The 48,150-nt window shown below is 59.1% G+C and carries 46 protein-coding genes and 1 pseudogene; 28 read left to right on the top strand and 19 right to left on the bottom strand.

The genetic code is table 11. The features are described 5' to 3' along the window. Nucleotides 1–192 (top strand): annotated as a pseudogene (locus tag ACTO5E_RS01380) (MobC domain-containing protein); the annotation flags it as partial. A gap of 435 nt (nt 193–627) precedes the next feature. Here ACTO5E_RS01380 and ACTO5E_RS01375 read toward each other — a convergent pair. Continuing rightward, nucleotides 628–1,179, bottom strand: a complete 552-nt coding sequence (locus tag ACTO5E_RS01375; RefSeq protein ID WP_482300898.1) for an ATPase — start codon at nt 1,177–1,179, stop codon at nt 628–630. 135 nt (nt 1,180–1,314) lie between these two features. Here ACTO5E_RS01375 and ACTO5E_RS01370 point away from each other — a divergent pair, with 135 nt between their 5' ends. Beyond that, entirely contained in the window at nt 1,315–1,578 is a 264-nt protein-coding gene (locus ACTO5E_RS01370) for a type II toxin-antitoxin system prevent-host-death family antitoxin (protein WP_482300897.1), read from the top strand. A gap of 41 nt (nt 1,579–1,619) precedes the next feature. Here ACTO5E_RS01370 and ACTO5E_RS01365 read toward each other — a convergent pair whose 3' ends face one another. The 12 genes from ACTO5E_RS01365 to ACTO5E_RS01310 form a co-directional block, all read right to left on the bottom strand. After that, nucleotides 1,620–2,111, bottom strand: coding sequence for a helix-turn-helix domain-containing protein (locus ACTO5E_RS01365; RefSeq protein WP_482300903.1), 492 nt, complete (start codon nt 2,109–2,111; stop codon nt 1,620–1,622). A gap of 26 nt (nt 2,112–2,137) precedes the next feature. Next, a complete protein-coding gene (locus ACTO5E_RS01360) occupies nt 2,138–2,494 on the bottom strand; it encodes a sigma-70 family RNA polymerase sigma factor (protein WP_482300896.1) in 357 nt (118 codons plus the stop codon). Nucleotides 2,495–2,561: 67 nt separating this feature from the next. Continuing rightward, the gene (locus tag ACTO5E_RS01355) at nt 2,562–3,539 is read right to left on the bottom strand and encodes an asparaginase (protein WP_482300894.1); all 978 of its coding nucleotides are present in this window, start codon (nt 3,537–3,539) and stop codon (nt 2,562–2,564) included. Nucleotides 3,540–3,927: 388 nt separating this feature from the next. Continuing rightward, complete coding sequence (gene asnA / locus ACTO5E_RS01350) at nt 3,928–4,929, bottom strand: aspartate--ammonia ligase (protein ID WP_482300893.1); 1,002 nt, start codon at nt 4,927–4,929, stop codon at nt 3,928–3,930. Nucleotides 4,930–5,058: 129 nt separating this feature from the next. Beyond that, a complete protein-coding gene (locus tag ACTO5E_RS01345) occupies nt 5,059–6,978 on the bottom strand; it encodes a hypothetical protein (protein WP_482300891.1) in 1,920 nt (639 codons plus the stop codon). Then, nucleotides 6,950–7,855: an ABC transporter ATP-binding protein gene (locus tag ACTO5E_RS01340; RefSeq protein ID WP_482300889.1), complete on the bottom strand. Its 906-nt coding sequence runs from the start codon at nt 7,853–7,855 to the stop codon at nt 6,950–6,952. The genes ACTO5E_RS01345 and ACTO5E_RS01340 overlap by 29 nt, the downstream gene beginning before the upstream one ends. Before the next feature lie 2 nt (nt 7,856–7,857). After that, the gene (locus ACTO5E_RS01335) at nt 7,858–8,238 is read right to left on the bottom strand and encodes a GntR family transcriptional regulator (RefSeq protein WP_482300888.1); all 381 of its coding nucleotides are present in this window, start codon (nt 8,236–8,238) and stop codon (nt 7,858–7,860) included. A gap of 244 nt (nt 8,239–8,482) precedes the next feature. Further along, a complete protein-coding gene (locus ACTO5E_RS01330; protein WP_482300887.1) occupies nt 8,483–8,626 on the bottom strand; it encodes a hypothetical protein in 144 nt (47 codons plus the stop codon). A gap of 133 nt (nt 8,627–8,759) precedes the next feature. After that, the gene (locus ACTO5E_RS01325; protein ID WP_482300885.1) at nt 8,760–9,227 is read right to left on the bottom strand and encodes a hypothetical protein; all 468 of its coding nucleotides are present in this window, start codon (nt 9,225–9,227) and stop codon (nt 8,760–8,762) included. A 272-nt stretch (nt 9,228–9,499) separates the two neighbouring features. Beyond that, the gene (gene thrS / locus ACTO5E_RS01320; protein WP_482300884.1) at nt 9,500–11,404 is read right to left on the bottom strand and encodes a threonine--tRNA ligase; all 1,905 of its coding nucleotides are present in this window, start codon (nt 11,402–11,404) and stop codon (nt 9,500–9,502) included. A gap of 454 nt (nt 11,405–11,858) precedes the next feature. Further along, nucleotides 11,859–12,371 carry a hypothetical protein gene (locus ACTO5E_RS01315; protein WP_482300883.1) on the bottom strand — a complete coding sequence of 171 codons (513 nt, stop codon included), beginning with the start codon at nt 12,369–12,371 and terminating at the stop codon, nt 11,859–11,861. Nucleotide 12,372: 1 nt separating this feature from the next. Next, nucleotides 12,373–12,657 carry an IS1-like element transposase gene (locus ACTO5E_RS01310; protein ID WP_482300882.1) on the bottom strand — a complete coding sequence of 95 codons (285 nt, stop codon included), beginning with the start codon at nt 12,655–12,657 and terminating at the stop codon, nt 12,373–12,375. A 282-nt stretch (nt 12,658–12,939) separates the two neighbouring features. On the opposite strand from ACTO5E_RS01310, the gene ACTO5E_RS01305 reads away from it, so the two are divergent. The 13 genes from ACTO5E_RS01305 (at nt 12,940) to leuA (ending at nt 25,574) form a co-directional block, all read left to right on the top strand. Further along, nucleotides 12,940–14,448 (top strand): UDP-glucose--hexose-1-phosphate uridylyltransferase, encoded by a 1,509-nt coding sequence (locus ACTO5E_RS01305; protein WP_482300881.1) that lies wholly within the window; start codon nt 12,940–12,942, stop codon nt 14,446–14,448. Next, complete coding sequence (locus ACTO5E_RS01300) at nt 14,445–15,128, top strand: ComF family protein (RefSeq protein WP_482300879.1); 684 nt, start codon at nt 14,445–14,447, stop codon at nt 15,126–15,128. Before ACTO5E_RS01305 ends, ACTO5E_RS01300 begins: the two co-directional genes overlap by 4 nt. A 126-nt stretch (nt 15,129–15,254) precedes the next feature. Next, nucleotides 15,255–15,818 (top strand): GTP cyclohydrolase I FolE, encoded by a 564-nt coding sequence (gene folE / locus ACTO5E_RS01295; RefSeq protein ID WP_482300877.1) that lies wholly within the window; start codon nt 15,255–15,257, stop codon nt 15,816–15,818. Next, nucleotides 15,818–16,192, top strand: coding sequence for a nuclear transport factor 2-like protein (locus ACTO5E_RS01290; RefSeq protein ID WP_482300875.1), 375 nt, complete (start codon nt 15,818–15,820; stop codon nt 16,190–16,192). Before folE ends, ACTO5E_RS01290 begins: the two co-directional genes overlap by 1 nt. Then, a complete protein-coding gene (gene folP, locus ACTO5E_RS01285; RefSeq protein ID WP_482300873.1) occupies nt 16,189–17,040 on the top strand; it encodes a dihydropteroate synthase in 852 nt (283 codons plus the stop codon). Before ACTO5E_RS01290 ends, folP begins: the two co-directional genes overlap by 4 nt. Continuing rightward, nucleotides 17,033–17,413, top strand: a complete 381-nt coding sequence (gene folB, locus ACTO5E_RS01280; RefSeq protein WP_482300872.1) for a dihydroneopterin aldolase — start codon at nt 17,033–17,035, stop codon at nt 17,411–17,413. The genes folP and folB overlap by 8 nt, the downstream gene beginning before the upstream one ends. Then, nucleotides 17,410–17,886 (top strand): 2-amino-4-hydroxy-6-hydroxymethyldihydropteridine diphosphokinase, encoded by a 477-nt coding sequence (gene folK, locus ACTO5E_RS01275; protein ID WP_482300870.1) that lies wholly within the window; start codon nt 17,410–17,412, stop codon nt 17,884–17,886. Before folB ends, folK begins: the two co-directional genes overlap by 4 nt. Before the next feature lie 15 nt (nt 17,887–17,901). Further along, nucleotides 17,902–18,435 (top strand): GNAT family N-acetyltransferase, encoded by a 534-nt coding sequence (locus tag ACTO5E_RS01270; protein ID WP_482300868.1) that lies wholly within the window; start codon nt 17,902–17,904, stop codon nt 18,433–18,435. 268 nt (nt 18,436–18,703) lie between these two features. Then, nucleotides 18,704–20,113 carry an MATE family efflux transporter gene (locus ACTO5E_RS01265; protein ID WP_482300867.1) on the top strand — a complete coding sequence of 470 codons (1,410 nt, stop codon included), beginning with the start codon at nt 18,704–18,706 and terminating at the stop codon, nt 20,111–20,113. Nucleotides 20,114–20,676: 563 nt separating this feature from the next. Then, nucleotides 20,677–21,291 carry a histidine phosphatase family protein gene (locus ACTO5E_RS01260; protein ID WP_482300866.1) on the top strand — a complete coding sequence of 205 codons (615 nt, stop codon included), beginning with the start codon at nt 20,677–20,679 and terminating at the stop codon, nt 21,289–21,291. Between the two features lie 281 nt (nt 21,292–21,572). After that, nucleotides 21,573–21,782 carry a cold-shock protein gene (locus tag ACTO5E_RS01255; RefSeq protein WP_120427046.1) on the top strand — a complete coding sequence of 70 codons (210 nt, stop codon included), beginning with the start codon at nt 21,573–21,575 and terminating at the stop codon, nt 21,780–21,782. A gap of 1,159 nt (nt 21,783–22,941) precedes the next feature. After that, complete coding sequence (locus tag ACTO5E_RS01250) at nt 22,942–23,715, top strand: methyltransferase domain-containing protein (protein ID WP_482300864.1); 774 nt, start codon at nt 22,942–22,944, stop codon at nt 23,713–23,715. Nucleotides 23,716–23,888: 173 nt separating this feature from the next. Then, nucleotides 23,889–25,574 carry a 2-isopropylmalate synthase gene (gene leuA, locus ACTO5E_RS01245; RefSeq protein ID WP_482300862.1) on the top strand — a complete coding sequence of 562 codons (1,686 nt, stop codon included), beginning with the start codon at nt 23,889–23,891 and terminating at the stop codon, nt 25,572–25,574. Nucleotides 25,575–25,786: 212 nt separating this feature from the next. Here leuA and ACTO5E_RS01240 read toward each other — a convergent pair whose 3' ends face one another. Continuing rightward, nucleotides 25,787–27,394, bottom strand: a complete 1,608-nt coding sequence (locus tag ACTO5E_RS01240; protein WP_482300860.1) for a carboxylesterase/lipase family protein — start codon at nt 27,392–27,394, stop codon at nt 25,787–25,789. Between the two features lie 336 nt (nt 27,395–27,730). Here ACTO5E_RS01240 and ACTO5E_RS01235 point away from each other — a divergent pair, with 336 nt between their 5' ends. From ACTO5E_RS01235 to ACTO5E_RS01210, 6 genes are all read left to right on the top strand, one after another. After that, a complete protein-coding gene (locus ACTO5E_RS01235) occupies nt 27,731–29,128 on the top strand; it encodes an MATE family efflux transporter (RefSeq protein WP_482300858.1) in 1,398 nt (465 codons plus the stop codon). A 386-nt stretch (nt 29,129–29,514) separates the two neighbouring features. After that, nucleotides 29,515–30,837: a carboxylesterase/lipase family protein gene (locus ACTO5E_RS01230; RefSeq protein WP_482300856.1), complete on the top strand. Its 1,323-nt coding sequence runs from the start codon at nt 29,515–29,517 to the stop codon at nt 30,835–30,837. 491 nt (nt 30,838–31,328) lie between these two features. Further along, on the top strand, nt 31,329–33,362 hold the full coding sequence (locus ACTO5E_RS01225) for a beta-galactosidase (protein WP_482300854.1): 2,034 nt from the start codon (nt 31,329–31,331) through the stop codon (nt 33,360–33,362). A gap of 480 nt (nt 33,363–33,842) precedes the next feature. Then, nucleotides 33,843–35,042 (top strand): DNA polymerase IV, encoded by a 1,200-nt coding sequence (gene dinB / locus ACTO5E_RS01220; RefSeq protein ID WP_482300853.1) that lies wholly within the window; start codon nt 33,843–33,845, stop codon nt 35,040–35,042. Between the two features lie 2 nt (nt 35,043–35,044). Continuing rightward, nucleotides 35,045–36,343, top strand: a complete 1,299-nt coding sequence (locus ACTO5E_RS01215; protein ID WP_482300852.1) for a putative DNA modification/repair radical SAM protein — start codon at nt 35,045–35,047, stop codon at nt 36,341–36,343. Then, nucleotides 36,322–37,083, top strand: a complete 762-nt coding sequence (locus ACTO5E_RS01210; protein WP_482300850.1) for a TIGR03915 family putative DNA repair protein — start codon at nt 36,322–36,324, stop codon at nt 37,081–37,083. The genes ACTO5E_RS01215 and ACTO5E_RS01210 overlap by 22 nt, the downstream gene beginning before the upstream one ends. 886 nt (nt 37,084–37,969) lie before the next feature. Here the strand turns inward: ACTO5E_RS01210 and ACTO5E_RS01205 are convergent. From ACTO5E_RS01205 to ACTO5E_RS01185, 5 genes are all read right to left on the bottom strand, one after another. After that, nucleotides 37,970–38,518, bottom strand: coding sequence for a hypothetical protein (locus ACTO5E_RS01205; RefSeq protein WP_482300849.1), 549 nt, complete (start codon nt 38,516–38,518; stop codon nt 37,970–37,972). 13 nt (nt 38,519–38,531) lie between these two features. Further along, nucleotides 38,532–39,149 carry a J domain-containing protein gene (locus ACTO5E_RS01200; RefSeq protein WP_482300847.1) on the bottom strand — a complete coding sequence of 206 codons (618 nt, stop codon included), beginning with the start codon at nt 39,147–39,149 and terminating at the stop codon, nt 38,532–38,534. A gap of 305 nt (nt 39,150–39,454) precedes the next feature. After that, a complete protein-coding gene (locus tag ACTO5E_RS01195; RefSeq protein WP_482300846.1) occupies nt 39,455–40,381 on the bottom strand; it encodes a DUF5685 family protein in 927 nt (308 codons plus the stop codon). Between the two features lie 122 nt (nt 40,382–40,503). Next, nucleotides 40,504–41,388, bottom strand: a complete 885-nt coding sequence (locus tag ACTO5E_RS01190; protein ID WP_482300844.1) for a diacylglycerol/lipid kinase family protein — start codon at nt 41,386–41,388, stop codon at nt 40,504–40,506. Between the two features lie 241 nt (nt 41,389–41,629). Further along, on the bottom strand, nt 41,630–42,088 hold the full coding sequence (locus ACTO5E_RS01185; protein WP_482300843.1) for an NUDIX hydrolase: 459 nt from the start codon (nt 42,086–42,088) through the stop codon (nt 41,630–41,632). A 795-nt stretch (nt 42,089–42,883) separates the two neighbouring features. Here ACTO5E_RS01185 and ACTO5E_RS01180 point away from each other — a divergent pair. The 7 genes from ACTO5E_RS01180 to ACTO5E_RS01150 all read left to right on the top strand — a co-directional run bounded on the left by ACTO5E_RS01180 (nt 42,884) and on the right by ACTO5E_RS01150 (nt 47,842). Continuing rightward, entirely contained in the window at nt 42,884–43,591 is a 708-nt protein-coding gene (locus tag ACTO5E_RS01180) for a DUF6062 family protein (protein WP_482300841.1), read from the top strand. Beyond that, entirely contained in the window at nt 43,588–44,400 is an 813-nt protein-coding gene (locus tag ACTO5E_RS01175) for a DNA-3-methyladenine glycosylase family protein (protein ID WP_482300839.1), read from the top strand. The genes ACTO5E_RS01180 and ACTO5E_RS01175 overlap by 4 nt, the downstream gene beginning before the upstream one ends. A 203-nt stretch (nt 44,401–44,603) precedes the next feature. Further along, on the top strand, nt 44,604–45,476 hold the full coding sequence (locus ACTO5E_RS01170; protein WP_482300837.1) for a MurR/RpiR family transcriptional regulator: 873 nt from the start codon (nt 44,604–44,606) through the stop codon (nt 45,474–45,476). Beyond that, on the top strand, nt 45,473–46,747 hold the full coding sequence (locus tag ACTO5E_RS01165) for a BaiN/RdsA family NAD(P)/FAD-dependent oxidoreductase (RefSeq protein WP_482300901.1): 1,275 nt from the start codon (nt 45,473–45,475) through the stop codon (nt 46,745–46,747). The genes ACTO5E_RS01170 and ACTO5E_RS01165 overlap by 4 nt, the downstream gene beginning before the upstream one ends. Beyond that, nucleotides 46,726–47,142, top strand: a complete 417-nt coding sequence (locus ACTO5E_RS01160) for a hypothetical protein (RefSeq protein WP_482300836.1) — start codon at nt 46,726–46,728, stop codon at nt 47,140–47,142. The genes ACTO5E_RS01165 and ACTO5E_RS01160 overlap by 22 nt, the downstream gene beginning before the upstream one ends. Then, on the top strand, nt 47,139–47,711 hold the full coding sequence (locus ACTO5E_RS01155) for a GNAT family N-acetyltransferase (RefSeq protein ID WP_482300835.1): 573 nt from the start codon (nt 47,139–47,141) through the stop codon (nt 47,709–47,711). Before ACTO5E_RS01160 ends, ACTO5E_RS01155 begins: the two co-directional genes overlap by 4 nt. Further along, complete coding sequence (locus ACTO5E_RS01150; RefSeq protein WP_482300833.1) at nt 47,708–47,842, top strand: hypothetical protein; 135 nt, start codon at nt 47,708–47,710, stop codon at nt 47,840–47,842. Before ACTO5E_RS01155 ends, ACTO5E_RS01150 begins: the two co-directional genes overlap by 4 nt. The last annotated feature ends 308 nt before the right edge of the window (nt 47,843–48,150 follow it).

Genomic DNA, 48,150 nt, shown 5'->3' with positions numbered 1-48,150 from the left:
GGCATGACCCGGGAGTTGAAGGAGATTGGCAGCAATATGAACCAGATTGCGTTCATGGCTAACGCCACCGGCCTTGTGGACGAGGGAAAGTATTACGAGGAAGTAATACACCTGCGGGATGCACTGCGTCGGATTGAGCAGGCGGTTACTGGAGTGAAAGATGCTCCAGTTGACTTCGATGAAGAAAGTTAAGGCACGGCACCATGAGCAAGTATATTGTACAAGCTCTCAGTCATATGAGTAAGTGATATGGAGGTGCCGCCTTTGCCCAAGAGTCAGGATTTCAAGATTGTCATGCACTACCCCCAGAATGAAGACGGAATACGCCATCTATCCCAGCGAGTAGCCCAGGCCCATGCAGACGCGGTAATACATAAAGTCAACGGTACGCGGGGTTCCGTCAGAGAAAGAATTGAGTTGATGAAAGCAGTGACCAACGCCGCGAAAAGCGAGCGTATCGTTCCTGCAAATGATGAGCCAAGTCGCTAACAAAAATTAAAAGCTATAACAAACATATTAACACAAATCAAAACAAGGATAGGAGAAAATCTGTCCATGAAAAACTTAATACTGCGGCTTTATGCGTAAAAGTCCCAGAGAGTATTATTGCTCTCCGGGACTTTTGCTTTATAAAATACCCATTAACTCTTTCAGCCACTCCGGCGGGCTTTGGGTGATGGCCAGCAGTTCCCCGTTTTCATACCGCGCCACCTCCACAAATCCGTTGCCATTGTCAAAGAAGCGCGCCTCGTCGCAGTAGGGCAGCACCCTCACAAGGGCCTCGAACCGCCCAGCATACCGCCGCTTCACGTCTCGCTGGGGAATATTGTGCCCACCCTTCCTGACACGGCCCTCAATACGTTGTAAGCTTTCCTCTAAGCTGTCCAATCCAACATAGTAGAGCCTGATGGTGTAGCCTAGCTCCTTTGCCTGCCTGATGGTGCGCTCTGTCCGCGCACCGGCCAGGGTCGTTTCCTGAGTGAAGTTCAGCCCCTTTGTCAAGGACTCGTTTATCTTCTCGACTGCCGCCCGACCACCGGCTCCATAGCCGCCAAGTTTAGCCGACAGCTTGTCCGGGTCGATGATAATACCCAGGTCATCCCGCTCTGCCTTCAAGGCTCCGGTGAGGCTGGACTTCCCGCAGCCGTTTACGCCGCCGATGATGGTATATAGTTTCACAGTGCGTTCCTCCAAAGGTTACTTTATTTTATTATAGCACATGGCTCACGGAATAGAAAGAAAAAGTTTTGCTGTAAAATTCGCGGTTGAATTTCGCAGCGAGATAGTATATACTAAAAAAGGGAGCTGAACAGTATGCCGAACATCAAGCCTATCTCTGACCTGAGAAACTATACCGAAGTTCTGCGGGACGTGGACGTGGGCGCGCCGGTCTTCCTGACCCGCAACGGCCGGGGAAAGTACGCCATCCTGGACATGGCCGACTATGAAAAGCTGCAGGCCTCTATCTGGCTGATGAACGAGCTGGAGAAGGGGCGGCGCTCTGGCGAGGAAAAAGGCTGGTTGACGATAGAGGAAGTTGAGGCCCACTTTCATGAGAAAACTCAGAATGAAGAATAAGCTGCCCCCGGAGAGTTTGTGTCTTTCCGGGGCCTTTTGCTTTATGAGATCAAATATTTTTTCAGCCTCTCCCAGCTTTTCCTACTGACCTTCTTCCTCCCCACCTCCCAATCCCTCACCGATTTCTCCCCGACCCCTGCCAGCTCCGCAAACGCTTTCCGGCTCAACCTCAATCTTTCCCGAGCGGTGCGTATCTGGTCAACTGGTCCATCATAAAGAAACCGGCTATACCCATCTAGCAAATCCTCAACCGGCACTTGGTACAGCTCCGCCAGCTTGTCCACCGCATGGGCTGGATATTCGCGGCAATCCCCGCGCTCCATTTCCTCGTACAGAGTTTGAGAGATACCCACCTGCTGGGCCACCTCTTTCTGCATCAACCCCAGCCGATACCGACACCAACGTAAACGCTCAGGCGCTGTGTGCAGATATTCATACCGCCTGCCTATACCCATTGAAAACACCCTAAACGTATGCACATAAAGCGGCGCACACCTTCTATTCCGGCACATCAGATACCACCCATCTCCCATCGTCACACTTACCCTCCATGCAGAAGTCATGTGAGCATAGGTTTTTCAATACACTTCGACGCATAGCTGGAAAGCCGGATGCCCTTGCCGGGGTCGAAGCTGTCTACCGCTTTAATCAGGCCAATGGCCCCGATAGAGATCAGGTCCTCCTGGTCGCTGCCGTTGACATAGTATTTTTTGACGATATGGGCGACCAGGCGCAGGTTGTGCTCGATGAGGGTCTGGCGGGCGGCGGCGCTGCCCTTAGCCATCTCCTCCAAAGCCTGCTTCTCCTGGGCGCTGGTGAGGGCCCGGGGAAAGCTGCCTGTGCCGGTGACATGGAGCATGACCGCGAACACATGAGAGAACAGGTCGATCAGCTGATTGAAAAGCATTGCCAGCATGTGGCTCACTCCTTCCTATGGTTTTATTCATATGATGAAGTGAGAGAAAAACTGCCTGTACCCTCTTTCAGAACAACAAATCATAATTGACAGGGGTGTAAAACAGCCGCCGGACCTCCTCCGGGTCCCGGGTCTGGCCCAGCACCCACATCAGCTTGGTGACAGTGGACTCCAGGGTCATGTCGTAGGGCTCCAGCAGGCCGCAGCGCTCCTTGACCCGGCGGCCCACCTGGTAGACAGACAGGTCGCTGCCCTCCTGGGGCACCTGGGTGGCAAGCACCACGGTTTTGCCCGCCTGAGCCAGGGCGTCCAGCTGGTCCAGGTACAGGTCGGGGATGCCGCCCACGCCGTAGCTCTCAATAATCAGCCCGTCGCACAGCTGCCCAGAGGCGGCAAAGGCTCCCGGGTCCAGGCCGGGGATGAGCTTGAGCAGCGCCACCCGGGTGTTCAGGCTGTGGGTGAAGGAGGGAGCCCCGCTCTGGGCGCAGGGGATGAACCGCACCACCCGGTGGTCGCGAATCTCCGCGATGTCGGGAAAATTGATGCTGGAAAAGGCGTTGTAGCTTTTGGTGCGGGTTTTGCGGGCCCGGGTGCCTGCAATGACATGCCCCCCGAACACAATGCACACGCCGCTGTCCCCGGAGCAGGCGTAGCGCAGGCTGTCCAGCAGATTCTGGCGGGCGTCGGTGTCCTCCTGGTCAATGGGCTTCTGGGCCCCGGTGAGGACAATGGGCTTGCGGGTATTCTGAATCAGGTAAGAGAGAGCCGCGGCGGAATAGGCCAGGGTGTCGGTGCCGTGGCAGAGGACAAAGCCGTCGTAGCAGTGGTAGTGGTCCTCAATGATGCGGGCCAGCAGCTGCCAGTGCTGGGGGGCAATGTTGGTGCTGTCCAGGTTCAGGGGCTGAATGGCCTCTACCTGACAAAAGCCTCGGGCGTCCGGCACCCGGGCCAGCAGCTGACTGGGGTCCAGGGCAGGGGCAAGGCCGTTCTGGGTTTTGGCACAAGCAATGGTGCCGCCGGTGGCAATGAGCAAAATACGTTTCATAAAAAATCACTCCGTATGGAAATGGTAAGGGGAAAAACACGCGGTCCAGGTGCGTCAGGCGCGTGACAGAGTACGAGACAGCGCTTCACGGCATTGACCTTAAAGTGTGCTCCTATAAGCGTTCGGACGCGCCTTTTTGGCAGACTTTTGCCGGCTTCTGCGCCAAAAACTCTTGAGGTACGCAAGGTACATAAGGATTGCGAGCACAGCCTCTTACTCAGCTTAGGGGAACAAGCTCTAAAACTGTCTTTGCGCTCTGCCGGAAAATGGGGAAAGAAAATCGATCGCCTCCTTTCCTCATGCCACACATTACTATACACCCATTTCCGCCAAAAAGAAAGAAAAAATTCCGCCCGCAGCCGCGAACGGAATTCCTTATTCTTTATATTCACAGCAGGACAACGCCTGCCGCCTTGCACTTCTCTCTGGTCTCCTGGTCCCAAAGGGAGGCCTGGACCTCGCCAATGTGGGCCTTGCCCAGCAGCAGCATACACAGGCGGCTTTGGCCAATGCCCCCGCCAATGGTGAGGGGCAGCTCCCCCCTCAGCAGCATCTGGTGGAAGGGCAGTGCCCGGCGGCTGTCGCAGCCCGCCTCGGTGAGCTGCCGGTCCAGGCTCTCCGGGTCCACCCGTATGCCCATGCTGCTGATTTCCACCGCCACCCCCAGGGGCTCGTGCCAGAACAGCAGGTCGCCGTTAAGCTGCCAGTCGTCATAGTCCGGGGCCCGGCCGTCGTGGGGCTTTCCGCTTTTCAGCTTGCCGCCAATCTGATGGATAAACACGGTCTTGTGCTCCTGGGTGAAACGGTTCTCCCGCTCTTTGGGGGTCAGCTCCGGCCAGCGGTCCTCCAGCTCCTGGGCGGTGGCAAAGGCCACGTCCCGGCACAGCTGGGCGTCCAGGTCGGAAAACTGCCATTTCAGCTCATCCAGGGTGCCGCATATGGCGCTGACAATTTTCTCCACCGTGGCGGTGAGATAGGCCCCGGTCCGGTCCTCCCGGCGGATGACCTTCTCCCAGTCCCACTGGTCCACATAGATGGAGTGAAGATTGTCCAGCTCCTCGTCCCGGCGGATGGCGTTCATGTCCGCCACCAGGCCGTTGCCCGGAAAAAAGTCGTAGTCATGCAGGGCAAGCCGCTTCCATTTTGCCAGAGAGTGCACCACCTGCCCCTCTCCCCCCACAGCGGGAATATCAAAGCCCACCGGGCGTTCGACTCCGTTCAGGTCGTCGTTCAGGCCTGTGGCCGGGTCTACAAACAAGGGGGCAGTGACCCGCTTGAGGTGCAAAGCCGCGCATAGCTTGACCTGAAAGATGTTCTTGATGAGGCCAATGGCCTTTTGGGTGTCGTAAAGGCCCAGGGTGGGGGTGTAGCCGCAGGGGGTGACAGTCATAGGGAGCACATCCAATCTTATGAAACTCCGCCGTCTGGCTTTTTCAAAACCAGGTGGGAAACCGGCGTGTTAAGGTGATTATATCACAGAATATGCAGCTTGTCTATCAAATATTGCAAAAAGATAAAATCAACGCTCTTGATAGGCCTTTTCCAGCAGAGCATAGGTAGAGGGCATCTCGGGGGTGACGGTGAACACCGTGGCAGCGCCATAATAATCCCGGCGGCTCATGAACAGCTTTTTGCCCGCCGCGGGCTCCACAGAGTTCCCCTGCTCCGAAAACTGGTAGAGAAGGCCCCCTTTGGCTGTAAACCCGTCCCTGCCCTCATAGCGCAGCCGGTATATGGTCTCCTGGTTCTCTGTCAGCCAGCTGTAGGTGGAGCAGCGTCCGGCTTTCAGGTCCTCCCGCAGAGCGGCCTCCACCTTTTCCGAAAAGCCTTTGGGGAGCTCCGCCAGGTCTATAGGGTTCTGGGGGGACTCGTCGGTGGTCTCAAAGGGCCAGTGGTAGTCAGTCCAGGCGTCCTCCGACTGCTCCATCTGAATCTGCTCTACATGGGACAGGGCCTGGGACGCGTTGACGGGAACCACGCTGTCGATATACTCCTCCGAGCGGGTAATCTCCTCAATCAAAGCCTGACACTGATCAAACAGGGCTTGGCTCTCTGGGTTGGGCCTGCTGTCCCAGCTCAAGCTTCGGTAGACCCGCGCGTTCAGCGCGAGATGGCCCAGCTCCTGGGCGGGGTAGGCGTTACGCCCGGGCAGGTAGGGGTACTGGGCGGCGCGCTCCACCTGCAGCCACTGGCTCCACAGCTCTTTCACCCGGGCCAGCAGCTCCGGGCTGGTGATGCCAGGCTGCAGCTGCTGAAGCTGCTGATTTTTTTTGCCGGGCCCGGTCTTCCTGTCTGTCACCGGGCTGCCGTCCGTAATAATCGTCCTGAACTCCTGGCTCCCGTCCACCTGGGCGCAGATCACCTCCTCCCAGTCCACAGGCTGGTCTCCCGTCCCGCCAAAGCCGGTGGAGATAAACCCCAGGCCCAGGGCTGTCAGCCCCACAGAGACTGCCAGGGGCGCCCAGTGCCGGAGCAGGCCCTTCAGGCTGTGGCGGTAGAAGGCCTCGGTGGCTGCCCAGACCAGAGCCAGCGTCAGCGTCATGCTCCCCAGGGTAAGGGGGATGCCCCAGCCGCCCCAGGTTTCGTAGTAGGCCATTTCGGCCATGTGATAGCCCACAAAGGCCGCGGCGCACAGGGCAAGCCCCACCCGGATGAGAAGCTCGATAGGGCGGCACCGCCGGGGCATGCCTGCGTTCTCGCTTTTGCGGTGGCAGTACAGCCAGTATGCCCCGGCCCCCAGCAGCAGGGCAAACCCGGCCATCCACACCAGCAGCGGGCCAATGCCCTCCTGGTTTGTGGGTAGGAATACCAGCGCAAGCGGCGGGGAGCCTGCCACGGTGGGATTGTTCGGGTTCGGGCCCAAAAGCGAGGGCATCCAGGGCAGGGTAATAGAGGCCAGCGCATTCCAGGACAAAAGCAGCGCCGGCCAGAGCAGGGCCAGCACTCCGGTGTTCAGGGCGTACTCAAGGTAAGTGCCGCTGGCCGCTGTGATCAGGAAGCAAAAGGCCAGGGTAGCCGCGCCTAAAATCAGGAGGACGGCCACAGTCGGCCATTCCGCATGGTTGCTCATGGGATAGAGTATTGTGATCCCCGGGCGCAGCCCAAGGGCCACCACAACCGGCGCCCACAAAGAGGCCAGCGTGGGCAAAAGGCTCCCCCAAAAGCGGACGCCCCGGCTCACAGGCATGGCCTCAATCCAGTCGGACTGGGCGCGGCCAAAGCACTCGCTGAGCAGCCAAGCTGGCATGACAAAGGAGTAGGCCGCCATGCAGGCGCTCAGGACTATCAGAGTTTCCTGCGGGCTGGCCAGGGGCACAAGGGTCCCCAGAACAAACAACGCCCAGTATGCCAGACTGACCGGCAGGCCCCGCCGGAGCTGCCAGAGGCACACCCGCCCCAGGTCATGCATTCTACTTGCTGAGTATGTTTTCGATGTCATAGCCAGACGCCTCCATTTCACTGATAAATACTTCTTCCAGAGACAGCGGAACCATCTCCCGGAAGCTGGGAGAAAACTCCTCCACTGCCGCCAGCACCTCCTCCTGGTTGCCCCTTGCCACAAAGGTGACCAGAGAGCCGCTGACCTCCCAGTTGGTGACGCAGAGCTTTTGCTTCACATCCTCCAGGCGTGGCATTTGGGGGAACACAGCCTGCACCCGGCACAGGCTCAGGCGCATGTCGTCCAGGTCCTGCTCCAGCACCAGTCCCCCCTTGTGCAAAAGGGCCAGGGTGTCGCAAAAGTCCTCCAGCTCCCGCAGGTTGTGAGAGGCCAGCGCCACAGTCATCCGCCGGTCCGCGGCCTCTTGGGCCAGCAGCTTTTTCACCAGCTTGCGCACCACCGGGTCCAGGCCGTCGAATACCTCGTCCAGCAGCAGAAGCTCCGGGCGGCTTGAGAGGGCCAGAATCAGCCCCGCCTGCCGCCGGTTCCCCTTGCTCAGCTTGCGGTAAGGGGCGGCTTCATTCACAGGGAACAGAGCGCACAGCTCCTCAAACCAACGCTGGTCCCAGTTGGGGTAAAATTTTGCCTGAACCTTCCCCAGGTCCTTCAGGCAGCTGTGGGCAGGGAGCCATTGCTCATCCGGCAGAAACCGCAGCCGGGCTTGAAGCTCCTGGTTCTGCCAGGGAGAGCCTCCGTCCACCAGAGCCTCTCCCCCATCCGGCCGGTAGACGCCTGCCAGTATGCGCAGCAGGGTGGACTTCCCCGCCCCGTTGGAGCCTACCAGCCCAAAGATGCTGCCCTTCTGCACGGTCAGGCTGACTCCGTCCAGAGCTGTTGTCTGGGAAAAACGTTTGCACAGCTGTTTTATCTCTATCATGCTCATTCCTCCTTTTCCGGTTTTTCCAGCGCCGGGTCCTGGAATACTGCAAGCAGCGTCTCCCGGCTGACGCCGCAGTCCACAGCCTCGGCAACGGCCTGGCGCACCTGGGCCAGAGCTGCGGCGCGGCGTTTTTCCAGCACTGTTTGAGGCTGCGTCAGAAAAGAGCCCTTGCCCGGCACAGAGGCGATTACCCCATCGTGCTCCAGCATGGCATAGGCCCGCTGCACGGTGTTGGGGTTTACGCCCAGCTCTTTGGCCACCGCCCGCACCGAGGGCAGCTGGCCGCTCTCTCCAAAGGCTCCGGCCGCCCCTAGCTTTACTACGCTGCGGTAGATCTGCTCAAAGATTGGCAGGCCGCTTTTGTAGTCGATCCGGAACAATCTTACCACCTCCAACTGTTCTATATCAATTAGTACAGTTAAAGCATACACCCGACACGACGGTTTGTCAAGAGGGAGGAGTGAAATTTTTTATTTGCAGGGCCGGGCAGTCAAAAAGCCAGTGGTGCGGGCTGGCTTACACCCTGCCAACCTAGAAGGCCGGACGTCCAGCTCTGCGGCATGGGCGCATAGTTTTATAAAGCAAAAGAGCCATGAACCACCGACTATCGGTAGCTCATGGCTCTTATATATTCACTTCTATGTCGTGCTTGCAGGCCTTGCAGCGGTATTTCAAATGCTCAATTCTGGTGTTGCTGTACATTGGGAACAGGGCTTTTCCGCAGTGGGGGGAGCAGTGCCAGCACTGGCCTCTTACCTTACGTATCATAAAATTTTCTTCCAACAAATTTTTGGGTCCCTCTTGCAAAACAGCGGGAAACTGTGTATAATATAAATGGTTAGGGGACAGCACCAGCACAGAGGCATGTTCCTTTACCCCGTGAGAGCTGCTGTGCCAGCTCTCACTTTTTATATCTTAAGAGCTTTAACAACTTGCCTTTTGACAGAAGCATTAAATCGAATGCATCAATGGAACTGCGTTCCACACGTCTGGCAAGCTGTCGCTCCAAGGCGGGAATATCCATATTTTCCATAGTGTTCAAAACAATTCCTCCTGGGTTGTTTTGAATTTGTTTTATAGCATGTTGTAATTGTTTGTCTGCACTGTTTATAGAAGAAGCGCTTTTTAACTCCCACTGTTTTCCCTTCCAGATAAAATCTGGAGTCTTCTCATTTTTCACTTCTGCTTCTTTTAATAGATTGATATCTCCCCCAAATGTGCTGTGTAACCATTTTGCCATATTAATCTCAGCCTGGTGACCGCTTACATTATACCCGTTTTCATATATAATTTTCCCTTGCCCAGGTGTGGCCTTGCTTATGTAGTGCTCTATTACATTTGTAACAGTCAGCTTGCTTTCTCTCGTCACCTCTCTGGTATCTCCCTTGTCCTGTTTCGCTCTATTATACCAGATTCTGACGTTTTTTCAAGTGTTCTATCCTTCCTGGAAGGTAGAGAATCCCCATACAGCACATTCATCTTCTCCCGCTGCTGGGGCAGCCTAGCCGCCTTGCTGAATGCCTGATACTCCCCAGATCCATACAGCAAAAATCAGCCCGGGGGCAAAAGCTTGACCTTGCCAAGCCTTTTACCCCCGGACCGCGTTTTTATATTACCAGCCGCTCAAGCGGCTTTTAACCTTTACTTGATTTCCCGGCTCTTGACTTCCGCCTTTGCCTTCTCAATGAACTCCTCGGCGCTCATGGCGCCCAGGTCGCCCTCTTTGCGGTGGCGCACCGAAATGCCCGCAGACTCCACTTCCTTGTCCCCCACTACCAGCATGTAGGGGGTCTGCTGCACCTGGGCCTCCCGGATTTTGTACCCGATCTTCTCCGCCCGCAGGTCGCACTCCACCCGCAGGCCGGCCTCCTCCAGCTTGGCGGCGAGGGCCTGGGCATAGGCATGGTGACGCTCGGAGATGGGCAGCACCACTGCCTGCACAGGGCTGAGCCACAGGGGGAACTTGCCCGCCAGATGCTCGGTGATCACCCCGATGAACCGCTCGATGGAGCCCAGCACCACCCGGTGAATCATCACGGGCCGGTGCTTCTGGCCGTCCTCGCCGGTGTATTCCAGTTGGAAACGCTCTGGCAGCTGGCTGTCCAGCTGAATGGTGCCGCACTGCCAGGTACGGCCCAGAGAGTCCGCCAGGTGGAAGTCCAGCTTGGGGCCGTAGAAGGCGCCGTCGCCCTCGTTGATGACAAAGTCCTTGCCCATGCCGGTGATGGCCTGCTTCAGAATGTCCTGGTTCTTCTCCCACTCCTCCACTGTGCCGATGTGGTCCTCAGGCATGGTGGAGAGCTCAATGGTGTAGCTGAGCCCAAAGGTGGAGTACACCTCGTCGAACAGGCGCACAACCTCCTGGATCACGTCCTGCATCTGGTCCGGGGTCATAAAGATGTGGGCGTCGTCCTGGTTAAAGCAGCGCACCCGGAACAGCCCGTGCAGGGTGCCGGAGAGCTCATGCCGGTGCACCAGGCCAATCTCTCCCACCCGCAGGGGCAATTCTTTATAAGAATGGGGCTCGCTGGCATAAACCAGCATGCCGCCCGGGCAGTTCATGGGCTTGACGCCGAAATTGATGTCGTCAATGACTGTGGTGTACATGCTGTCCTTATAGTGGTCCCAGTGGCCGCTGCGCTCCCACAGCTGGCGGTTGAGCATAATGGGGGTAGAGATTTCCAGGTAGCCATAGCGCTTGTGAACCTCCCGCCAGTAGTCCAGCAGGGTGTTTTTCAGCACCATGCCCTTGGGCAGGAAGAAGGGGAAGCCCGGTCCCTCGTCCCGGAGCATAAACAGGCCCAGCTCCTTTCCCAGCTTCCGGTGGTCCCGCTTTTTGGCCTCCTCCAGCATCTGCAGGTGCTCCTCCAGCTGACTGGCCTTGGGGAAGGCAATGCCGTAAATGCGGGTGAGCATTTTCTTGGTGGAGTCCCCCCGCCAGTAGGCCCCGGTGATGGAGGTGAGCTTTACAGCCTTCACCCCGCCGGTGGACATGAGATGGGGGCCGGCGCACAGGTCGCAGAAGTCTCCCTGCTCATAAAAGCTGATCTTCTCCCCATTGCCGCTGTGCTCGTCTATGAGCTCCTGCTTGTAGTCCTGGCCGGACATTTTCTCTTTGGCAGCGGCAGGGTCCAGCTCAAAGCGGGTGAGCGCTATATTCTCTTTGGTGATTTTTTTGATTTCCTCCTCAATTTTCGGCAGGTCGTCAGGAGAGATGGAGGCGGGCAGGTCGAAGTCGTAGTAAAAGCCGTTGTCAATGGCAGGGCCAATGGCGAATTTTGTGCCAGGGTACAGCCGCTGCACCGCCTGGGCCAGAATATGGGAGGCAGTGTGCCAGTAGGCCTTTTTGCCCTCCGGGTCGTCAAAGGTGAGAATTTCCAGAGAACAGTTCTCAGCGAGAGGGGTGCGCAGGTCGCAGACCGTCCCGTTGACCCGGGCGGCGCAGGCAGACTTATACAGCCCCATGCCAATGGACTTGGCGACCTCAGCGGGGGTCACGCCAGCTTCAAACTCCTTGGGCTGACCCTTCAGGTCAATAGTAATCATAAAGCTTTTCTCCTTTCTTGTCTCTGAGACGGGGCTTTGTCACAGAAAGAGAAAACAAAACGCCGCCCCAGGCTGCAAATTTGCTCTCCCTCAAGGGCAGGGCAAATTCTCTCTGGGGCGACGCGACCTTTGGGAAAAAATTCAAGGCGCACCGCGGTTCCACCCGGATTCAAAGAGCAAGACAAAGCAGGTCCCGCTCTTCCTCATGGCTGGCCGGTAACGGGGCCGTCCGTCACGCCTTAGGCGCGGGCCAGGGGGCCGGGCGCGGTTGGCAGAAGCTCAAAGGTGGTGGCCCGGGCAGGCTCCGCTGTCCGCGCTTACAGCCGGCGGCGCGGGCTCTCTGAAGCGGAGCAGAAATGCAGAGGGCGTCCTTATCATAGCGTTTGCCTTATTATAGCGAGAAAAGAGAGCGCTGTCAAGAAGAAAAAAACGGAGGGAGTGTCTAAAGGCAGAGTTAAAGGAAGTCAAAGAGCGAAAAAGGGAGAGCAGCCCCAGGATGGCGGGAGCGAAAACGACTTTTCTGCGCACCAAAGCGGTTATAAGCGCGAACAAAAACAGTAAGAACGGCCTGAAGGTTCTCCAGCTTTCTGGGAAAGCACCTGCTGCGCCGTGCCAAGGTCGGGATGTAGTGCCGCAGGTCAGCGGTGACCCCTTCCACTGTGAAGGTGTCACTTTTGTTATGGACATTGAAGATGTGCTTTCCAGGGAAGATCACGTCCAGATAGCCGCTATACCCATCCGTGCTATACTCCTGAGCCTCTGGGGCCGCATCTACCATCTGCTGGATTGTTCGGGAAGATTTGTCCGCACTCACCACATGACCTACAATTTGTCGTGGCTTTCTGCTCACCATCGTCATGATATAGATATTTTCCCGTGTTTCTGTGCGGGGCTTGCGCTCCAGGAACCAGTACAGCTCATCCAGTTCTACGGTCTCAGACGCGCAGAGGGTTTTGCACTTTTCCACATCATTTTTTGCGCTCTTTTTTTATCCAATTTGTTACATTGGATTTGTTCATTCCCAGTATTTTCCCAACCCCGCGGCCGCTGACCCCGCCGTAGTACATTTTGATCGCCAGTTCCCTAGTCTCTTCCGGATACGCGTGTCTCTTCGGATCTACGGTGTAATATATGCCGCACTCCTTACATCTGCAGCGCCTCGTCCCCGAACCGTTGTACCCGGCCTTGACCTGATTCTCTGTCTTTCCGCATTTCGGGCATTTTTTCCATGCCTCTTCTGTTCTCTTTCTCATATTCCCTCATTATATCATAATATCTCTATTTTGGACGCTCCCGCCTGCCGGGGGAGTGTCCCTTTCGCAGATTTTAATGTAGGGGTGGATATTATCCGCCTACTCCGCGGAAGTACCGGAACCCTAGGAGAGACGGGCGGACACGCTGGCTCGCCTCTGAAAAGTCTCCTGGCCGTGCATCGAATAAAATGCGCGAAAGGGACACTCCCCGTTTCAACACCACCTTGACCCGCCGCCCGGGATGGTGTAAAATGGGGGTATACTGAAATGGGAGGGATCGTCATGAATGTGAATGTCCATTTGGAGATCAGCCGTCTGGTGGAGTATGCTGTCCAGCGGGGCCTGATCGCGCCTGAGGACCGGGCCTGGGCCGCAAACCGGCTGCTGGCCCGGCTGGGCGCCACCGGCTTCTCCCCGGCGCCGGTGGAGGAGCGGCTCCACTGCCCGGCAGAGCCTTTGGAGAGGCTGTGCGCCTGGGCCGCGGAACAGGGCTTGCTGGACCCGGACACCCAGGACGCCCGGGACCAGCTTGACACCGAGCTGATGGCCTGCCTGACCCCCCGGCCCTCGGAGGTGGTGGGCAGGTTCAACGCCCTCTATCAGGAGGACCCGAAAGCCGCCACCGATTACTACTATGACCTGAGCCGGGCCAGCAACTACATCCGGGTGGACCGCATTGAGAAGGACCGCATGTGGACCGCCCCCACCCCCTACGGCGATCTGGTGATCACCATCAACCTCTCCAAGCCCGAGAAGGACCCCAAGGCCATTGCCGCTGCCAAAAACGCCCCCCAGACCGGCTACCCCGCCTGCGCCCTCTGCCGGGAGAACGAGGGCTATCTGGGCAGCGCCAACCAGGCCGCCCGGGGCAACCACCGGCTCATTCCCCTCAGGCTATGCGGGGAGGACTGGTTTTTGCAGTATTCCCCCTATGTCTACTACAACGAGCACAGCATTGTGCTGAGCGCAGAGCACCGGCCCATGAAGGTCAGCCGGGAGAGCTTTGCCCGGCTGCTGGAGTTTGTCACCCTGCTGCCCCACTACTTTTTGGGCTCCAACGCGGACCTGCCCATTGTGGGGGGCTCCATCCTCACCCACGACCACTTTCAGGGGGGCAATTATGAGTTCCCCATGGCAAAGGCCGGGCTGCGGGAGGAGCTCGTCTTTGCCGGCTATGAGAATGTGAAGGCCGGTATTGTCAACTGGCCCATGTCGGTCATCCGCCTGCGGTCAGGGGACAAGGAGGCGCTGGTGGAGCTGGCGGACAGGATTCTTGCCGCCTGGCGGGGCTATAGCGACGAGAGCGCGGATATTCTGGCCTTTACCGGGGACACTCCCCACAACACCATCACCCCCATTGCCCGGCGGCGGGGAGAGGACTTTGAGCTGGACCTGGTGCTGCGGAACAACCGCACCACCGAGGAGCACCCCATGGGGCTGTTCCACCCCCATGCCCAGTACCACCACATCAAAAAGGAGAACATTGGCCTGATTGAGGTGATGGGCCTGGCCATTCTGCCCCCCCGCCTGCTTACCGAAACCGCCCTGCTGGCAGAGGCTCTGGCCCAGCCCGGCAAGGCTTCGGAGATTATGGCCCGGCCAGAGATGGAGAAGCATCAGCCTTGGTATCAGGAGCTGAAGGAAAAGGCCATTCCCGCTGGAGAAGAGGAGCGGGCCATTCAGGTGAGCATTGGGGAGATTTTCGGCAAAATACTGGGCAATGCCGGCGTGTATAAGGACAATGAGCCGGGCCGGGAGGCCTTCCGGCGGTTCTGCGGCTCGGTCCGGTGATTACCAGCTTCCGCCCCAGCGCGGCGGAGCGGCTGCTGGGACTGTTCTTCCCGCCCCGGTGCCTGCTCTGTGACCAAGTAGTGCCGGTAGGGCAGCTGTTCTGTCCTCCGTGCCGGGCCCGTCTGCCGGAGGATTTCCGCCGCCGCAGCCTGACCTTGGAGGACGGCGGCATTCTGCCGGTGGCCTCTGTGCTGGTCTATGAGGAGGGCTTTCGCAAGACCCTGCACCAGCTGAAGTTTCGCGGACAGAAGGGGCTGGCAAGGCCCATTGCCCTGCTGATGGCCCAGGCCGCCGGAACCTATGAGGAGGCCTTCGCCTGTGTCGCCTATGTGTCCATGTACCCGGGGGACCGGCGGAGAAGGGGCTTTGACCACAGCCGCCTGCTGGCGAAATATACGGCGGCAAAGCTGGGCCTGCCTCTGTCGGACGCACTGGTGAAGGTGCGGAAAACCAAAACCCAGCACGAGCTGGACGCGGGAGAGCGGCAGAAGAATCTGCGGGGCGCGTATCAGTGCCGGGAGGACATGACTGGCAGGGCCGTGCTGCTGGTGGACGACATTGTCACCACCGGCGGCTCGCTGGCCGAGTGCGCCCGGGCCCTGAAGGAGGCCGGGGCGGCGCGGGTGTGCGCTCTCTGCGCTGCGGACACCCCTTTGAGACCTAAGAACTTGTACCAATAGGAGTTTGCACCTGCCTTTTCGGCAAATTACACGGTTGACTGTGTTGCAAACCGTGTAATTCCCTCGAAAATCCAGGCACAAATCCTATTGGTGCAAGTTCTAAAAACCAGAGAGGAGACGACGCCCATGGACATGGAAAAAATTGAGCGGGCTGTGAGGGACATTCTGGAGGCAGTGGGAGAGGACCCCCGGCGGGAGGGCCTGGAGGAGACCCCCAGCCGGGTGGCCAGAATGTATGCCGAGATATTCTCAGGCCTGAGTGCGGACCCCTTGGAGCATTTGAAGATTTTTCAGGAGGAGCGCAAGCATGACGAGCTGGTGTTTGTCAAGGACATCCCCCTCTACTCGGTGTGCGAGCACCATCTGCTGCCCTTTATCGGCAGGGCCCATATTGCCTATATTCCCCGGGACGGTAAAATCATCGGCCTGTCCAAGTTCTCCCGGATTGTGGACTGCTTTGCCCGCCGCCCCCAGGTACAGGAGCGGCTCACCGGGCAGATTGCGGACTTTCTGGACGAAAATCTCAGCCCCCGGGGGGTGGCGGTGTTCATTGAGGCAGAACACCTGTGCATGACCATGCGGGGGGCCCGGGCGGCAGGAGCCCGCACCCAGACCTCGGCCCTGCGGGGCTGTATGCACGCCGACGCCAGGGTGCGGGCAGAGGTTATGGCCCTGCTGGGGGGCCGGTGATGGAGGTTAATATCAACGCCTACTGGCAGGCCGTGGCAGCTCAGGACCGGGAGTCGCTGGCCGGGTGGTTTGCCCCTGGGGCTGTTATTCGCTGGCACTGCACCAACGAACGCTTTACCCCGGAGGAATTTATTGAGGCCAACTGCCAATACCCCGGCCAGTGGCAGGGCCGGTTGGAGCGGGCTCTCTGGGCGGGAGACCAGCTGATTACCGTTACTCTGGTGTCTGCGGTGGACGGCTCCCTCTCCTGCCATGTGTCCAGCTTCTTCCGGTTTCAGGAGGGGAAGATTCTCTCTCTGGATGAATACTGGGCAGACGATGGCCCTCCCCCCAGGTGGAGGCAGGAGATGCAGTTAGGAGATAAAATTGTATGACAGAATTTCGCTTTCTTGCCGGGGACAAGGCGTTTCCCCTGACCCGCACCTATGTGATGGGCATTCTGAATGTCACCCCCGACTCCTTCTCGGATGGGGGAAGGTATCTGGACCCGGAAAAGGCCCTGGCCCGGGCCCGGGAAATGGAGGCCCAGGGCGCGGACATTATTGACATTGGGGGCCAGTCCACCCGGCCGGGGTTTGAGGCTGTCTCCCCCCAGGAGGAGTGGGGCCGTCTGCGGGAGGTGCTGCCCGCTGTGGTGAAGCACACCGGCCTTGCCGTGTCTGTAGATACCTTTTACCCCCAGGTGGCGGAAAAGGCCCTGGCCGCAGGGGCGGATATCATCAACGACGTTACCGGCTTCGGGGAGGAGATGCTTCGGGCTGCGGCAGGCTCGGGGTGCGGGTGTGTCGTCATGCACCCGGGCGACAGCGGGGCTTTGCCCCAGGAGAACAGCCGGGATATTCTCCGGGTGGTGCGGGCCTTTTTTGAGGACCGGCAGGAGGCGGCGGACCGGCTGGGCGTCTGCCCCCAGCGGCTGTGCTTTGACCCGGGGGTCGGCTTTGGCAAAACCCTGGAGGAGAATCTGCGGCTCATTGCCCAGGCGGACCGGGTAAAGCTGCCGGGCATGGCCTTTTTGATGGCCGCCTCCCGCAAGCGGGTGACCGGAGCTTTCTGCGGCAATCCTCCCTTTGAGCAGCGTCTGCCCGCCACCCTTGCCGCCCACACCGCCGCCATTCTGGGGGGCGCGGACCTGGTGCGGGTCCACGATGTGAAGGAGGCTGTGCAGGCGGCTCGTATGGCCGACGCGCTGAAAACCATAGGAAAGGAGCCTGTCAATGGATAAAATACAGATCAAGGGGCTGGAAATCTTTGCGTACCACGGGGTGAACCCAGAGGAGAAGGAAAACGGCCAGCCCTTTTTGCTGGACATTACCCTGTGGGCGGACCTGTCCAGGGCCCGCCGCAGCGATGACCTGAACGACACAGTCAACTATGCCGCTGTGCGCAAAACCGTGCAGCGGGTATTCACTGCGGAAAAGTATAACCTGATTGAGCGGGCGGCTCAGGCTGTGTGCGATGGGATTCTGGGGGAGCATCCCCAGGTGGAGGAGGTCCGCGTCACCCTGAAAAAGCCGGAGGCTCCCATGAACGCTGTGTTCGACTATGTGGCGGTGGAGGTGGCTGAAGCCAGGCCGAAGGGAGGCGGCGGACAATGAAGGCTGTTCTGGGCATTGGCACAAACCTGGGGGACCGGGAGGACAATCTGGCTCAGGCCTTCTCCCGGTTGGAGGCGCTGCCGGAGACCGAGCTGCTGGCGATCTCCAATATTTACGAGACCGCCCCCTTTGATGTGGTCTCAGAGCAGGATGACTACTTGAACTGCTGCGTGCTGCTGGACACTGCCCTGGACCCGGAGGCTCTGCTGGACCAGTGCCTGGCCATTGAGACAGCCCTGGGCCGGGTGCGCACCGAGTACCACGGGGCCAGAACCATAGACATTGACCTGCTGCTCTGCGAGGGCTTCGCCAGCCATACCCAGCGGCTGACCGTGCCCCACCCGGGCATTCTGCAAAGGGCCTTTGTGCTGGTCCCTCTGTCGGACCTGTTCCCTGTGCACAAAGGACTGGGGTTTGACTTTGCCCAGGCCTACCAGGCGGTGGACAAGTCTGGGGTGCGGCTTTATAAATAGGTTAGGAGCTTGAAAATGGATATTGTATACAGAAAGCTGGCAGCGGAGGAGCTCAGTCCTGAGCTGCTGAAGGACTTCCGGCGGTTCCAGCGGGTCAAACGCTGCTGGCGCAAGGAGGAGGGGCAATGGCTGCTGAAGGACATTGCCTTTATTGACGACTGGGACCAGGAGGACCACCGCCGGGTATGCGGCCAGCTGCAGGGGGTTCTTGCCAGCGGCGGCTGCGCCTGGGGGGCCTTTCAGGCCGGGTCGCTGAAGGGCTTTGCCAGTGTGGACGGCCGGCTCATCGGCTCCCGGGGGCAATATGCGGTGCTGGCGGAGATGCATGTCTCTGAGGAGCTGCGGGGCCGGGGGCTGGGACGGCAGCTCTTTGCCCGGGCCGCAGAGGAGGCCCGGAACCTGGGGGCAGAGAAGCTGTATATCTCCGCCATGTCTGCCGAAGAGAGCCAGGCCTTTTACCGGGCCATGGGCTGCGTGGAGGCCCAGGAATATGACCCGCCCCATGTGGAGAAGGAGCCCTGCGATGTACAGATGGAATACCTTCTCTAAAACCTCTTGCATCAAGAGAACTACTTTTGTCAAAATGCGACAAAGTTTTTGTTGGGAAGTTCTGGAAATTCAGCGGACCACTCTGCTTGCAGGCTGGTCCGCTTTGTGGTATAATGTGCTCTGACAAGCATGTGGAGAAGCGCTAAAGTGCGCTGTTTTGCACAAGTATTGGCTTTCTCCGGGCCGGTTAAGGCTGTGTCTTTTCAAAAAAAGGACGGTTCGAGAAGGGACTTGAAAATTTCTTTTGGGGAAGGAAGGTAGATATTTTATGGCAGGCAAGCTCTCCTCGCTGTTTGCGGCCCAGGACATGACCGTGGGCAGCCCCACCAAAAACCTGATCCGGTTTTCGGTGCCGCTGCTGATTGGCAACCTGGCCCAGCAGCTTTACAGTACGGTAGACTCGATTGTGGTGGGAAACTATGTAGGCGATAGCGCTCTGGCGGCTATTGGAGCCAGCGGACCAGTGCTCAACCTGCTGCTGGTGTTGTTTATGGGCGTTGCGGTGGGGGCCAGCGTAATGGCCTCTCAGTATTTTGGGGCCAAAGAGCGGGACAGCCTCTCTCAGACCATTGGCACCACCATCACCGCCACTTTGGCCTGTACGGCCTTTGTCATGCTATTGGGGCCCATCATCACCCGGCCTGTGCTGACCATGCTGGACACCCCCAGCGACATTCTGGACATGGCCTGCGACTATATGATCATTCTGTTTTTGGGCTTTTTGGGCAGCGCATTTTATAATGTCATCTCCGGCGTTCTGCGGGGGCTGGGGGACTCTATTATGCCCCTGGTGTTTTTGCTGGTGGCCTGTGTGCTGAACATTGGCCTGGACGTGTGGTTTGTGGCCGGGCTGCGCATGGGCGTGGCAGGGGCCGCGTGGGCCACCATTATCTCCCAGTTGATCTCTGGCGTGCTGTGTATGGTGCGGCTGCTGCGTATGAAGGAGCATTTCACCATCACATGGCGCAGTCTGTGGCCTAAGGCAACGTATGTGATGCGGCTGTGCAAGCTGGGCCTGCCCAGCGGCCTGACCCAGGCAATTTTCTCCCTGGCCATGATCATTGTCCAGAACCTGACCAACTCCTTTGGCACAGTGGTGCTGGCGGCAAACACTGTGGTCATGCGGGTGGACGGCTTTGCCATGATGCCCAACTTTACCTTTGGCTCGGCCATGACCACCTACACCGGCCAGAACATGGGCGCGGGCCGGCTGGACCGCACGGAGAAGGGGGCCAAGTCCGGGATGATTATGGGCGTATCCGTGTCCATTGTGCTGGTGGGGCTGATCCTGCTGTTTGGCAAGAATCTGATTCACCTGTTTACCAGCACCCCGGAGGTAATCGACCTGGGCCAGCGTATGCTGTACACCCTGGCGGTGGGGTACATAGCCATGTCGGTGACCCAGATTCTCTCTGGCGTAATGCGTGGGGCGGGCGACACTATGACGCCTATGTGGATCTCTGTCATCACCACAGTGATTGTGCGGGTTCCTGTAGCCTATGGACTGGAACTGCTCACCCGGCCTGAGGGCGGGGTTATGGGCTCAGGTACGCCGGACCCGTTGTTCCTGTCGCTTTTGATCTCGTGGGTAGTGGGGGCGCTGCTGACGGTGGCTGCATATCTGCGGGGCAGTTGGAAGAAGAAGGCGATCACCAAAGCCGCGCAATCCAACCGCTAAAGCCCCTCTCGCGGGCGGAGAGCCAGAGCGAAGAAGAACAAGGGTGCGCGAATAAAAAGTTTCGTCCACCTTTACAAAGGTGGCAGAGGTTTGGGGACAGAGTCCCCAAGGTCTTGACCTTGACCTTAAAACGGCGGCGCAGAAAACAAAAGCGCGAGGTACGAGTTTGCTCCCACAACACAGTTTGGGACGGGGTAAGGCTGCGCCGCCGTCGACTGGCCGAAGGCAAGTCGGAGCGCGGTCGACCGCAGGAAGACCAGCGTCCCTCTCGCTGCCGGCTGAAACAGAACGAAAGGGCCCAGCGAGCGCAGACGCGGGCCCTTTGCGGCTGCGGAAGGTTTGCGGAGCAAAAGCTTCCGAGCGACCCTTTTTAGAGCGTTAAAAACAGAGCAGAAAGCCTCTCCTTTCAGGCCCAGGGTATGTCCGAGGGCCAAAGGGGAGGCTTTTGCTTCCCCAAACCCATGCCCACAGGAAAATCTGTCCCGCACCGTTTGATTTCTATAACTGCCGGGCTTGCAACCCAGTCTCATTTCCGCTATAATAAGGGAAAAAGGAGGCCCGCCATGAAATCCTACATCATCCATATGCTTCGCGCCATGCCCAGCCAGGGCACTCTGGAGGGCCGCTATATCGGCCGCACCCAGTCCCCGTTGGCCATGAGCGCCGTGGCCCAGCTGGCCGGCTACAAGCGGGAATATGTTTACCCCCAGGCTGAGCTCCTGTGCGCCAGCCCTGCCGTGGCCAGTGTGGACACCCTGAAAATTCTATACCCCCAGGCCCAGCCCGAGGTGGTGCTGGACCTGGCGGAGTGCGACTTTGGCGACTGGGAGAACAAAACCGCCGCTGACCTGAAGGGTGACCCCCGCTTTGCCCAGTGGCTGGCCGGACAGGCTGTCCCCCCAAACGGCGAGAGCGGCCAGGTGTTTTTTGCCCGGGTATGTAAGGGCTTTGAGCTGCTGGTGGAGAACCTGATGGGCCGGGGAATCGGTGAGGCCGTGCTGGCCGCCCCGGCAGGGGTGATGACCTCCATTCTGGCCGGCTATGGCCTGCCCCGGGGCCAGCCCCAGGACTGGCTGTGCGACCCAGGCTTCGGCTACTCGGTGCGCATTACCCCCAGCCTTTGGATGCGCCAGCCGGTGATGGAGGTCTTTGGCCGGACGCCGGAGCCGGTAAAATAATCCAAAGCCTGAGAAATTTGGTGAATTCCCCTTGACAAATCCTCTGATGGGTGCTATACTAAGCATGTATTCTGATAGCACGAAATGTACTCACAGTTTCTGTAAGTCATGGGGCGTCTGATGATTTACACAAGCTGTGAGTTCTTCCAAGGGCCTGTTCCTTGCGCTATATGGCAGAGAGGCAGGTCTGAGTCAGGGGAGCGCCGGACCTCCGGAGTACCCGGGGCCGGGAAACCGGTCTGCTAGCGGGATGCGAAACATTCTCTATGGAGGTGCCGAACATGAACGGTACAGTTAAGTGGTTCAACGCAGAAAAGGGCTATGGATTCATTTCCAACGACGAGGGCGGCGAGGACGTTTTTGTGCATTTCTCCGCCATCCAGGCTGACGGCTTCAAGACCTTGGAGGAGGGCCAGAAGGTCACCTTCGAGACCGAGCCCGATCCCAAGAACAGCGAGAAGCTGCGTGCGGTGAACGTCGTTAAGCTGTAAGCCAATACGACACACAGACCGAGTTCTGCCAACAGGCGGAGCTCGGTTTTTGTTTTTCCAGATGCGGGTAAGTGCGCTGATGCCAAAAGGAACAGTACCGATGGGTCGTGTGGCATTTTCGCCAACCCTGAGTCTGTTGACAAAGTCCCAAGTGAACCACTCTCGTGGGCAAAACGCGCAAGGAAACAATCAAAATGATTGTTTCTCTTTTGCAATGGCCGCATTTTTGCAGTTCAGAGCTTGTTTGAAAACTCCGGAATACGGTCTGTTTTGATCAGAAAGCGACGTTTCGGAAGCAAAAATGCCAGTTTTTCTCGTGAAACCACTCGTGCCTGGCCCAAAATCCAGCATTTTTTGGTTTCCAAGCAGACTTTTGGTGCAGTATGGGGTGAGCCAATTGTTACCAGTGGGTAAAAAACAGGCTTTCGCATAAAGGGTAACTGGTAAATCCGGTCCATGTCGGACCGCACCCCGAATATCCCTCTTAAGCCCTGTGTTCATAGTGAGGGATTGCATAGGGGTGAACCTTTTTCGTCAGAGGGCAGGAAATTTTTGCTGTTAACCTGGCGGCTTGTTAAGAAGATTTATCGCCCTCTGACGGGGAAATTACGGGAGCGTTCAGAAAAGTTTCGTCCACCCTTTCAATGGTGGTAGAGTTCTCAGGGGCAAAGAAGCCGCCGGAGGCCATTCCATCGGCATAAACTGCTGAAAATTCAGGCTTGACAAATCTCTGTCTGTCCGATATAATGTAAGAATATCAGGAAAGACTGTGACGGGAAGAAGGCGGCGCGATATGCCTCTCAGAGAGTCTGCGGGCGGTGCGAGCAGACAGGCGGCGGGCTGCGAATACTGATCCCCGAGTCTCCCGGCCCAACCGTGCTGTGCGGCAATGCGCGGCCTTAGTAAGCCAGGGACGTGTGGCGGCGTTATACGCCCGGCCTTGTCAGAGGCTTTGAGCGCGTTGGCGTAAGCTGGCGCGGAACACGGGTGGTACCGCGGTAATTGTACTTTGCGAAAGCCAGCGGCTTGTGCGCTGTCTTTGCAAAAAGTATGGATTTTCGCCCCGGATGCTTTCATACTATGGAAGCGCCGGGGCTTTTTTATGCCGCAGTCCTCCCGCGCCCGCTGGGCCGCACACCAGAGGAAAGGATGGTTTTTCATGCCTGATTGGGACCCCCAACAGTATCTCAAATTTAAAAAGGAACGCACGCAGCCTGCCCTCGACCTGGCCGCCCGGCTGGAACTGTCCCCCGCAAAAGCCCTGGACGTGGGCTGCGGGCCCGGCAACAGCACCCAGGTGGTGGCGGAGCGTTTCCCTCATGCCCAGGTGCTGGGGCTGGACGCCTCGGCCAGCATGGTCAGGGCGGCGCACCGGGCCCATCCTCAGCTGGAATTTATCCAGTGCGACGTGAGCAGCGAGCTGGACCGCCTGCCCCATGATTTTGACCTGGTGTTCTCCAACGCCTGCATTCAGTGGGTGCCGGACCACCCTTGTCTGCTGCCCAGGCTGCTGGACCTGCTGAAGCCCGGCGGCGTGCTGGCGGTGCAGGTGCCGGTCAACTTCAAGGAACCCATCCATCAGATCATCTCCCGCACAGTGGAGCAGGAGGAGTGGCGGGAGCGCATCCCCTATCACCGAAGCTTTTACACGCTGACAGCAGAGGCGTATTTTGACCTGCTGGCCGGGTGTGCCCGGGACTTTACCATGTGGGAGACTGTATACATGCACCGGCTGCCCAGCCATCAGGCCATAATGGACTGGTACAGCTCCACCGGGCTGCGGCCCTATTTGGAGGCTGCGGTAGACGAGGATGCCCGGCAGGGCTTTTATGAGGAGGTCTTCCGGCAGGTGAAGGAGGCCTACCCGGTGCAGGAAAACGGCGAGATAATTTTCCGGTTTCCCAGGCTGTTCTTTACGGCGGTGAAGCCATAGCAGCGAGCGCAGGCGCGCTTGCGCGTCTGCCGGCCATTTTGCGGAGCAAAAGGGTCAAAGCCGCGCGCCGACAGGGGCGTGGCTGCGAGCGTCCCCTCTTGCTTTTTGCAGGTTCATTCACTTTATTTTTTTCTTGGTAAAATCCATTTTGAGTATAGAAAGGAAAGATTCCCATGAACCTCAGCTATAAAAAGTACAAGCCCTTTCAGCCCATTGCTCTGCCCGACCGCACCTGGCCGGACAAGACCATCACCAAAGCCCCTGTCTGGTGCAGCGTGGACCTGCGGGACGGCAACCAGGCTCTGGTCAACCCTATGAACCTGGAACAGAAGCTGGAATTCTTCCAGATGCTCTGCGATATCGGCTTCAAGGAGATTGAGGTGGGCTTCCCCTCCGCCTCTGAAACAGAGTATGAGATTCTTCGGGCTCTGATCGACCAGAACCGTATTCCGGAGGACGTGACCATCCAGGTGCTGGTCCAGGCCCGGGAGCATCTGATTCGCAAGACCTTTGAGGCCATTGACGGGGCCAAAAATGTGATTGTTCACTTCTATAACTCCACCTCTACCCTCCAGCGCAAGGTGGTGTTCAACACGGACATGCAGGGGGTCATCGACATTGCGGTGGAGGGGGCTAAGCTCATCCGCCAGCTCACCGAGGAAATTACCGCTAACAGCGATATCAACATCCGATATGAGTATTCTCCCGAGAGCTTCTCCGGCACAGAGATGGAGAATGCGGTGCTCATCTGCGACCGGGTGTTGGAGGAGCTGGGCGCGACCCCGGAGAACAAGGTAATCATCAACCTGCCCAACACCGTGGAGATGTCTACCCCCAACACCTATGCCGACCAGATTGAATATTGCTGCCGCCATATGAAGCGCCGGGACAGCGCCATCATCAGCCTGCACCCCCACAACGACCGGGGCACTGCCACTGCCGCCACGGAGCTGGGGGTAATGGCCGGGGCCGACCGGGTGGAGGGCACTCTGTTCGGCAATGGCGAGCGCACCGGCAACTCTGACATTATGAACCTGGCCATGAATCTGTACTCTCAGGGCGTGGACCCGGAGCTGGACTTTAGCCACATGAACCATGTCCGGGAGGTCTATGAGCGCTGCACCGAGCTGAAGGTTCACCCCCGGCACCCCTATGCGGGCCAGCTGGTATTCACCGCCTTCTCCGGCTCCCACCAGGACGCCATCAACAAGGGAGTAAACTTTATGCAGAAGGAGCAGTCTCCCTACTGGGAGGTGCCCTATCTGCCCATTGACCCGGCGGACCTGGGGCGGCAGTATGAGCCCATTATCCGCATCAACAGCCAGTCGGGCAAGGGGGGCGCGGCCTTTATCATGCACCAGAATTTCGGTTACATTCTTCCCAAAGCCATGCACCCTGAGTTCGGGAAGTTGGTGAAAAAGGCCTGCGACCAGGCAGGCCGGGAGATCAGTCCTCAAGAGGTGTTTGATATTTTCAACGCCGAATATCTCACTGTGGCCGAGCCCTATAACCTGCTGACCTACAAGATCTTTGAGGAGGACGGCGGCGACGGAAGGGTGATTGTGGACTTTGAGGGCACGGTGCGGCATGACGGGGTTAGCAAGGCCATTTCCGGCAAGGGCAACGGGCCTATCGACGCTTTCTTCAACGCCATTGGCTCCATTGGGCTGGACCACTACGAGTTTGTGTCCTACAGCGAGCACGCCATTTCCACCGGCGCCGACTCCAAAGCAGTGTCCTATATTCAGCTGAAGCATGACGGCGAAACCCTGTTTGGCGTGGGGACGGACAGCAATATCAGCATTGCCTCCATCAAGGGCATTATCTGCGCCATCAACCGGCAGCTGCAAAAGCAGTAAACGACAGAGGAGCCCGGCCTCTGTCCCGGAAGCATTTTCTAGGGCGTGTTCCCATAACCTGAGTATGCTTTTTCGCAGATTTTTGGCGCAGAAGATGGTAAAAGTCTGTCAAAAAGACGCTTATGGGAACATGTTCTAATTCAAAACAGTCAAGAGCCAACCGCTCCGCCTGATGGAGCAGTTGGCTCTTTCTCTCTGTCCGGCGGACAGCCCTACTTCTTGGGCAGGTCCTCCTGGGCTGTCACATACTCATACAGCAGTTGGTCCTCCCTGCTGTCCAGTCCTTCATGGCTGACAATCTCGTCACCCAGATCGATCCAGCCGTAATTCTCCCCGCAGGCGGGCCAATAGGGCAGGCCCTCGCCGTTGGGGTCTCCCCCCTTCATGAAGTTGGCCCAGTAGCTGCTCATCTGGTCCGCCAGCTTCACGTCATACTCTGTCCAGGGGCGCACCGGGGGCACATTGCTGGCCCCGCTCTCTCCCACCCGCAGAGAGGCAAAGGTGTACCACAACTCGGCAGAGTGCCAGGCCATCATCAGGTCCGGGTCCCGAAGGGGGTTCCGCTTGTCGTCGGGCACACTGGGGGTGACATGGGAGAAAATATAGCTGTAGGTCTTCGCCTCCGGAAATTTTTGGGCCCGGTACTGGCCAAAGCAGAGGTTTTTCATATTGCCCCCAAAGCCGGTGATTCCCGCTGCCGCCAGCCGCTTTGACAGGGCGTTGGCCTCCCCGTCCGCCACAGGATAGGCGTTTTCAAAGTCGTACTTGTTATAAAGCGCCTCGCCCAGCACCTCTCTGGCTCTGGCGTAGAATTCTGCCGCAGTGTGAAGGGGAGCGCCCCCCAGCTCAAAGCCCTTGGACATCACGCACTCGCCATAGTTGCCTCCCACCAGATAGTCCAGCCGGCCCGCGTACTGGTCAAAGCTGACCGCAGCATCCTGCTCCGGCACCCACTGGCCGTCGAACACCATATTGCCGGGCTTTCGCACCGGGTGGCTGGCCGGCACATTGAACCGCTCTCTGTCCGCAGCGCGCAGCTCCTCCAGAGAGACGTCCTCCGGGAAGCCCAGGCTGCGAAGGAAGGCCGTGCCCTCAGCCTCCGCCTGAGACATGGTGGGGTAGAGGCCGGTCCAGTTCAGGCAGCTTTGGTTGATGACCCGCCTGACCTTGCCCGCCGCTTTGGGGCACCTGGCCAGAGCCCCGGTTTTGGTGGTGCCGCCGGACTGGCCCCCAATGGTGATATTGTCCGGGTCTCCCCCAAAGGCGGCAATGTTCTCTCTCACCCAGTCCAGAGCCTTGACCTGGTCCATCAGCCCGTAGTTGCCGCTGACGCCGCCCTGCTCTGCGGAGAGCTGGGGCAGGGACAGGTAGCCGAACACATTCAGCCGCTGGCCCACCGACACCACCACAATGCCCTTCTTTGCCAGCACGGTGGGGTTGAACTCCACCTCGTAGCTATAGCCGGTGGACAGCCCGCCCCCGTGGAACCACATATACACCGGCCGCTTCTCCTCCGGACCTTGGGCGCAGGTAGCAATATTCAGGTAAAGACAGTCCTCACTGTAGGGAGGGAAACCCATGTAGTAGAAGTCAGAGGCCCAGGGCTCAAAAGACCAGCCCCCCAGAGTGGGCTGGACCGGCCGGGGGCCGTAGGCGGCGCAGTCCCGGACCCCCTCCCAGGGGGCGGGGTCCTCGGGGGGCCGCCAGCGCAGCCTGCCCACCGGAGGCGCGGCATAGGGAACCCCCTTAAAAAGCAGCACGTTCTCCTCAACAACACCCCTGACCTGACCATAGCTGGTTCTGACGGTTTCCAATGCCATTTCGCATACCTCCTAATATTTTTTCACTCCCGGCAGCCTCCGGTCCGCAGAAGGGCAGGGACGCGGCAGGGGGACGCTCTGTCCCAGAACAGCCCTGTTCTGCTGCCCGCTGTCATGTTTTATAAAGTATACCATAATTTTAGCCCTTGCGCAAGCGATTTTTCTAACACAATCTCTAATCTTTTGCCTGTGTTTAGGCTGTCTGCCCTTTTTGACAGGGTTTGGGGGAGGGTGTCAAAAAAGTTGCTCTTGCAATTATCTCCCGCAGACCTTATACTTAATATGAGAAAAAATAAAGCGGCCGTGTGATTTCCGGCAGAGAGGAGACAAACATTTATGACAGCAGCAAAGGGCCGGTGGTTCGACAAATACTGGGTAAGGGACAGGGGCTTTTATAAAAAGGTGGTCCTGATTCTGATCCCGATCGTGTGCCAGTCCATCATCAACCAGGGCGTGAACATGATGGACACCATTATGGTGGGCAAGCTGGGGGAGGCCTCCATTTCCGCCTCCAGTCTGGCCAATCAGTTCTACAATATTTTCGTCTTTCTGTGTATGGGCATCAGCGCGGCGGGGCTGGTGCTCTCCAGCCAGTATTATGGCGCCAAAGAGCTGAAGACCGTCCGCCGGGTGTTTGACCTGGTATTGCAGATTGTAATAGCGGGGGGCACGGTTTTCGCCATTATTACCTTCCTGCTGCCCACCCAGATCATGAGCATCTTTACCACAGAGGCGGACGTGATTGAGCTGGGGGCCCAGTATTTGCGGGTGACGGCGTTGATCTATCTGCCTCACGGCATCAGCCTGGTGCTCTCTAATGTACTGCGCTCCATTGGCAACGCCAAGCTGGGGCTCTATGTGTCCATTGCCTCGTTTATTGTCAACATTGGGGCCAACTACATTTTCATTTTCGGTAAATTCGGCGCGCCGGCCCTGGGGGTTATGGGGGCGGCGGTGGGCACCCTCATTGCCCGGGCGGTGGAGCTTCTGTTCTGCGCCATCTACCTGCTGAAGTATGAGAAGGTGCTGCAATACCAGCTGCGGGGGCTGCTGAGGCTGCCCGGCAAGGCCCTGCTCAGCGAGTTCCGGCGGCTGGGCATGCCCGCTATTGTCTCCGACTCCCTTCTGGCTCTGGCGGCCAGCATTACCTCCGTCATACTGGGGCATATGGGCAAGGAGATTGTCTCTGCCTATGCCATTGTCACGGTAATGGACCGGATGGCCACTGTGGCTATTCAGGGGGCCACCAGCGCCGCCGGGGTGGTGATTGGCCAGACCGTGGGAGAGGGCGAGTTTGAACGCGCCCAAAAGGAGGGCTGGACCTTCCTGATTCTGTCTGTGGCCATTGGTATTTTTGGGGGCATTCTGGTGCTGGTGCTGGGAGAGTGGTCCATCGGCCTGTATGAGATTGCTCCCTCTACTGTAGAGCTCACGGTTTACATGATGCAGGCCAGCGCCATCATCGTGTTCTTTCAGGCCGTGCAGAGCGCTCTGTCCAAAGGCATTCTCCGGGGCGGCGGAGACACCAAGTTCCTCATGGTGGCGGACATTATCTTTCAGTGGGTGGCCTCCATCCCCCTGGGCGCTCTGGCGGGGCTGGTGCTGCACCTGCCCGCCGCTTTGGTGCTGATTGCCCTGCGCATTGACTTTATCATCAAATCCGTGTGGCTGGTGTTCCGGCTGAAAAGCGGCAAATGGATTCACCGGGCGAAAAAAATGACAGAGGGGGCTTAGGGGCTGCTTGAAGGCTCCGAAATACGGTCTGTTTTGACCAGAAAATGGTGGTTTCGGCGTCAAAAAGCCTGGAAAGGCGGCGGTTTTTTCCTTGAAATCACTCGTTTCTGGACAAAAGACCAGCATTTCTCCGGTTATAAAGCAGGCTCTCGGGCTGGTCAGAAAAAGCGGGAGCACCGCCTTTTGTCCATCAGCGGCTAACGGTTTTCTCCTGGAAGCAGACCGTTGAGGGTACAAAATCCGTGATTCCCTGTATTTTCAAGCAAGCTCTGGAAGCGTAGAGGACGTTGGCAGTCAGCCGCCCAAAAGGCCCCCGCAGCGCGGGGAGGTCTTTTGCCGCCAGACCTTTTATAAGCTTCTCAAAATTTCAACAAGGAGGGACCAATATGGTTGAAACAAGGTACGGCAAGATTACTGGTGTGGACAAGGGGGACTACCTGGAATACCGGGGCATTCCCTATGCCGCGCCGCCGGTGGGGGAACTGCGCTGGCGAGCCCCCCAGCCCCCTGACCGGTTCGAGGGGGTGTATGAGGCTCTAAACTTCCGCAACAAATGTATGCAGGCCCAGGGCTCAAGCCCGCCCTGGGACAAGGATTTTTATGACGACCCCTCTTTTGACCGGCCCATGAGCGAGGACTGTCTTTATTTGCACATCTGGACCCCAAAACATGGGGAAAACTGCCCGGTGGCCTTCTGGGTCCACGGCGGGGCCTTTTTGGGCGGCTGGGCCACCGAGAAGGAGTTTGACGGCGCAGCTTATTGCAGGCGGGGGGTTATTTTTGTCAGCGTGGAGTACCGGTGCAATGTGTTCGGCTACCTGGCCCACCCTTGGCTTACCGCAGAGAGCGGCTTTTCTGGCAACTATGGCAGCCTAGACCAGATTGCCGCCCTGAACTGGGTTTATGAGAACATTGCGGGCTTTGGGGGCGACCCCCACAACATCACGGTCTTTGGCCAGAGCGCGGGGGCTATGAGCGCCCAGACCCTGGCCTCCTCTCCCCTGACAGAGGGGAAAATCGCCAAAGCCATTTTGCAGAGCGGCGGCTCCTATGGCACGGGCCTGCACCGGGACCTGAGCCTCTCTCAACAGGAGGAGCTGGGCGGGGCCTTTCCGGAGGCACTGGGCGTCCGCAGTCTGGAAGAAATGCGGGCCAAGTCCGCAAAGGAGGTCTTTGAGGCAATGGGGCCCTTCTTTGAGAGGGTCATGCCTCAGGCAAAGGGGCTGTTCCTCACCCCGGGCATAGACGGGCGGCTTCTTACCGGCGGCTATTACCAGCTGATGGACCAGGGGAAGCTCCATCCCATTCCCTATATGCTGGGCTGCACCAAAAACGACATTATGGCCCCGCCGGAGCTGACAGACAAACGGAAAGCGCCGCTGTACACAGGCAGCGTGGCCTTCAGCCACAAGCTGGAGGAGCTGGGCCGCAAGCCCGCCTATGTGTACCACTTTACCCGGGACCTGCCCGGCGACAGTCAGGGGGCCTGGCACTCGGCAGAGCTGTGGTACATGATGGGCACCCTGGACCGGTGCTGGAGGCTCTGGACAGAGGGAGACCGGGCCCTCAGCGAGAGAATGCTGGACTACTGGACGAATTTCATGAAGACCGGGGACCCCAATGGGAACGGACATCCTCTGTGGCAGGCCTGCGACAGAGCCAGCGGGTTTGTGATGGAGCTGGATGTGCTGCCGGATGAAAAGGACTGACAGTGCGAGGCAGAGGCTGGCCGGTTCTTAGGGAGTACCCCTTGTGCGCCTGATTGCAGGAGGGCTTTCGCAGATTTTAATGTAGGGGCGGATATCATCCGCCTACTCTGCGGAAGTACCGGAGCCCTGGGAGAGACGGGAGGACACGCTGGCTTGCCTCTGAAAGGTCCTCTGGCCGTGCGTTAAATGAAATACGCGACAGGACACTCCCATTGCAGGAGGCGGTTTTGGCCTTAAAAGACGGCACAGACCGGGAAGAGGAGAAAGGCCAGCCTTCGGTTTTCGGAGTGTCAATGCAGAACAAAAAGCCTTCCCTTCCAGCTATGCGTACAGCATGGGCTTGGAGTATATTTGTACCAGGGGCAGGCAACAGCGCGGCTCCTTTCCCAAGGCGGACCGAGCTGTCTCCTTTCCATTCCCGTAGGCCCTTGACCTTCTGCCCCAAAGAGAGTACAATGGGCTTACCATCTTATTTTGAAAGGAGCTCTCTTATGACTTCCCTGACCCCGCGCTTTCCCCACCTCCTCCACGGCGGCGACTATAACCCCGACCAGTGGCTGGACTGTCCCGACATCCTGGAAAAGGATATTCAGCTGATGAAGGAGGCCCACATCAACTGCGTTTCGCTGGCCATTTTTGCCTGGGCCAGGCTGGAGCCCCAGGAGGGCGTCTACCAGCTGGACTGGTTGGAGGAGATCATTCAAAGACTGTATGAAAACGGTATTTACACTGTGCTTGCCACTCCCTCGGGAGCCAAGCCCCGGTGGATGAGTGAGAAATACCCGGAGATTCGCCGGGTCTCTGCCACAGGCCAGCGGGACCTCTCCGGAGGACGGCATAACCACTGCTACACCTCGCCTGTGTACCGGGAGAGGGTGCGGGCCATCAACACGGTTCTGGCCCAACGCTTTGCCAAGCACCCCGGGGTGATTTTGTGGCACCTCTCCAACGAGTATGGGGGCGAGTGCCGGTGCGAGCTGTGCCAGCAGGCCTTTCGTCAATGGCTCAAAAACAAGTATGGCAGTCTGGATGCTCTCAACAAGCAGTGGTGGACAGACTTTTGGAGCCAGACCTTTAACAGCTGGGAGGAGATTCACGCTCCCGCGCCCCGCAGCCTCTGGGGCAACGAGCCGGTCCACGGCCTGAGCCTGGACTGGAAGCGTTTTGTCACCGACCAGGTGGCGGATTTTATCCGGGCGGAGCGGGACGCGGTGAAGGCTGTGGACCCCTCGATCCCTGTCACTGCCAATCTGATGTACGATTTCTACTATTACAACTATTTCAAGTTCAAGGACGTGCTGGATGTGGTATCCTGGGACGCCTACCCCCAGTGGAAGGGCACGGAGGAGGACATTGCCACGGCAGCGGACTTTGCCCTGTGGCACGACGTGATGCGCTCCCTGAAAAAGCAGCCCTTCCTGCTGATGGAGTCCACCCCCAGCGCCATCAACTGGGGGCCGGTCTCCCGTCTCAAGCGCCCGGGCATGCACCTGGCATCCAGTATGCAGGCAGTGGGGCATGGGTCAGACTCGGTGCAGTATTTTCAGCTGAGAAAGAGCCGGGGAGCTCAGGAGAAATTTCATGGGGCTGTTATTGACCACTGCGGGCACAGCGGCACCCGGGAGTTCCAGGATGTGGAGTCTGTGGGCCGCAGGCTGCAGCAGCTGGACCAGGCTGTGTGCGGGTCAGAGGTAAAGCCGGATGTGGCTCTGGTGTTTGACACAGAGAACCGCTGGGCCGTGGAAAACGCCGCCGGGCCCCGGAACTGCGGCATTCACTACGCGGAGGACGTGCGGGACCATTATCGGGCTTTGTGGCGCATGGGTGTGCCGGTGGACATTGTGGACGAGGAGTGCGAGATCAGCGGCTATAAGCTGGTGGTCGCCCCCATGCTCTACCTGCTGCGGGCAGGCTTTGCGGAGAAGCTGAAGGCCTTTGTCCAGGACGGCGGTACGCTGATTGGCACCTACCACACCGGGCTGGTAAACGAAAACGACCTGTGCCATCTGGGCGGCTGGCCCGGCGAGGGCCTGCGGGAGGTGTTCGGCATTTGGCACGAGACCACCGACGGCCTGTGGGACGGGGAGCGGAACAGCATAAAGGTGGACGGCAAAGAGTACCCGGTCAGCGAACTGTGCGCGCTGATTCACAGCGAGGGCGCCCAGGTGCTGGGGGTCTATGGCAGAGACTTCTACCAGGGCGAGCCCGCGCTGACAGTGAACGCCTATGGCCAGGGCAGGGCCTACTATCTGGCGGCCCGGGCCGGGGCTGGCTTTTACCAGGACCTTTACGCCAGGCTGGCGGAGGAGCTGAATGTTAAACGGGCCCTGCCCCAGACCCTGCCGGAGGGCGTGGAGGCCTGCCTGCGGGAGAAGGACGGGGCAAAGTATGTGTTCCTGCAGAACTTCAGCGGCAAGCCGCAGAGCATCTCTCTGCCCGAGGGCTGTGTGGACCTGGTAAGCGGCGAGGCGGTTTCGGCGGCGGAGCTGGCTGGGTATGATTCCAGGGCGGTGCAGCTGCCCTGAGGCACTGAATTTGGATGAGAGCATAAAAAGGGGGCTGGCGCGCCTTTGGCGTGTCGGCCCTGTTTTATGTTGGAGGAGCCGTGCGAGGTCAAGCTGGGGGCCATATTGCTGGCGGTAAGTAGGGGGGGTGACAGGCTTTGGTTCTTCCTTCTGGCCAGCGAGCGCAAACGCGCGGCCTTTGCGCGGCTGGGGAAGGTTTGCGGAGCAAGCCTTCTACCCCTTGCGGAGCAAGGGGGCGAGCGTCCTGTTTGCTGCTGTATAGTTAACGCGGGGACGCTTTTTCTCCACTCTTTTTAAATATGAAATGTTATACTGATTCGCCGGGAAAATGGCACCAGTCATAGCCCCAGAAGCCACGGCTGGTTTTAGGGTGATAAAAGGGAAATATTGCCGCCTGTTATCCCCGCTCTTTTCCCTTGACAAACGCGAACGCATGTTCTATAATAAAAGCGTCATCATACAGGGAAGGAAGGGAGCTCCTTGAAAAACGGCATTCTGCATGTGGACATGAACAACTTCTACGCCTCGGTGGAGACCCTTTACGCTCCCGAGTACCGGGACGTACCTATGGCCGTGGCCGGGGACCAGGAGAGCCGCCACGGCATTATTCTGGCGAAGAACCAGCTGGCAAAGGAGAAAGGCGTGAAGACCGCAGAGCCCATCTGGCAGGCCATGCGCAAGTGCCCGGGCCTGCGGCTGCTGCCGCCCCATCACGACCGCTACGCCATGTTCTCCCGTCTGGCGAAGAAAATTTACACCAGCTACACCGACCGGGTAGAGGCCTTTAGCCTGGACGAGTGCTGGCTGGATGTATACGGCAGCGGGCGGCTGTTTGGCGACGGGCTGCAGATTGCCCAGGACATCCGCCGCCGGATCAAGGAGGAGCTGGGGCTCACCGTGTCCATTGGGGTGTCGTACAACAAGGTGTTCGCCAAGCTGGGCAGCGACTATAAAAAGCCCGACGCGGTCACGGAGTTTGGCCGGGAGGAGATGGAGAGCATCATCTGGGGCCTGCCCTGCTCAGAGCTGCTGTTTGTGGGCCCCTCTACAGAAAAGACCCTGCAAAAGTACGGCGTGCACACCATTGGCGACATTGCCCGCATGGACCGGGTTGCCCTCACCCGGCTGATGGGCCGGCGGGGAGAGACCCTGTGGCTGTACGCCAACGGGCTGGACGATTCCCCTGTGCAGAGCGCCGGGGCAGAGGAGGAGCCCAAGAGCATTGGCACCAGCACCACTCTGCCCCGGGACATCACCACGGAGGAGGATGTGCGGGCCACCCTGCTGCAGCTCTCTGAGACAGTGGGGGCCCAGCTGCGGCGGCACGGCCTGCGGGCAGGGGAGGTACAGCTCACAGTGCGCAGCGGGGATTTTCAGGAGCTGCAGCGGCAAAGGCAGCTGGCCGCGCCGGTATGCGACTCCCGGTCTCTTTATCAGGCGGCGTTGGACCTGTACCGGCGGGAGAACAAAAAGTGGCAGGTGCGGCTGCTGGGGGTGCGGGCCGGGCGGCTGACCCCAGCCTCTGGGGCCCAGCTGAGCCTGTTTGACACAGCCGGCGACCTGCGCCGCCAGGAAAAGCTGGAGGCCACTATGGACCAGGTACGGCAGCGCTTTGGCAGCGAGAGCATCCGCAGGGCGTTTGTTATGGAGAGCCGGGAAAAGGCCGGAAAGGAGGCGTGACAGTGGACCTGTTTGACAAGCTGGAAATTTTGACCGACGCGGCCAAGTATGACGTGGCCTGTACCTCCAGCGGGGTAGACCGGCCTGCGGTGCAGGGCAAGCTGGGCAGTGCGGTAAAGGCGGGCATCTGCCACAGCTTTGCCGCAGACGGCCGGTGCATCTCACTGCTGAAGGTGCTGATGAGCAACGACTGCGCCTATGACTGCACCTACTGTGTCAACCGCCGCACCACCGACAGCCGCCGGGCCAGCTTTACCCCCCAGGAGCTGTGCGAGCTGACCATTGAGTTCTACCGCCGCAACTACATTGAGGGGCTGTTTCTCTCCTCGGCAGTGGTGAAGAACCCGGATTACACCTGTGAGCTCATGCTGTCCGCAGTGAAGATGCTTCGGGAGGAGCGGGGCTTTTGGGGCTATGTGCATGTCAAGGCCATCCCTGGGGCAGACCCCCGGCTCACCGAGGAGCTGGGCCGGTATGCGGACCGGATGAGCGTGAACATTGAGCTGCCCTCTCAGCAGAGCCTGAAGCGGTTGGCCCCCCAGAAGTCCAAGGAAAAAATTCTTGCGCCCATGACCCAGATTCGGGACGGCATTCGCCAGAACAGCAAGGAAATTGTCAAATACAAGGCCGCGCCCCGGTTTGTGCCGGCGGGGCAGTCCACCCAGATGATTATTGGGGCCACGCCGGAGAGCGACCGGCAGATTCTGGCTTTGACCGAGGGGCTGTATAAAATTTACAGCTTAAAGCGGGTGTTCTTCTCCGCCTATATGCCTGTGGTGGAGGACCGGGCCCTCCCGGCCCTGCACACGCCGCCTCCCCTGCTGCGGGAGCACCGGCTGTATCAGGCGGACTGGCTGCTGCGGTTTTACGGGTTTACCGCCGGGGAGATTCTGGACGAGAAGAACCCGGACTTTAACCCCATGCTGGACCCCAAGTGCAACTGGGCGGTAAACCACCTGGAATACTTCCCTCTGGAAGTAAACACCGCCCCCTACGAGCTGCTGCTGCGGGTGCCGGGCATTGGGGTCAAGTCCGCCCAGCGCATTCGGGCGGCCCGGCGGCAGCAGCGGCTCACCTTTGAGGGGTTGAAAAAGCTGGGGGTGGTGCTTAAGCGGGCGCGGTTTTTTCTGCTGTGCGGGGGCAAAAGCATCTCGCCCCTGCCTATGGACAACCCCATAGTGATTGCCGGGGCCATCAGCGAGCGGTCGCCGGTGCAGAGGAATTTTGACGTGCCGGAGCAGCTTTCGCTGTTCGTGCCAGGAAAGGAGGACCGGGTAAAATGTCTGACGGGGCAAATATAGTCTACCGGTACGACGGCAGCTACCAGGGCTTTTTATGCTGTGTAGCCCGGTGCTGCAACGAGAGAAGGCTCCCCCAGGCCATTCAGCTTCTGGACGAGCCCCAGGGGACCTTGTTTGACGTGCGGGTGATCGACACCCAGCCCCATCTGGCCCAGCAGGTAGAGCGCTCGGTAAAGGAGCGCATCTCCCCCCAGGTGCGGGACATGCTGCGCCGGGGATATCTCACCTGCATGGAGGAGAAGGAGCTGAGGCTCATCCGTTTTCTGCTGCTGGGCTACCGGCACGGGGCAAAGGTGACAGAGCTTTCAATCAACGAGGATGTACACGCCATAGACAAGGCGCTGCTGTACCTGAAAAACGAGGCCCACTACTGTGTGGAGTTTCTGCGCTTTACGGACTGCGGCAATTTTTTGGCAGCGACTCTCACGCCCAACAACCGGGTACTGCCGGTAATTGCGGGGCATTTCACCCAGCGGTTCAACACAGAGAACTTTCTGATTTATGACAAGACCCACGGCATGGTGTTTTTGCATGAGACAGGGGCGCAATCCCGGGGGTTGTTTTTCCTGACAGACTCCTTGGAGCTGCCCGAGGCAGGGGCGGAGGAGCGGCGGTATCAGGACCTGTGGAGAAGGTTTTATGACACCATCGCGGTAGAGGGCCGCATCAACCCCCAGCTCCGCCGGGGCAACATGCCCATGCGCTACTGGCCCAACATGACCGAATTCCAGCCAGCGTGACGCTGGACCCGATTCGCGAAGCGGGCTGGCATGCCAGCCCTGCTGGTTGCAGAAGGGGAGGTTTGTGGTCGCGTTTTGTTACGGGTGCTTGCATCGGGAGTTTTTTGGGGCTGTCCAGCGTGACGCTGGACCCGGTTCGCGGGGCGCTGAGTTGGCAAAGCCAACTCATAGGCACAGCCAGCCCGGACGGGTGCGGAAGGGAAGGTGTGTGGTCACGGTTTTTTGTGGCTGCTGGCCGGTAAGCTTTTGAGGGCTTGGGGCGGCTGTGGAAAAAAGGGCACAGCCGCTGGTTTCTGTGGCTACCGGCCTGTAGGATTTTGACAGCAGGCGGTTACGGAAACAGGGCGGTACAAATTAAGGGGGCCAGACACAGCGCGAGGAGAATCGGCACGGTAGGGCGTGAGGGCGGCGCTTCCGCTTTCTCAAAGAAGCACATGCTCCGGTGTGTCAGGGGGGACAGGATGGCGCAAGTCAACATTTATGTCATTCACAGTGAAGACGTCATTTTATTGCGGGCTTTGCCGGTATTCTCACCCGAAGACGCCACATCCAGGTCACCATTCCCTTGACTGCGTCTTGAATCTGAAACCCTGCATTTTAGGGCTCGTTTGAAAAATCGAAAACACCGTCTTTTTGGCCCAAAGCAGTCGCTTTCTGCGTCGAAAATCCTCGTAATACGCAAGTATTCCTTGCGGTTTTCTCCTTGAAATCGCCTCCTTTGGACCAAAAATCCGGCATTTCCTCTATTTTCAAACAAGCCCTAATGTTGTTTCTCTTTGTTTTCAGCCGGTCGTTACATTAGACCGGCTCATTCGCCACCCCGGCAAAAGGAAAACGCCCGCAGCTCCTGCAGGCGTTTTTGATATGGAGGGGGCTCTCGGTCCGGTCAGAAATAGCGGGACATTTTGTCAAAAAAACGCCGGTAGTATTGGGTGATCAAGCCCGCCAGGACCCGGTCGTACAAAACAAATACCACATTCGCCAGCGCAAGCAGCACCGCCGGGCCCCAAGCGCCCACAAAGGGCAGGCTTGTAAACTCCTCTACCGGCACGCCCAGCATCCACACAGCCAGCATGGCCTCGGCAATGGCGGCGGCGTTGAAAATCAGCAGCTTGGCCCCCCAGAGGAGCGGCGGTTTTTTCAGCTTACTCAGCACCGCGTAAAGGACAGGATAGTATCCGAAAAACAGCAGGTAAATCAGCGCGGCCTCCCGGTCAGGGGCCAGCAGCAGGCACAGCAGCCCTGCCGCCCCATAGGCGGCAAAGCCATAGCCAAGCCCCCCGTGGGCCACAACAGGAATAAGCAGGCACCCCGCAATGGCGGGCACTGCCACTGAAGCCACAGAGACCAGCCCCTCAAACAGCATGAGCACCACGGTGAGCGCTGCCATCATGCCGCAGAGAGCCAGCTTCATGGCGCTTTTTCTGGTTTTCACCGGCAGCGCCTCCTTAGCAGCAGGGAATCAGGTCGCCGCCCATGCACTCGCAGCAGCAGTCGGCCATCAACAGGCCAGAGCACATGTCGCAGGTATTGCAGCCCCCGGTCATGTCACGGTTGGTGTTATAGCCGCCATACATGCCGCTGCGCTGGCTCATGGCCTGGTTCAGGGCCGCGCTGTACTCCCCGTTGCCCGGGTCCAGCTGACAGGCCCGGGAGAAGTGGTCCTTAGCCTCCTCCAGCCAGCCCCGGCGGTACAGCACCGAGCCCTTGAGAAAGTACCACTCCGCGTTGCGCCGGTCCGCCGGCACTCCGTTGAGCAACTGCTCCGCGTCGGCAATGCGGCCGGACATAATCAGGGCGCGGACGTCGCTGAAGCCTGAGCCGCTATTGTAGTGGACAGAGTTCTGGGCCCCGTTGTAGCCGCTATGGCCGCCGCCCTTACGCTGCAGGGTGATGCTGTCGTAGGCCTCGTTGATCTCCTTCATCTTCTCGTCGGCCAGCTCCTTCAAAGGACTGTCGGCGTACTGGTCCGGGTGGTACTTTTTCGCCAGCCTTCGGTATGCGTCCTTGATCTCCTCGTCGGTGGCTGAGCGGGACACGCCCAGTACCTGATACGGATCTGCCATCTTTACAACCCTTCCCTTTCGTGATGCAAGGTATTTGACTATGATATTATGAAAGGCCTTTCGGGCCTTGGCTTGAGTGGACTGGTGTTTGTGGGGGATGTCCATTTCGGCCAATGGAACGGGGGCTTTGCCGGGGATTGACCTCCCTGGCTGGAGGACGCTGCTCAACGTGGACCCGGTCGGGTCAGGGCAGTTGCCGGCGGCAGTCCTCCCCTTGCCCTCAGCCAAGAGGAGCGGGCTCCTCTTTTCGCCTTATACTGGCTCTGACAGCTGGGCTCATGCCGCGGGCTGCCGGGCTTTTTGGTTTATAGCTTTTGCAGGTCGCGCAGTTCCCGCCGGGACTTCTCTTTTACATGCAGAAACAGAATCTCCTTCTGCACCTGGGGCAGGCCCTTTTCCGCCACGTTCTGGATGATGGGAGCAAAATCCCCCAGTTCCAGCAGGTTCATTGCTAGCAGCAGCTGGGCGGCAGTGGCGTTCAGGGCGGCGTTGCAGGCCTCCTCCGCCCGGGTCCGGTCCTCCTCAGAGAGCTCCCTTTTCCCTTCCAGCCCCAGCCGCCGGATGAAGGGGTTAAAACGCCCTTTGCCCAGGTCCTCTCCCAGGTCGTCCGCCGCGTCCATCAAATAGACCCAGCGGCCGAGAAAGTAGCCGAACCGCTCCAAGGCCGGACGCTGCCGGGCGTTGCAGCCCTCCATGCCCGCCAGGTCCCCGAAGACAGCCTCTAGCAGCTTGGCCGTGGGCTCGGCGCAGGGGTCTACCCCGGCCTGCTCCCTTTCTGCCTGACGCTGGGCCTCCATAGCCTTTTCCGCCTCCCCTGCCAGAAACGGATACCGGACCCTGGCCTTTTTGGCCTGGGGAGCGGCAACAGTCAACAGCAAACGGCTGGGCAGAGAGGAAAAAAAGCCCCCGTCCTCCACATCGTCCCGGAGCTTATGGTAGGTGAGCAGCACACAGAGAGCCGCCGCCTTTTTATAGGCCTCGCCGGGGCTGGGCAGGTAGGTGCAGGCCTTCAGGGGGTTGCAGACACAGCGTTTGCGCTCCTCCGCCACCCCGCTGCCGGAGAGGGAGAGCGCAGCCAGGGCATAGAACGCGCAGTCATAACTCAGGGCAAACCGGGCCAGGGGGCCGTACTCCCTGCCCAGCACCCGGCAGAGCTCGCAGTAGACTGCCTTGTACTGATTGTACTCCCGTACCAGGAGCTCGGACTTATAAGGGCGGATATAACCGAACATACAGCATCCCTTTCTATGTGCTTATTTTACCGTATCTGCCGCCCGAGTTGTTGAACACAGTGTAAACAAAAGACGCTTTTTCCTTTACATTTTTGAGTTTTTTTCGGGCCAGGCCCTTTTTCTCACTGGAACAGCCGCAGAGCCCCCGGCAGCACGGAGATTCTCACATCCGTGCCGCCCCGGGCGTATTCCCCGTCTAAAGACCAGGGCATGGGCTCGGCGCAGGTGAAGGCAGCCCCGGCGGTGTGCACAAAGGTGATCAGCTCCTCGTCGGGCTTGCCCCCCATCAATGCCAGCAGAATGCGGTTGAGCTCGTGGAGGTTTTTGGGCCGCTTCACCAGGCTCAGCTCAAACTTGCCGTCGTCCGGGTCCACCTGGGCGGCGTCCAGCTTGATCACGCCCCCCAGGGAGGTGGAATTGCTCACCGAGCCAAACAGGTAGTCCCCCTCATACAGCCCTCCCTCGGCAGTCTCCACCCGCACGGCGTAGGACTTGAGGGTAGGCAGCTCCTTAATACCCTGCAGCACATAGGCCAGGTGTCCCATGGAGTTTTTCAGGCTCTGGGTGGTGGTATAGGAGGTCTGGGTAAAAGCGCCGAAGGAGGCCACATAGATGAAATGCCGGTCGTCAAAGCGGCCCATGTCAATGGGGAGGGCCTCCCCCTGGGCAATGCGCTCCGCGGCCTGGCCGGGCTCCTTGGGCAGGCCCAGAAAGCTGGCAAAGTCGTTGGTGGTGCCTGCGGGGATATAGCCCAAGGGCTGGTTCGCGCCCCCAGAGAGCAGCCGGTCCACTGTGGCGCTGAGGGTGCCGTCGCCCCCGCAGCAGACAATGGCGTCGGGCTTCTGGGCAATGGCCCGGTCCAGGGCAGCGGCGGCGTGGTCGGGAGAGACAGTGAGCTCGATAACAGGCAGGTCGCCGGTAGCGGCAAAGGCGTCGTATACAGCGTTCAGCTCCCGGAGGATGATTTGACGGCCCGCACTGGGGTTGATGAGGATGATGGCTTTCATGGGGCTCTCCTTTATATTCAGAAAAAGTTTAAGAAGCAAAAGGCGGCGGTGCGGAACGAGCCTGCGGCAAGCGCGCACCAAAGGAAGATATCAGTCGCCAACAGGGCGCAGGCGGCTTTGCACAGGGGAGCATCGGGGCTTGGCCCCCTGTGCACTGAGCTTGCGCGAGTGGGAACGCGTTCCCCTCCCCCCTCCAGGCTCATTCCACTGTCATGATTATTATGGAAAGGGGGCGCGGTCTTTACCCTTCAAAGCGGGCCTGCACCAGTTGAAAGAGCTTGGGGGTAATCGCGGGGTAGGTGACATTTTCCGGAAGAGTGGGAAATGCGTGGGTCTCGGCCATTTCGCTTTCGGGGAGGGGGCCCAGGCGGGCGATGTCGGCAAAGAACACCGCGCCATAGGCAGAGCACTGACGCTGGGGGTCCTCCTCAGGCTCCATCACCCGGTCAGAGGCCCAGTACATACACAGGGGCTCCAGGGTAAACTCCTGGGCGCCGCTCTCCTCCCACAGCTCTCTGCGGGCAGCGTCCTCGGGGGACTCGCCGGGCTCGATATGACCGCCCTGGGTTTCCCAGGTATCCCGCTCCTTATGGCGGCTGAGCAGCAGCTTTCCCCGCCAGCGGGAGAGGACCACCACATATTTATTGGGAATGCTCTCGTCCCAGTCAAAAACAATGCACTGCAAATGATTCTTAGCCATAGGATACGCCTCCAAACCAATAGTATGAGTAAATTATACCAAATCCCCCACCAAAAGTCCAGTCCAGCGTGACGCTGGACCCAATTCGCGAAGCGGGCTGGCACGCCAGCCCGGATGGGTGCGAGAGGAGCGGCTTGTGGTCGCGGTTTGTTACGGGTGCTTGCATCGGGGCTTTTTGGGGCTGCTGCTTTATTTTGTATGGCTAGCACGGGCTTTTGACTGATAAATATGTCTGGGGCCAGGATGCCCAGGGATTCAAGCCAACTCTCATGCTTCTAAATATAGGAGGAAGGATGTATATAATAATTTAGTATACGAAACCTTTGAAGGGTAGTATACTCCGACACAGCTGCTGGCGAATAGCACATTTTGAGGAGGCGGCGGAGGGCTTAGCCCCCTCTCCCATCGATTTACGCTGCCGGACTTCTACAGCGGGCAGACAGCTGTGTCCGGCAATTCATGCAGCTCCCAGTCCACAAAACCACAGGGAAAAACCGGATTTTTCTTTTCCACTGCTCTGTGGAGTGGTTTATGTTGGGAAATCCCCTGTGGAAAACTCCGTGGAAAATGTGGAGAACTCCTTGTCCTATGGGAGCCGGGGCCGTGGATAAGTTTCCCCAGACAGGAAGATTATGGTAATCGGGAGGCGGGTTTTCAACAAAAACCCCCTGTCCCCCTCTGTTTCAGACGCTGTTTTGCGAAAATATGATATGTAAAAATCCCTCCTTCCTTTTCCCCTGTTTTTGTGCTAAAATATACACAGACCCATCACACAATGCCACGGAGGTTTTTGCTATGAGAGAAGACATTTGCTCTATACCCGTCAACGAGGTTTTCGAGCCCAAAGAGGGCTGTCCCTTTTGCCGTATGCGCGACATGCTGGAGGACCGCATGGCCACCTACATCACCGGCGCTGCCATGATGGAGCCCGACGTGCGCATTGAGACCAACCGCTTGGGCTTTTGCGCCGAGCATTTCAACCAGATTCTCGCCCGGGGCAGCCGCCTCTCTGTGGCGTTGATTCTGGAAAGTCTGCTGCAGGAGGTGAAGGAGCAGGTCTTTCCCCAGGGCAAAACCCCGCTGAAAAAAATTGTCGCCGCTGTACACAGCCGGGAGGAGAACTGCTTCATCTGCCAGAACATTCAGCAGAACATGAAGCACCTGCTGGACAGCACCCTGACCCTGTGGCAGGCGGAGGAGGAATTCCGGCAGCTGTACGCCGCCCAGCCCTACATCTGTCTGCCACATTACGGGATGGTCATGGAGTCTGCCCAGAAGATGCCAAAGAAGAACTTTCCTCCCTTTGAGGCCCAGACCACCAAGCTGGCCAAAGCCTACCTGGAAGAGCTGAGCGGAGACGTCACCCACTTCTGCCGCATGTTCGACTACCGGAACGCGGGCGGGGACTGGGGCAACTCTAAGGACTCCATTGAGCGGGCGATGGAGTGGCTCACCGCCCGGCCCCCTGTGGCCCATCAGGACGCGGGGGAGAAAAACCGGTGACCCGCATCCCTGCCCTGTTCCACCCAGCCCAGACCCTGGACTGCGGCCAGGCCTTCCGCTGGCGGCAGCGGCCGGAGGACCCTGCCCAGTGGGAGGGCGCGGCCTTTGGGCAGGTCCTCACCATCAAGGAGGAGGCTGGGGAGCTGGTTCTCTCCTGCAGCCCCCAGGAGCTGGAACAGACCTGGCGCTGCTACTTTGACCTGGCTGAGGACTATGACGCGGCCCGCCGGGCATTGGCCGGGGTCCACCCGGCGCTGGGGGAAGCTGCGGCCTTTGCCCCGGGCATCCGCATTCTGCGGCAGGAGCCCTGGGAGGCGCTCTGCTCCTTCATTCTCTCCCAAAACAACCATATTGGCCGGATCAAGGGCATTCTGGGGCGGTTCTGCCAGCAGTTCGGCGAGGCCATACCCGGCACGGACTGGGCGGCGTTCCCCTCTCCGGAGCGGGTGGCGGGGCTCAGCTTGGAGGACCTGGCCCCCTTGCGCTGCGGCTACCGGGGGGCCTATGTACTGGACGCGGCCAGACAGGTGGCCGGCGGGCTGGTCGACCTGGAAAGAATTGCCCAAGAGCCTGCGGCCTTTGGGCGGGAGGAGCTGCAAAAGATCAAGGGCGTAGGGCCTAAGGTGGCTGAGTGCGCGCTGCTGTACGGCTTTCACAAAACAGAGTGCTTCCCTATGGACGTGTGGATGAAACGGGCTATGGCAGCGCTTTTGCCCGGGGTGCGGCCAGAGGGCCTGGGCCGGAACGCAGGGCTGGCCCAGCAGTACATCTTTCATTACAGCAGAATGCATCCGGAGCTGTTCCAGTAAAGGGACAGTCTTTTATGGGACTGGCGGAGGAGCCGGTTTTGCGCATTCATTTCTGAGACAGAGGCCTTTCTTCTCTGCTTCGCAGAAACGCCTGCGGAACGGAGAGGGAGGCCTTCTGATTTATTCCAAATACCCTCTTGATTTTCCCCGCGAAAAGCCGTAAAATAAAAGCAATAATGTCTTTTTCGAGGGGAGCGCGCAGCATGAACGATCAACTTTCTGAACGGATACAGGGCAGCCGCCGGGGCTTCTCCAAAAGCCAGCGGGCCATTGCCCAGTACCTGCAGGACCACCCGGAGGAGGTGGCCTTTATGACAGCCTCCCGGCTGGGGGCCACGGTGGGGGTCAGCGAGTCTACTGTGGTGCGCTTTGCCACCGAGATCGGCTACTCCGGCTACCCGGCCATGCAGCAGGCTGTGCAGGAGATGATCCGCAACAAGCTCACCAGCTTTCAGCGGTTGGAGATGACTTCCCGGAATATTCCCCCGGAAAAGCTGCTGGAGGCTGTGCTGGGGCAGGACATCGATATTCTGCGCCACACCCGGGAGGACCTGGACTCTACAGCCTTTTACCAGGCAGTGGACGCCCTGATCAGCGCCAGAAAGGTCTATGTCATGGGCGCGGGTAGCTCGCTGGCTCTGGCTACCTTTTTAGCCCACTATTTCCGGCTGATCTTTGACACGGTGCAGCTGGTGGAGGCCACCAGCGAGGCCTCGGTCTTTCAGCAGCTGGTGCGGGCCGGAGAAGGGGACGCCATCCTTGCCATCAGCTTCCCCCGGTACTCCAAAAAAGCGGCGAAGGCCTTGAAATATGCCAGCAGCCGGGGCATGACCGCCATTGCTGTCACCGACAGCCCCCAGTCGCCGTTGGCCGAGGGGGCCTCTCATCTGCTGCTGGCCCAAAGCGACATGGTCTCCTTTGTGGACTCGCTGGTAGGCCCCCTCAGCCTGCTCAACGCCCTTATTGTCACGGTAGCCATACGCAAAAAGGCAGAGGTGGTGGAGACCCTGCGGCATATCGAGTCCATCTGGGACGAGTATGGGGTGTATGAAAAGGTAGAGGAGGGAGAGGCCTGACAGACGTAATCATCACCGGCGGGGGCCCGGCAGGGCTGATGGCCGGGGGCCTGTGCGCAAGGGCGGGCCTTAACGCCATTCTCTTTGACAAAAACCGCCAGCTGGGGCGCAAGCTGCGCATCACCGGCAAGGGCCGCTGCAATGTCACCAACTGCTGCCCCCCGGAGGAGGTCATTGCCGCCGCTCATGGGGGAAAATTCCTCTACAGCGCCCTGAGCGCCTTTCCGCCCCAGAGGACGATGGATTTTTTTGAGTCCCTGGGCGTGCCCCTTAAAACCGAGCGGGGCCGCAGGGTGTTCCCCCAGTCAGACAACGCCCACCATGTCGCGGACGCGCTGGTCCGGTTCGCCGGGGGAGCGGCCTGCATTCAGGGGGAGGTCACTGAGCTTTTGATCGAGCGGGGCCGGGTTAAGGGCGTGCGGGCAGCAGGCCGGGAATACGCCGCCCCCCGGGTGCTGCTTGCCTGCGGCGGAGCCTCTTACCCGGGCACTGGGTCCGACGGGTCCGGCTTCCGGCTGGCAAGGGCAGCGGGCCACACGGTGACAGACATTGCCCCCTCGCTGGTGCCTTTGGTGGAGGAGGGAGACCTCTGCCAGCGGCTGATGGGCCTCTCTCTGCGGAATGTGGGGGTGCAGGTAACGGAGCGGGGACAGAAGAAACCGGTATATACAGAGCTGGGAGAGCTGCTGTTCACCCACTTCGGCCTGTCGGGGCCTGCCATTCTCAGCGCCTCGGCCTGCCTGCGGCCCAGGCCCAGGCACCCTATGGAGCCTGGCCGCTACACAGTACACATTGACCTGAAGCCCGGGCTGGACCAGGCAAGGCTGGACGCCCGCCTGCTGCGGGACCTGGATGAGAACAAGAACCGCCTGTTCGCCAACTCTCTGGACGGGCTGCTGCCTCAGAAGCTCATCCCCCTGGTGGTGGAACGCTCGGGGATTCCCCCGGAGACCCGGTGCCACACAGTCACAAAGGAGCAGCGCCGGGACCTGCTGGCTCTGCTGAAGGACTTCACCATAGAGGTCAAGGGCTTTCGGCCTCTGGCAGAGGCCATTGTCACCGCCGGAGGGGTGAGCCTGAAGGAGGTGGACCCCCGGACTATGGAGTCGAGGCTGGTGAAAGGGCTGTATTTTGCCGGGGAGATGCTGGACGTGGACGCGCCCACCGGGGGCTATAATCTACAGATTGCCTTTGCCACCGGGTATCTGGCGGGGACGGCTATGGTCAACAGCTGGGAGGAGGAGAGAGCATGTCAAAGGAAAAACGGCTGAACCGGGAGGACATTCTTCGGATTGTATCAGAGCTGGACTTTTTCGGCGGAGAGGACTGCTGGCTTACTTCCGGCGCGTCGCTGGTGCTTTTCGGCGTAAAGGACTCCACCCGGGATGTGGACGTGATCTGCACCCGGGCCCTGGCGGACCGGCTGGAGGCCCGGGGCGTACCCTTTCGCCGGGACGGGCTGGACAACACCCGGATATTTGCCTTCAACAGTCTGGTAGAGGTGTTGGAGGACTGGGACACCCAGGAGATCGTGGAGGAGGCCGGGCTGCGGACAGCCAGCCTTCTCAGTGTCCGGGCCCAGAAAGCGGCCCTGGGCCGGGACAAGGACCTGGCGGACATGGCTTTGATCGACGCATTTTTAGAGAGGAAGGAAGCCGGGAAGTGATACATTTGGAGACGCGGCGGCTGGTTCTGCGAGATTATACGCCGGAGGATGAGGAAGAATACTATCAGCTGAAAAGCGACGAGGGCGCTATGGGACGCTATCAGCAGGATATTATGATGCACAGCCGGGAGGAGTCGGACAGGGAATTTGCGGGCGTGCTGGCCGACGGGAAAAAGCCTGACCGCACCTTCTATTTCCTCCGGGTGGAGGAAAAGGGGACCGGGCGGCAGCTGGGCTCGGTGGGCTACACCGTGGCAGAACGCCTGCCAGTGGGCAAGCTGGTGCATGCGGGATACTTCTATTTCCCGGCCTGCTGGGGCCAGGGCTTTGGCACCGAGGCCATGAAGGAGGTCATCCGCTTTGCCTTTGAGGAGGACGGGGTGTACCGGGTCAGCACCGGGTGCCTGGCGGAGAACAAGGGCTCGGAGCGGATTATGCAGAAATGCGGCATGATCAAGGAGGCGGAACGCCCGGGCTGGACCTGGCATGAGGGGCAGATGAAGACCCGGCTGGAATACCGCCTGCTGCGGGAGGAATATGAGTGGATGAGGGGGCGTAGTCAGAAATGAAAAGGGTATTTACCGCGCTGGTCATTGCGCTGGCCGCAGTGGCCTGTGTGTACCTGAGCCGCTTTGAGTTTGCTTTCAGCCGGCCAACAGAGAACGGAGAGTACCATTTCCGGCTCAAGTTCCGCAGGTAGGGACGCTTCTCGGCCCAGCCCGCCAGCTCATTCTGTGAGCCCGGGCCGGAAATGAGGCGCAAAATATCCTTCCCCGCGCGAACGCGTCCATTTTTGCTTTCAGTACAGACGAAAGTCCCTCTTGTCATTTTTACCATAATCAGAGAGGCGCGGGCGCAGTCATTCTAGGGCTCGTTTGAAAAATCGAAAACACCGTCTTTTTGCCCAAAAGCAGTCGCTTTCTGCGTCGAAAATCCTCGTAATACGCAAGTATTACTTGCGGTTTTCTCCTTGAAATCGCCTCCTTTGGACCAAAAATCCGGCATTTC

It is taken from the genome of Acutalibacter sp. (assembly GCF_056800975.1).
This window is presented reverse-complemented; position numbering and strand designations above follow the sequence as displayed.

Bases quoted from the DNA above. Each gene is read 5' to 3' on its own strand.
- ACTO5E_RS01370 (WP_482300897.1), top strand. From the start codon at position 1,315: ATGCCGAACATCAAGCCTATCTCTGACCTGAGAAACTATACCGAAGTT.
- ACTO5E_RS01365 (WP_482300903.1), bottom strand. From the start codon at position 2,111: ATGGGAGATGGGTGGTATCTGATGTGCCGGAATAGAAGGTGTGCGCCG.
- ACTO5E_RS01360 (WP_482300896.1), bottom strand. From the start codon at position 2,494: ATGCTGGCAATGCTTTTCAATCAGCTGATCGACCTGTTCTCTCATGTG.
- ACTO5E_RS01355 (WP_482300894.1), bottom strand. From the start codon at position 3,539: ATGAAACGTATTTTGCTCATTGCCACCGGCGGCACCATTGCTTGTGCC.
- asnA (WP_482300893.1), bottom strand. From the start codon at position 4,929: ATGACTGTCACCCCCTGCGGCTACACCCCCACCCTGGGCCTTTACGAC.
- ACTO5E_RS01345 (WP_482300891.1), bottom strand. From the start codon at position 6,978: ATGACATCGAAAACATACTCAGCAAGTAGAATGCATGACCTGGGGCGG.
- ACTO5E_RS01340 (WP_482300889.1), bottom strand. From the start codon at position 7,855: ATGATAGAGATAAAACAGCTGTGCAAACGTTTTTCCCAGACAACAGCT.
- ACTO5E_RS01330 (WP_482300887.1), bottom strand. From the start codon at position 8,626: ATGATACGTAAGGTAAGAGGCCAGTGCTGGCACTGCTCCCCCCACTGC.
- thrS (WP_482300884.1), bottom strand. From the start codon at position 11,404: ATGATTACTATTGACCTGAAGGGTCAGCCCAAGGAGTTTGAAGCTGGC.
- ACTO5E_RS01310 (WP_482300882.1), bottom strand. From the start codon at position 12,657: ATGAGAAAGAGAACAGAAGAGGCATGGAAAAAATGCCCGAAATGCGGA.
- ACTO5E_RS01305 (WP_482300881.1), top strand. From the start codon at position 12,940: ATGAATGTGAATGTCCATTTGGAGATCAGCCGTCTGGTGGAGTATGCT.
- folE (WP_482300877.1), top strand. From the start codon at position 15,255: ATGGACATGGAAAAAATTGAGCGGGCTGTGAGGGACATTCTGGAGGCA.
- ACTO5E_RS01290 (WP_482300875.1), top strand. From the start codon at position 15,818: ATGGAGGTTAATATCAACGCCTACTGGCAGGCCGTGGCAGCTCAGGAC.
- folP (WP_482300873.1), top strand. From the start codon at position 16,189: ATGACAGAATTTCGCTTTCTTGCCGGGGACAAGGCGTTTCCCCTGACC.
- folB (WP_482300872.1), top strand. From the start codon at position 17,033: ATGGATAAAATACAGATCAAGGGGCTGGAAATCTTTGCGTACCACGGG.
- folK (WP_482300870.1), top strand. From the start codon at position 17,410: ATGAAGGCTGTTCTGGGCATTGGCACAAACCTGGGGGACCGGGAGGAC.
- ACTO5E_RS01270 (WP_482300868.1), top strand. From the start codon at position 17,902: ATGGATATTGTATACAGAAAGCTGGCAGCGGAGGAGCTCAGTCCTGAG.
- ACTO5E_RS01265 (WP_482300867.1), top strand. From the start codon at position 18,704: ATGGCAGGCAAGCTCTCCTCGCTGTTTGCGGCCCAGGACATGACCGTG.
- ACTO5E_RS01260 (WP_482300866.1), top strand. From the start codon at position 20,677: ATGAAATCCTACATCATCCATATGCTTCGCGCCATGCCCAGCCAGGGC.
- ACTO5E_RS01255 (WP_120427046.1), top strand. From the start codon at position 21,573: ATGAACGGTACAGTTAAGTGGTTCAACGCAGAAAAGGGCTATGGATTC.
- ACTO5E_RS01250 (WP_482300864.1), top strand. From the start codon at position 22,942: ATGCCTGATTGGGACCCCCAACAGTATCTCAAATTTAAAAAGGAACGC.
- leuA (WP_482300862.1), top strand. From the start codon at position 23,889: ATGAACCTCAGCTATAAAAAGTACAAGCCCTTTCAGCCCATTGCTCTG.
- ACTO5E_RS01240 (WP_482300860.1), bottom strand. From the start codon at position 27,394: ATGGCATTGGAAACCGTCAGAACCAGCTATGGTCAGGTCAGGGGTGTT.
- ACTO5E_RS01235 (WP_482300858.1), top strand. From the start codon at position 27,731: ATGACAGCAGCAAAGGGCCGGTGGTTCGACAAATACTGGGTAAGGGAC.
- ACTO5E_RS01230 (WP_482300856.1), top strand. From the start codon at position 29,515: ATGGTTGAAACAAGGTACGGCAAGATTACTGGTGTGGACAAGGGGGAC.
- ACTO5E_RS01225 (WP_482300854.1), top strand. From the start codon at position 31,329: ATGACTTCCCTGACCCCGCGCTTTCCCCACCTCCTCCACGGCGGCGAC.
- ACTO5E_RS01210 (WP_482300850.1), top strand. From the start codon at position 36,322: ATGTCTGACGGGGCAAATATAGTCTACCGGTACGACGGCAGCTACCAG.
- ACTO5E_RS01200 (WP_482300847.1), bottom strand. From the start codon at position 39,149: ATGGCAGATCCGTATCAGGTACTGGGCGTGTCCCGCTCAGCCACCGAC.
- ACTO5E_RS01195 (WP_482300846.1), bottom strand. From the start codon at position 40,381: ATGTTCGGTTATATCCGCCCTTATAAGTCCGAGCTCCTGGTACGGGAG.
- ACTO5E_RS01190 (WP_482300844.1), bottom strand. From the start codon at position 41,388: ATGAAAGCCATCATCCTCATCAACCCCAGTGCGGGCCGTCAAATCATC.
- ACTO5E_RS01185 (WP_482300843.1), bottom strand. From the start codon at position 42,088: ATGGCTAAGAATCATTTGCAGTGCATTGTTTTTGACTGGGACGAGAGC.
- ACTO5E_RS01180 (WP_482300841.1), top strand. From the start codon at position 42,884: ATGAGAGAAGACATTTGCTCTATACCCGTCAACGAGGTTTTCGAGCCC.
- ACTO5E_RS01170 (WP_482300837.1), top strand. From the start codon at position 44,604: ATGAACGATCAACTTTCTGAACGGATACAGGGCAGCCGCCGGGGCTTC.
- ACTO5E_RS01160 (WP_482300836.1), top strand. From the start codon at position 46,726: ATGTCAAAGGAAAAACGGCTGAACCGGGAGGACATTCTTCGGATTGTA.
- ACTO5E_RS01150 (WP_482300833.1), top strand. From the start codon at position 47,708: ATGAAAAGGGTATTTACCGCGCTGGTCATTGCGCTGGCCGCAGTGGCC.